General features: G+C 63.3%; 52 protein-coding genes, 1 tRNA gene and 1 pseudogene (1 of these 54 running past the window's edge). 26 read left to right on the top strand and 28 right to left on the bottom strand.

Annotation, left to right across the window (positions count from 1 at the left end; translation table 11 throughout):
* The 5 genes and pseudogenes from P0D87_RS15765 to P0D87_RS15745 form a co-directional block, all read left to right on the top strand.
* Positions 1 to 88 (top strand): annotated as a pseudogene (locus tag P0D87_RS15765) (SOS response-associated peptidase family protein); its annotated part reaches 194 nt to the left of the window's first position; the annotation flags it as partial.
* Positions 89 to 187: 99 nt separating this feature from the next.
* A complete protein-coding gene (locus tag P0D87_RS15760; RefSeq protein WP_408636877.1) occupies positions 188 to 631 on the top strand; it encodes a hypothetical protein in 444 nt (147 codons plus the stop codon).
* 187 nt (positions 632 to 818) lie between these two features.
* Complete coding sequence (locus P0D87_RS15755; protein WP_408636876.1) at positions 819 to 1,016, top strand: hypothetical protein; 198 nt, start codon at positions 819 to 821, stop codon at positions 1,014 to 1,016.
* Between the two features lie 302 nt (positions 1,017 to 1,318).
* A complete protein-coding gene (locus P0D87_RS15750; RefSeq protein WP_408636875.1) occupies positions 1,319 to 1,627 on the top strand; it encodes a type II toxin-antitoxin system RelE/ParE family toxin in 309 nt (102 codons plus the stop codon).
* A complete protein-coding gene (locus P0D87_RS15745) occupies positions 1,624 to 1,932 on the top strand; it encodes an addiction module antidote protein (RefSeq protein ID WP_408636874.1) in 309 nt (102 codons plus the stop codon). Before P0D87_RS15750 ends, P0D87_RS15745 begins: the two co-directional genes overlap by 4 nt.
* A 162-nt stretch (positions 1,933 to 2,094) precedes the next feature.
* On the opposite strand, the gene P0D87_RS15740 is transcribed toward P0D87_RS15745, so the two are convergent.
* From P0D87_RS15740 to P0D87_RS15715, 6 genes are all read right to left on the bottom strand, one after another.
* Complete coding sequence (locus P0D87_RS15740) at positions 2,095 to 2,643, bottom strand: hypothetical protein (RefSeq protein WP_408636873.1); 549 nt, start codon at positions 2,641 to 2,643, stop codon at positions 2,095 to 2,097.
* Between the two features lie 7 nt (positions 2,644 to 2,650).
* On the bottom strand, positions 2,651 to 2,929 hold the full coding sequence (locus P0D87_RS15735; RefSeq protein WP_408636872.1) for a hypothetical protein: 279 nt from the start codon (positions 2,927 to 2,929) through the stop codon (positions 2,651 to 2,653).
* 93 nt (positions 2,930 to 3,022) lie between these two features.
* Complete coding sequence (locus P0D87_RS15730; RefSeq protein ID WP_408636871.1) at positions 3,023 to 3,415, bottom strand: hypothetical protein; 393 nt, start codon at positions 3,413 to 3,415, stop codon at positions 3,023 to 3,025.
* A gap of 930 nt (positions 3,416 to 4,345) precedes the next feature.
* Positions 4,346 to 5,074 carry a hypothetical protein gene (locus tag P0D87_RS15725; protein ID WP_408636870.1) on the bottom strand — a complete coding sequence of 243 codons (729 nt, stop codon included), beginning with the start codon at positions 5,072 to 5,074 and terminating at the stop codon, positions 4,346 to 4,348.
* A gap of 121 nt (positions 5,075 to 5,195) precedes the next feature.
* Positions 5,196 to 5,270, bottom strand: a tRNA-Arg gene (locus tag P0D87_RS15720).
* 140 nt (positions 5,271 to 5,410) lie between these two features.
* Positions 5,411 to 5,602 (bottom strand): rubredoxin, encoded by a 192-nt coding sequence (locus P0D87_RS15715; RefSeq protein ID WP_029970007.1) that lies wholly within the window; start codon positions 5,600 to 5,602, stop codon positions 5,411 to 5,413.
* Between the two features lie 217 nt (positions 5,603 to 5,819).
* Here P0D87_RS15715 and P0D87_RS15710 point away from each other — a divergent pair, with 217 nt between their 5' ends.
* The 5 genes from P0D87_RS15710 to P0D87_RS15690 all read left to right on the top strand — a co-directional run bounded on the left by P0D87_RS15710 (position 5,820) and on the right by P0D87_RS15690 (position 13,997).
* Entirely contained in the window at positions 5,820 to 6,221 is a 402-nt protein-coding gene (locus P0D87_RS15710) for a DUF4399 domain-containing protein (RefSeq protein WP_053857727.1), read from the top strand.
* Between the two features lie 238 nt (positions 6,222 to 6,459).
* Positions 6,460 to 8,454 carry an ATP-binding cassette domain-containing protein gene (locus P0D87_RS15705; protein ID WP_053857728.1) on the top strand — a complete coding sequence of 665 codons (1,995 nt, stop codon included), beginning with the start codon at positions 6,460 to 6,462 and terminating at the stop codon, positions 8,452 to 8,454.
* A 396-nt stretch (positions 8,455 to 8,850) separates the two neighbouring features.
* Complete coding sequence (locus tag P0D87_RS15700) at positions 8,851 to 10,836, top strand: DNA topoisomerase IV subunit B (protein WP_053857729.1); 1,986 nt, start codon at positions 8,851 to 8,853, stop codon at positions 10,834 to 10,836.
* A gap of 58 nt (positions 10,837 to 10,894) precedes the next feature.
* Positions 10,895 to 13,219 (top strand): DNA topoisomerase IV subunit A, encoded by a 2,325-nt coding sequence (parC, locus tag P0D87_RS15695; protein ID WP_053857730.1) that lies wholly within the window; start codon positions 10,895 to 10,897, stop codon positions 13,217 to 13,219.
* Positions 13,220 to 13,538: 319 nt separating this feature from the next.
* Positions 13,539 to 13,997, top strand: coding sequence for a CopD family protein (locus tag P0D87_RS15690; RefSeq protein WP_029969999.1), 459 nt, complete (start codon positions 13,539 to 13,541; stop codon positions 13,995 to 13,997).
* A gap of 5 nt (positions 13,998 to 14,002) precedes the next feature.
* Here P0D87_RS15690 and P0D87_RS15685 read toward each other — a convergent pair whose 3' ends face one another.
* From P0D87_RS15685 to P0D87_RS15660, 6 genes are all read right to left on the bottom strand, one after another.
* A complete protein-coding gene (locus P0D87_RS15685) occupies positions 14,003 to 15,211 on the bottom strand; it encodes a chromate transporter (RefSeq protein WP_053857731.1) in 1,209 nt (402 codons plus the stop codon).
* Between the two features lie 195 nt (positions 15,212 to 15,406).
* Entirely contained in the window at positions 15,407 to 17,755 is a 2,349-nt protein-coding gene (locus P0D87_RS15680; RefSeq protein WP_006048392.1) for a bifunctional diguanylate cyclase/phosphodiesterase, read from the bottom strand.
* Between the two features lie 609 nt (positions 17,756 to 18,364).
* Positions 18,365 to 19,267 carry a PhzF family phenazine biosynthesis protein gene (locus tag P0D87_RS15675; protein WP_053857732.1) on the bottom strand — a complete coding sequence of 301 codons (903 nt, stop codon included), beginning with the start codon at positions 19,265 to 19,267 and terminating at the stop codon, positions 18,365 to 18,367.
* A 189-nt stretch (positions 19,268 to 19,456) separates the two neighbouring features.
* Positions 19,457 to 19,921, bottom strand: a complete 465-nt coding sequence (locus P0D87_RS15670) for a RidA family protein (protein WP_006048390.1) — start codon at positions 19,919 to 19,921, stop codon at positions 19,457 to 19,459.
* A 79-nt stretch (positions 19,922 to 20,000) separates the two neighbouring features.
* Positions 20,001 to 21,197, bottom strand: coding sequence for an aminotransferase-like domain-containing protein (locus tag P0D87_RS15665; protein ID WP_053857733.1), 1,197 nt, complete (start codon positions 21,195 to 21,197; stop codon positions 20,001 to 20,003).
* A gap of 75 nt (positions 21,198 to 21,272) precedes the next feature.
* Positions 21,273 to 21,971 (bottom strand): VOC family protein, encoded by a 699-nt coding sequence (locus P0D87_RS15660; protein WP_053857734.1) that lies wholly within the window; start codon positions 21,969 to 21,971, stop codon positions 21,273 to 21,275.
* Between the two features lie 458 nt (positions 21,972 to 22,429).
* On the opposite strand from P0D87_RS15660, the gene P0D87_RS15655 reads away from it, so the two are divergent.
* Together P0D87_RS15655 and htpG are read left to right on the top strand one after the other, a co-directional pair.
* A complete protein-coding gene (locus P0D87_RS15655) occupies positions 22,430 to 23,881 on the top strand; it encodes an aminotransferase-like domain-containing protein (protein WP_053857735.1) in 1,452 nt (483 codons plus the stop codon).
* A gap of 97 nt (positions 23,882 to 23,978) precedes the next feature.
* Positions 23,979 to 25,883, top strand: coding sequence for a molecular chaperone HtpG (gene htpG / locus P0D87_RS15650; RefSeq protein WP_053857736.1), 1,905 nt, complete (start codon positions 23,979 to 23,981; stop codon positions 25,881 to 25,883).
* A gap of 105 nt (positions 25,884 to 25,988) precedes the next feature.
* On the opposite strand, the gene P0D87_RS15645 is transcribed toward htpG, so the two are convergent.
* Positions 25,989 to 26,258 carry a hypothetical protein gene (locus P0D87_RS15645; RefSeq protein ID WP_006048385.1) on the bottom strand — a complete coding sequence of 90 codons (270 nt, stop codon included), beginning with the start codon at positions 26,256 to 26,258 and terminating at the stop codon, positions 25,989 to 25,991.
* 294 nt (positions 26,259 to 26,552) lie between these two features.
* On the opposite strand from P0D87_RS15645, the gene P0D87_RS15640 reads away from it, so the two are divergent.
* Both P0D87_RS15640 and P0D87_RS15635 read left to right on the top strand, forming a co-directional pair.
* Positions 26,553 to 28,427, top strand: coding sequence for a glycosyltransferase family 9 protein (locus tag P0D87_RS15640; RefSeq protein ID WP_053857737.1), 1,875 nt, complete (start codon positions 26,553 to 26,555; stop codon positions 28,425 to 28,427).
* 13 nt (positions 28,428 to 28,440) lie between these two features.
* A complete protein-coding gene (locus P0D87_RS15635; RefSeq protein ID WP_053857738.1) occupies positions 28,441 to 30,165 on the top strand; it encodes a hypothetical protein in 1,725 nt (574 codons plus the stop codon).
* 86 nt (positions 30,166 to 30,251) lie between these two features.
* Here P0D87_RS15635 and P0D87_RS15630 read toward each other — a convergent pair whose 3' ends face one another.
* Positions 30,252 to 30,758: an OmpA family protein gene (locus P0D87_RS15630; RefSeq protein WP_053857739.1), complete on the bottom strand. Its 507-nt coding sequence runs from the start codon at positions 30,756 to 30,758 to the stop codon at positions 30,252 to 30,254.
* Between the two features lie 238 nt (positions 30,759 to 30,996).
* Here P0D87_RS15630 and P0D87_RS15625 point away from each other — a divergent pair, with 238 nt between their 5' ends.
* From P0D87_RS15625 to P0D87_RS15600, 6 genes are all read left to right on the top strand, one after another.
* Positions 30,997 to 31,716: a chorismate--pyruvate lyase family protein gene (locus tag P0D87_RS15625; protein ID WP_053857740.1), complete on the top strand. Its 720-nt coding sequence runs from the start codon at positions 30,997 to 30,999 to the stop codon at positions 31,714 to 31,716.
* Positions 31,717 to 32,190 carry a DNA-deoxyinosine glycosylase gene (locus P0D87_RS15620; RefSeq protein ID WP_053857741.1) on the top strand — a complete coding sequence of 158 codons (474 nt, stop codon included), beginning with the start codon at positions 31,717 to 31,719 and terminating at the stop codon, positions 32,188 to 32,190. It abuts the gene before it with no gap.
* Positions 32,187 to 33,122, top strand: a complete 936-nt coding sequence (locus P0D87_RS15615) for a class I SAM-dependent methyltransferase (protein WP_053857742.1) — start codon at positions 32,187 to 32,189, stop codon at positions 33,120 to 33,122. Before P0D87_RS15620 ends, P0D87_RS15615 begins: the two co-directional genes overlap by 4 nt.
* A 493-nt stretch (positions 33,123 to 33,615) precedes the next feature.
* Positions 33,616 to 33,855, top strand: a complete 240-nt coding sequence (locus P0D87_RS15610; RefSeq protein ID WP_006048378.1) for a DUF3311 domain-containing protein — start codon at positions 33,616 to 33,618, stop codon at positions 33,853 to 33,855.
* A complete protein-coding gene (gene mctP, locus P0D87_RS15605; RefSeq protein ID WP_006048377.1) occupies positions 33,855 to 35,405 on the top strand; it encodes a monocarboxylate uptake permease MctP in 1,551 nt (516 codons plus the stop codon). The genes P0D87_RS15610 and mctP overlap by 1 nt, the downstream gene beginning before the upstream one ends.
* Positions 35,406 to 35,521: 116 nt before the next feature.
* Positions 35,522 to 36,703: an FUSC family protein gene (locus P0D87_RS15600; protein ID WP_171800286.1), complete on the top strand. Its 1,182-nt coding sequence runs from the start codon at positions 35,522 to 35,524 to the stop codon at positions 36,701 to 36,703.
* Positions 36,704 to 36,756: 53 nt separating this feature from the next.
* Here the strand turns inward: P0D87_RS15600 and P0D87_RS15595 are convergent, their stop codons facing one another.
* From P0D87_RS15595 to P0D87_RS15575, 5 genes are all read right to left on the bottom strand, one after another.
* Entirely contained in the window at positions 36,757 to 37,176 is a 420-nt protein-coding gene (locus tag P0D87_RS15595; protein WP_006048375.1) for a VOC family protein, read from the bottom strand.
* Positions 37,177 to 37,460: 284 nt separating this feature from the next.
* On the bottom strand, positions 37,461 to 38,414 hold the full coding sequence (gene tal / locus P0D87_RS15590) for a transaldolase (RefSeq protein WP_006048374.1): 954 nt from the start codon (positions 38,412 to 38,414) through the stop codon (positions 37,461 to 37,463).
* Between the two features lie 263 nt (positions 38,415 to 38,677).
* Positions 38,678 to 39,898 (bottom strand): benzoate/H(+) symporter BenE family transporter, encoded by a 1,221-nt coding sequence (locus P0D87_RS15585; protein WP_006048373.1) that lies wholly within the window; start codon positions 39,896 to 39,898, stop codon positions 38,678 to 38,680.
* A 58-nt stretch (positions 39,899 to 39,956) separates the two neighbouring features.
* The gene (locus tag P0D87_RS15580) at positions 39,957 to 41,132 is read right to left on the bottom strand and encodes a vWA domain-containing protein (protein WP_006048372.1); all 1,176 of its coding nucleotides are present in this window, start codon (positions 41,130 to 41,132) and stop codon (positions 39,957 to 39,959) included.
* Between the two features lie 56 nt (positions 41,133 to 41,188).
* The gene (locus P0D87_RS15575; RefSeq protein ID WP_006048371.1) at positions 41,189 to 42,031 is read right to left on the bottom strand and encodes an AAA family ATPase; all 843 of its coding nucleotides are present in this window, start codon (positions 42,029 to 42,031) and stop codon (positions 41,189 to 41,191) included.
* Between the two features lie 312 nt (positions 42,032 to 42,343).
* Between P0D87_RS15575 and P0D87_RS15570 the strand changes: the two genes are divergently transcribed.
* Both P0D87_RS15570 and P0D87_RS15565 read left to right on the top strand, forming a co-directional pair.
* Complete coding sequence (locus P0D87_RS15570; protein ID WP_006048370.1) at positions 42,344 to 42,712, top strand: c-type cytochrome; 369 nt, start codon at positions 42,344 to 42,346, stop codon at positions 42,710 to 42,712.
* A gap of 58 nt (positions 42,713 to 42,770) precedes the next feature.
* A complete protein-coding gene (locus P0D87_RS15565; protein ID WP_006048369.1) occupies positions 42,771 to 43,154 on the top strand; it encodes a c-type cytochrome in 384 nt (127 codons plus the stop codon).
* A gap of 95 nt (positions 43,155 to 43,249) precedes the next feature.
* Here the strand turns inward: P0D87_RS15565 and P0D87_RS15560 are convergent, their stop codons facing one another.
* The 3 genes from P0D87_RS15560 to rsxB all read right to left on the bottom strand — a co-directional run bounded on the left by P0D87_RS15560 (position 43,250) and on the right by rsxB (position 45,416).
* Positions 43,250 to 43,684, bottom strand: a complete 435-nt coding sequence (locus P0D87_RS15560; RefSeq protein WP_053857743.1) for a DUF1841 family protein — start codon at positions 43,682 to 43,684, stop codon at positions 43,250 to 43,252.
* A gap of 135 nt (positions 43,685 to 43,819) precedes the next feature.
* Positions 43,820 to 44,464 (bottom strand): endonuclease III, encoded by a 645-nt coding sequence (nth, locus tag P0D87_RS15555; protein ID WP_006048367.1) that lies wholly within the window; start codon positions 44,462 to 44,464, stop codon positions 43,820 to 43,822.
* A 40-nt stretch (positions 44,465 to 44,504) separates the two neighbouring features.
* Complete coding sequence (gene rsxB, locus P0D87_RS15550; RefSeq protein WP_171800285.1) at positions 44,505 to 45,416, bottom strand: electron transport complex subunit RsxB; 912 nt, start codon at positions 45,414 to 45,416, stop codon at positions 44,505 to 44,507.
* 301 nt (positions 45,417 to 45,717) lie between these two features.
* Here rsxB and P0D87_RS15545 point away from each other — a divergent pair, with 301 nt between their 5' ends.
* Positions 45,718 to 46,350 (top strand): TetR/AcrR family transcriptional regulator, encoded by a 633-nt coding sequence (locus P0D87_RS15545; protein ID WP_006048365.1) that lies wholly within the window; start codon positions 45,718 to 45,720, stop codon positions 46,348 to 46,350.
* 110 nt (positions 46,351 to 46,460) lie between these two features.
* Here P0D87_RS15545 and P0D87_RS15540 read toward each other — a convergent pair whose 3' ends face one another.
* A complete protein-coding gene (locus tag P0D87_RS15540; RefSeq protein ID WP_006048364.1) occupies positions 46,461 to 47,738 on the bottom strand; it encodes a polyhydroxyalkanoate depolymerase in 1,278 nt (425 codons plus the stop codon).
* A gap of 181 nt (positions 47,739 to 47,919) precedes the next feature.
* Entirely contained in the window at positions 47,920 to 49,824 is a 1,905-nt protein-coding gene (locus P0D87_RS15535; RefSeq protein WP_053857744.1) for a glycoside hydrolase family 15 protein, read from the bottom strand.
* Positions 49,825 to 50,077: 253 nt separating this feature from the next.
* On the opposite strand from P0D87_RS15535, the gene P0D87_RS15530 reads away from it, so the two are divergent.
* The gene (locus P0D87_RS15530) at positions 50,078 to 50,323 is read left to right on the top strand and encodes a hypothetical protein (RefSeq protein ID WP_006048362.1); all 246 of its coding nucleotides are present in this window, start codon (positions 50,078 to 50,080) and stop codon (positions 50,321 to 50,323) included.
* A 223-nt stretch (positions 50,324 to 50,546) separates the two neighbouring features.
* Here the strand turns inward: P0D87_RS15530 and P0D87_RS15525 are convergent, their stop codons facing one another.
* Complete coding sequence (locus tag P0D87_RS15525; RefSeq protein ID WP_006048361.1) at positions 50,547 to 50,699, bottom strand: DUF3096 domain-containing protein; 153 nt, start codon at positions 50,697 to 50,699, stop codon at positions 50,547 to 50,549.
* Between the two features lie 116 nt (positions 50,700 to 50,815).
* Complete coding sequence (locus P0D87_RS15520; RefSeq protein ID WP_171800279.1) at positions 50,816 to 51,001, bottom strand: hypothetical protein; 186 nt, start codon at positions 50,999 to 51,001, stop codon at positions 50,816 to 50,818.
* Here P0D87_RS15520 and P0D87_RS15515 point away from each other — a divergent pair.
* Entirely contained in the window at positions 50,941 to 52,233 is a 1,293-nt protein-coding gene (locus P0D87_RS15515; protein ID WP_053857745.1) for a lactonase family protein, read from the top strand. The two genes, P0D87_RS15520 and P0D87_RS15515, sit on opposite strands and share 61 nt — an antisense overlap.
* 138 nt (positions 52,234 to 52,371) lie before the next feature.
* Here P0D87_RS15515 and P0D87_RS15510 read toward each other — a convergent pair whose 3' ends face one another.
* Positions 52,372 to 55,575, bottom strand: coding sequence for a DNA translocase FtsK (locus tag P0D87_RS15510; protein WP_494478596.1), 3,204 nt, complete (start codon positions 55,573 to 55,575; stop codon positions 52,372 to 52,374).
* 28 nt (positions 55,576 to 55,603) lie between these two features.
* On the opposite strand from P0D87_RS15510, the gene P0D87_RS31545 reads away from it, so the two are divergent.
* On the top strand, positions 55,604 to 55,885 hold the full coding sequence (locus P0D87_RS31545; protein WP_494478597.1) for a hypothetical protein: 282 nt from the start codon (positions 55,604 to 55,606) through the stop codon (positions 55,883 to 55,885).
* Here P0D87_RS31545 and P0D87_RS31540 read toward each other — a convergent pair.
* The coding region (locus P0D87_RS31540) for a hypothetical protein (protein WP_494478595.1) at positions 55,800 to 56,042 on the bottom strand (243 nt) is incomplete at its 5' end. The two genes, P0D87_RS31545 and P0D87_RS31540, sit on opposite strands and share 86 nt — an antisense overlap.

The following is a 56,042-nucleotide window of genomic DNA, read 5'->3' as shown; positions in this document are numbered from 1 at the left end:
TATCGACGCTTGGCCAAATCCCAAACCGGAAAGCCTCTCGACGGCGCTCGCGATCCTAGAGGACTACGAGCACAGAATGGCAGCTTAATGCGTTGCACCTCGTGACGTTACACGGTAGATACGTGGCTCGACGTTGGTTAATCTTCAACGGTCAATTGCAATGCTGGCCGCAGTAGCGGAGGTCGATATGGCACCTGAACCTCTTGAGAACAGATCGCCTTTGGAATGGGAGCAGTTCAAGGAATTGATTGAGCTCCATAAATTCTATTTTGAAAACATCAGCAAGTCGGCCGCTTTCGTCTTCGGACTAGTGGGCGCAATCGTCTCTTACGTCATCGCGACGGATATTCGTGATCGTTATCGACTTGCTGCGGCAATGACGGTTCCTATCCTCCTGAGTGTTGGGGCGAGCGCAATCGGCTTGTTAGGCGCTGTCAAGCTGAGGGATCTGTCAGAGAAGGTGACGAACTTGCAGAGCGAACTGGGCTTGTCATGGCGGCCCCATTCTGAAGTCCTGCCGCTTCTATCTGCGATTTTTGCAGTCCTGTTTTTCTTGGTAGCCTGTGGACTAACCGTTATCGTGCTGCACGCCAACCTGCTGCCGCATAGCCCAGCGGCACGCGGCGGCTGAAGTTGGCGTAGTGCCGAGCCGCCGCCGGAGATCGCCGCCGCGCACCCGATCGCTGCATTGTTCGGCCATCCGCAGGATGGAGATAGGGAAACCATTCATCGATTTCTCGGACAGAGCGCTGTTATCGACTAGAAGCTCCGTTGCCAAAACAGCGTGTGGGTTTTTTTGCCTTAGAACGGCGCACATCGTGCCACTGCCGAACTGGGCGCACGCGGTACTCCGGGAACTGGTCGAACTGAAGCGCAACTCTCGTTACCTGTTCTCCAGCTCGACGAATCTGAACAAGACGATGAGCGAGAACACGGTCATCTTCGCGCTCTACCGTATGGGTTACCACTCGCGCATGACGGGTACGGTTTCCGCGGACTCGCGTCGACCATCCTGAACGAGCACGGTTTCAACCGGGACTGGATCGAGCGCCAACTGGCGCACACGGAGCGCAATAGCGTGCGGGCGGCCTACAACCACGCCGAATATCTGAAGGACAGGCACAAGATGATGCAGTGGTGGGGGACTACCTCGCCAAGGCGGTTGCCGTCCGCGCTTGAGCGGCGTCTTGGCTTTGGTCTGGACAAAATGACGCGAGGTTGTGACACTTAATAGGTACTTTCGCTATATGTTCGATAAGTAACGATCATTAATTTTTTCTATTTGTCAAGGGTGTATCCGACCGGATACAGTGTGACCATGAATACGATCAATCAGACCGACGAGTTCTCAGAATGGCTTCGCGATTTGAAGGACGGGACAGGTAAGGGTGCGATCGTTTCAAGGATCCAGCGCGCGCGATTAGGGAATTTCGGCACGTACAGAGACTTAGGCGACGGGGTTTCCGAGATGAAAATCGACGTCGGCCCAGGCTACCGCGTGTATTACGGTCGGGAAGGCGGGACTGTGTACCTGCTAATCTGCGGCGGCGACAAGTCGGGCCAGGACGCAGACATCAAGCGAGCGAAGGCAATTTGGGAACAGTTCAAGAAGGAGAGGCAACCATGAGTACGGCAGAGAAGGTCAAGATTTCGCCCTTCGATGCGTCAGATTATCTCGATAGCGAAGAAGCAATTGCGTCCTATATTAACGCGGCAATGGAGGCCGACGACCAGGATGTGTTACTTCTTGCCATTGCTGACGTGGCAAAGTCGCGGGGCATGGCCCAAGTGGCGAAAGATGCTGGTCTCGGAAGAGAAAGCCTGTATAAGGCGCTGAAGCCGGGTGCCAAGCCACAGTTCGAGACGGTCAGCAAGCTCATGCATGCATTAGGGATAAAATTCTCGGCGGTTCCCGATCGCAAGACCCGTTAGACCAGCCGTTGATCAAACAACAAGCCCGCTTCGAGCGGGCTTTCGCACATTCAGCTATCGAAACTGAGGCGTGAAAATGGCAGGTGCAGCGCCCACGGTCGCACGATGGCAGCGCAGTTCGGCGCGGGCTTCGTCTTTGTCAGGACGTCGGTTAATTTTCCCCTACGTTCTTAACCGCCTCTTTGCCTGATCGATGAATTTGCGCGAACGGGATCCCAACTGTCTCGCTGCCTGATCGAGGACGTTTGCTTCTTCGGCGTTTTGCCTCCGGCTTTCGTCGGTCGGATAGACGCGATTCGCACGAGGTCGGGTTGTGAACTGCGGAGGATTTCCCTCAGTGACTGTGAGCCGCGACACCTCAGTGACGAATTCAGTGGTGATCTTACGAAGAGCGTGGAAGTCCGCGTTTAGCTGCTGGTCGTGGAAAATCAGCTCGCGGTTACCTTCGTAGGCGACTATCAGGTCGTTGAGTTGCTGCCAAAACTCAGCTCTCGGTGTTCCTGCCAGGAAGTCGGAGCTATCTAAGGCCGCGATCACCCTATCCGTGAGCAAGCTACTGACTTTCTTGTATTCGTCGAGATCGGCTGTTCGCGATTGCCCGCGCCTATCGAACAGGTCTTTTAGGTGAAGGGCTAGATAAGCACCTACTCCCGAGGTCAACACGCTGCCCAGGCCTTTGAGCAATTCCGGAATTGTTCGTTCTAGTGACATCGTGTCCTCATAAACTAACGCATGAAAAGAGCAATTCCGCCTCTTGTGGCGTCCACCCCCGTACGCCATGCGTCTGCATATCGACCTGATGCATCTGCTTGCCGTGCTGCCGGCAATATTCGTCCGCGCGCTTCAGCGTCGATGCTTTGACTTCGCCCCATGGCGTCATCCCGCCGCGGACTTGCGTCGTGACGATGTAGAGGCCGTCGCCGGCCGGCGTAACGTCGGATATGGTGGTGCACGCGGCAAGCATGGTCAACGCTGCCAAGGCTGTCTTCGTTTTCATTGTCGTCATCCCCGTGGGCTGCAATTGTGCAACCAACAGCGCGCCTGAGCAACATCCCCGGATCGTGCCGGCGAACCTCCGGCACGATCCGATTTAGGCCATACTGGCGAAAAGATTGGCGGCGACGCGCTTCAGTAGATACCTTTGCAACGTCGCTGCCTCGACGTCAGACAGCGAAAACTGAATCTCGCCCGCCCGCATCAGCACGAGGGTCCCGTCGTTCGTGACGGCACACGCGAATCCGTTTTCCGCGCGCTGCGCGGTTATCGTCGGACGCGGGACCGTGGGCACTGCGGTCGAGCCAGATGAACTGTTCCTTCCCGCCGGTCGCCGGCCGCGGCGCGGCTGTCCCGGTACGTCGAACACGCTGCTCCGCACCCCCGCGTCCTTTGACATTGGGATGACCTCGCGGGCATCGACCAGGTTTTGCTGGATTCTCTCGACTGCATCCGGCGGCACCTGATCAGCGTGATAGTGGGCGTTCATAGTCTTCCCGTTGTGCACTATTCGCTCGGCGACTATGCGCCCGCTTTTGATCGCTGGCCATAGTGCGGACGATGCACGAGTCGAGTTCGACAGTCCAAGTTTTGTCGCAACCTCGATCGATGTGATGCCTGGATGCGCTTTGACTAGATCCATGACCTCCTGACGTGTGGTCCGAAGTTGCTTCTTCGCCGATACCATTTGATCCTCCGCTGAGAGCGCCTCGACCATTCGAGGCCGCACTAGGATATTTTTTGGTTGGCACAGCGTGATGAAATCGAATGTCGATAGACGCGCATGTCATCGAGAGAATCAATTTGCGGCGGCTGCAATGAGGTGGCGGGTGCCCTTGGCGAGGCGAAGTTTAGTGAACTAAACCAAAAAGGTTTAGTGAATTCGACGCCGCTCGATTGGCCTGAGGGCTTATATCGCTATGCGATTCGCCACTTGTTTAGGTCGACCTAATATTTTTGTAGATCGGAAAAACTCGGTTGACGTTTCAATGGACGTTGACCATCCTTTAGTCGCCGCCGTATGCATCCAGTCGCAGGTGTCGCCTCTGGGACGGTCTTGAATTTCGATGCTGGCAACGGCGCCGAGACACCGGAGGAGAAACTCGCCAGAATCGACGAGGCCGTGTACAGGATGGCTCACGCTCTGCTGACTGCTATCAGGGTGACGCGGGAGGTGGCCAAGATTGTCGATCCGAACTCTGCGTTGGCAGAGTAAACTTTGGCAACCGCGCCTACCCCGACGGGGCGAAAGCACGCTCAAGACGGAAGTCGAGTTTGCGCGTGAATTGATCAATGCGCTGAGTGCGCATCGCCAATGCCTAGCCCTAGCCCGAGCAGAAATCCCGAGGCGTTGCTGTGAGGTAACCCGTTAGCCAGCGCTTTGATAGACAGAAGCAGCCGCCGCCCTGTCATTACACGGTTACCACAATCCCGGGGCGTATGCTGAACGCATCACGGTGAACGACGTCGGATCCATCATGTAAACGCTGACGCTTCCGGCTCTCCAAGCAAGATGTCCCTTTTTCGGACTCGACGATGGCTGCCCGAACATCTCGGTGAAGCGGTCACGCAGAAGCGAGTCGGAGATTTTTACAGGGTACGAAGTGTCAAACAAGATGTGCGTTATCCGCCGCTTTTTGTCGTTGCCGTCAAAGTAGTAGACGATGTGGCTAAAAATCGCATCTTGGTTCGCCAGGACGACGTAATCGTTCCCCTCTTCAATGGGGGTTTTGTCGAGCGCGCCTGCTGGGTACGCCTCGCCTAGTGAGTCGATCGGATCGCCTACCTTAACTTTTCCGAGTCCGAGCGGATATGGTGAATGATCTGTTAGGAGGTGCGCTTGCTCGTAATCCCGCAGCTTCGCCTTCGCATCGTCAGTCGCCTTTTGGGCGGCGCGTACCTCGTTTGCAGATTTTTCCGTAGTCGCTCGAATCGCGCTGGCCGCCGTATCTGATGCCGCTTGGACTTCAGATGCCGCTTGGTCTGCCATGACCTGCAATTGCTTCGCTACGCCGGCCTTCGCCTCTTGAGCCACCCGTTCGGGTAACACCAATTTTTCATAGACTCCGCCGGTGATGACAACCGTTGCCACGATCACGCTCGACAAAATCCAAAGTGGGCTATCTTTTAATTCTTTCCACGAATTCATTACGATTCCCCGGCGACATCGGAGCGTTAGTATCTTTTCAATTTTGCGTTTGTGCGGCTACGCCAAAGCTACGCCAAATTAACCCAATTTCCTTGCTGAATAAGGCTTTCGGGCCGCCAAATGGTCCCCCTGGCAGGAATCGAACCTGCATCTAGCGCTTAGGAGGCACTTGTTCTATCCATTGAACTACAGGGAGCGGATAGCTACAACGGGGCGGACCGGACCCCTGATCTGTGATTGCCGCGCCGAAATGACGCCGCAAGCGCTTGCGTTTTCAGCCATGCAAGCGAGGGCAAGAGTATAGCAAAACCGTCGGAAACGACGTCACGCCCAACCTCAAAACTCCACCACCGCGAACTCCGCCTTGCCGACGTCGCACAGCGGGCAGCGCCAGTCCTCGGGAATCGCGGCAAAGCGGGTGCCGGGCGCGATGCCTTCTTCGGGCAAACCTTCTTCTTCGTTATAGATCCAGCCGCAAATCAGGCAAACCCAGCTCTTGTACTCAGTCACTTCCGTTACTTCGCTCACGACGTACTCTTCTCTCTTCAATGCAATGATCCCGCGCAGTCTGCCCCTTTTTCGGGCATCCGCGGAGAGCCGCAATATTACCGGAATTCGTCAACGGCATCGGCAATCGGACTTGACGCAGGCACGCACAAGCTCCGTCACGCACCGCGTGTATGCTGCTGACTCGCAGCGGCGCTGCGCATCGTGCGTGGCTCACGTTTCTAACAAGGAGAAAACGATGTTCAAAACCAGATGGTTGACCGGCGCGGCACTGGCTGGATTGCTGGCGGCGTCCGGCGCGGCGCAGGCGGCAAGCGTGTCCTTCGTGCAGCCGACGGACGGCGCGACCGTCAGCAATCCCGTCCACGTGGTATTCGCCGTCGACGGCATGAAGATCGCCCCGGCCGGCACGATGACGGACGGCACGGGCCATCATCATCTGCTCGTGGACGGCAAGCCGCTGCCGAAAGGCGAGGTGATTCCCGCCAACGACAAATCGCTGCACTTCGGCAAGGGTCAGACGGAAACGGACCTGACGCTGACGCCGGGCGACCATACGCTGACGCTGCAATTCGGCGACGGCGCACATCGCTCTTATGGTCCCGGACTCAGCAAGACCATCACCGTGCATGTGAAGTAGCGCGCGCCGCCGGATCGCAAATGGCCGGGCGCGCATCGGCATCGCCCGGCAGCCGCTTCATGCTCGCGTTCGCACGCTCGCAAGGGGATAAGAGCCGACGCAAGCCACCCGAGCCGACCGTCGACGCCAGGCATCGCGACGCGGCGCGTTCGTCCTATATCTTCCTGCATACAGGCACCCGCTCGCGCGCCCGGTACAATGAGCAGTTCCGAATCCTCGCTGTCTTCTCCAATTTCCCATGTCGCTTTACACCATTACCGGAGCGCAACTGGCGTTCGGTCACGTCGCGTTGCTCGATCACGCGGACTTCTCTCTCGAACCGGGCGAGCGGGTCGGTCTGATCGGCCGCAACGGCGCGGGCAAGTCGTCGCTGCTGAAGATCGTCGCCGATCTGGCGAAGCCCGACGACGGCCTCGTCGCGCGCCAGCAGAGTCTGACCACGGTGTACGTGCCGCAGGAGCCGGAGTTCGATACCGACGACACCGTCTTCGAAGCCGTCGCGGCCGGCCTCACGCACGCCCGCGCGCTGCTCGACGAATACGACGCGGTCGCCAACCAGCTCGCGGATGAACCGGAAGGCGCGCAGCACGACGCGCTGATGGCGCGCATGAACACGCTGCAATCGTCGCTGGACACCACGAACGCCTGGAACTGGAGCACGCGCGTCGCCACCACGCTGCAGCAGATCGGCCTGAACGGCGAGGCGCGCGTGGGTTCGCTCTCGGGCGGCATGCAAAAGCGCGTCGCGCTGGCTCGTGCGCTGGTCGTGCAGCCGGACGTTCTGCTGCTCGACGAGCCGACCAACCACCTGGATTTCGACGGCATCCGCTGGTTGGAAGATCTGCTGGTGTCGCAGCGCGCGGCGCTCCTCTTCATCACCCACGACCGCGCGTTTCTCGACCGCGTCGCCACGCGCATCGTCGAACTGGATCGCGGGCGTCTGCTGTCGTATCCGGGCAACTTTTCGGCTTATCAGACGCGCAAGGCGCAGCAACTGGAAATCGAGCGCGTCGAAAACGAAAAGGCCGACAAGCTACTCGCACAGGAAGAAGTCTGGATTCGCAAGGGCGTCGAGGCGCGGCGTACGCGCAGCGTCGGCCGCATCGCGCGGCTCGTCGAAATGCGCAACCAGCGCGCGGAACGCCGCAACGTGCAAGGCAACGTCAAGCTCGACGTCGGCCAGGGCGAGAAGTCGGGCAAGATCGTCGCGGAACTGACGGATGTCACGAAGCGCTACGGCTCGCGCACGGTGATCGACCGCTTCACCGGTACCGTCATGCGCGGCGACAAGATCGGCTTTGTCGGTCCGAACGGCGCGGGCAAGACCACGCTGCTGAAGATCATCCTCGGCGAATTGAAGCCGGACGAGGGCACGGTGCGCGTCGGCACCAATCTGCAGGTCGCGTATTTCGACCAGATGCGCGCGCAACTGGACCTGGACAAAAGTCTCGCCGACACCATCAGCCCAGGCAGCGAATGGGTCGAGGTCAACGGTCAGAAAAAGCACGTCATGAGCTATCTCGGCGACTTTCTGTTCGCGCCGGAGCGAGCGCGTTCGCCGGTCAAGTCGCTGTCGGGCGGCGAGCGCAACCGGCTGCTGCTCGCGCGTCTCTTCGCGCGGCCGGCCAACGTGCTGGTGCTCGACGAGCCGACCAACGACCTCGATATTCCCACGCTCGAACTGCTTGAAGAACTGCTCACGGACTATGACGGCACCGTGCTGCTCGTGAGCCACGACCGCGCGTTTCTGGATAACGTCGCGACGTCGGTGATCGCGTCGGAGGGCGGCGGCAAGTGGCGCGAGTATGTGGGCGGCTTCACCGACTGGCAGTTGCAAAGCGAGCGCTCGCAGCAGTTGGCGCAGGAAGCGCAGAAAGAGGCGAGCAGGGACGCGGCTAAGGACACAACTAAGGACACAACGAAAGACGCGGCGAAAGACGCCAATAAAGACACAGCCAAAGACGCCTCCGCCAACGACAACACAGCCGGCCGCAATCCGCAGCGCGCGGCCAAGCTGTCGTTCAAGGAGCAGCGCGAACTCGAGGCATTGCCGCAGAAAATCGCCGCGCTGGAGGCCGAGCAGAAAACCATCGGCGCCCAGCTTGAAGAAGGCTCGGTCTTCGCGAAGGACCCGCAGGAAGGCACGCGTCTTTCCGAACGCTATGCCGCTATCGACGAAGAACTGCTGGCCGCGCTCGAGCGCTGGGACGAACTCGAAAACCGTCGCAAATGAGGCGGCAAGCGCCGGCGTCTTTCGTCGTCGGCGCTTTCGCTTGCATGTGGACCGCGCCTTGTCCGAATGGCCAATCGTGTGCGCCGTGAATTGCCGCCAGGTTCGAAATCAGTAAAATACCCCGCGAACAAGGCATCCCCGGCGTTTTCAGCAGCGGTGGCGCTGGGCCGCGAGATGCAGCGCCCAATCAGGGGAATGCTGTAAATGCGCACGAACGCCGCGCGCTCATCACGCGGCGAACGAGCGCAACCCATGCGACAAACAGCTTGCCCGCATCGCGGGCATCCCACCTAACCACGTTGTTTCGTTTCGCTTTTTTTGAAAACTCAACGCATTGTCCACGGACTTATCAACCGGACCTGTGGACAACGATGAACCGACGCACCCGAGTCAACCATGTCCACGAAAAAGCCAAACGCCGCGTATAGCGAAGCGTCGATCAAGGTGTTGAAGGGTCTCGAGCCGGTCAAGCAACGGCCCGGCATGTATACCCGCACCGAGAATCCGCTGCACATCATTCAGGAAGTCATCGACAACGCGTCGGACGAAGCCCTCGGCGGCTACGGCCGGCAAATCACGGTCACGCTGCACGCGGATCATTCGGTGTCGGTCGAAGACGACGGCCGCGGCATCCCCTTCGGCCTGCATCCGGAAGAAGGCGTGCCGGTCGTCGAAATCGTGTTCACGCGCCTGCACGCGGGCGGCAAATTCGATAAAGCCGCTGGCGGCGCGTACACGTTTTCGGGCGGCCTGCACGGCGTCGGCGTGTCGGTCACCAACGCGCTGTCCACGCGCCTCGACGTCGCCGTATGGCGTGACGGTAAGGTCGCCGCGCTCAGCTTCGCCAACGGCGACGTCGCCAAGCCGCTCGAAGTGCGCGCCGCAGCCAGGGGCGAAAAGAAGTCGGGCACGCGCGTGACCGCATGGGCGAATCCGAAGTACTTCGATTCGCCGAATCTGCCGCTCGGCGAACTGCAGCGTCTGCTGCGCTCGAAAGCGGTCTTGTTGCCGGGCGTCGAAGTCACGCTCGTCAATGAGCGAACCGGCGAACAGCAAAGCTGGAAATACGAAGACGGCTTGCGCGGCTATCTGCTCGAAGGCATGAGCGGCAGCGACCTGCTGATTCCGCTTTTCGAAGGCGAGCGTTACGCCGAAAACTCGCGCGCGAACGAAGAGACGTTTGCCGAAGGCGAGGGCGCGGCGTGGGTCGTCGCGTGGAGCGAGGAAGGGCCGCTCACGCGTGAGTCGTACGTCAATCTGATTCCGACGCCCGCGGGCGGCACGCACGAATCCGGCTTGCGCGAAGGCTTGTTCCAGGCGGTCAAGAGTTTCGTCGAGTTGCACAACCTGCAGCCGAAGGGCGTGAAGCTGCTCGCCGAAGACGTGTTCGCGCGCGTGTCGTTCGTGCTGTCGGCGAAAGTGTTGGACCCGCAGTTCCAGGGGCAAATCAAGGAGCGTCTGAATAGCCGCGACGCGGTGAAGCTGGTGTCGTCGTTCGCGCGTCCGGCGCTCGAATTGTGGCTCAACCAGCACGTCGAGCACGGCAAGAAGCTCGCGGACCTCGTCATCAAGCAGGCGCAGGCGCGCACGCGTGCCGGGCAAAAGGTCGAGAAGCGCAAGAGTTCGGGCGTGGCCGTGCTGCCCGGCAAGCTGACCGATTGCGAATCGACGGAAATCGGCCGCAACGAGTTGTTCCTCGTCGAGGGCGATTCGGCGGGCGGCTCCGCGAAAATGGGCCGCGACAAGGAATTCCAGGCGATCCTGCCGCTGCGCGGCAAGGTGCTGAACACGTGGGAAACCGAGCGCGACCGTCTCTTTGCCAATAACGAGGTGCACGACATTTCGGTGGCGATCGGCGTCGATCCGCACAGCCCGGACGACAAGATCGATCTGTCGAATCTGCGCTACGGCAAGATCTGCATTCTGTCGGACGCGGACGTGGACGGCTCGCACATCCAGGTGTTGCTGCTCACGCTGTTCTTCAAGCACTTCCCGCAGTTGATCGAACGCGGTCATGTGTGCATCGCGCGTCCGCCGCTCTTTCGCGTCGACGCACCCGCGCGCGGCAAGAAGCCCGCGCAGAAGCTGTACGCACTCGACCAAGGCGAGCTCGAGGCGATTCTCGACAAGCTGCGCAAGGACGGCGTGCGCGACACGCAATGGTCGATCAGCCGCTTCAAGGGGCTGGGTGAAATGAGCGCCGAACAACTATGGGATACGACGATGAACCCGGACACGCGGCGTCTCACGCCGGTGGCGCTCGGCGAGCTCGACTACGACGCCACGGTCGCGCGCATGACCATGCTGATGGGCAAGGGCGAAGCGGCGTCGCGCCGCAACTGGCTCGAAGAAAAGGGCAATGAAGTCGAAGCGGATATCTGAGCGGTGCAAGCCAGCGCTCCCGCACGAAACCTCACGCCAAACACGATACGGATTCTAGATGGACGACGATAACACTCTCGACCTTTTCACCGAGCCGCCACCGCCCGAAGGCGACTTCCTGACGCTCGGCAACTACGCGGAGCGCGCGTATCTCGACTATGCGGTGAGCGTGGTCAAGGGCCGCGCGCTGCCGGATGTCTGCGACGGCCAGAAGCCGGTGCAACGCCGCATCCTGTTCGCGATGAACGACATGGGTCTGTCCGACAACGCCAAGCCGGTGAAGTCGGCGCGCGTGGTCGGCGACGTGCTCGGTAAGTATCACCCGCACGGCGACCAGTCGGCGTACGACGCGCTCGTGCGTCTCGCGCAGGATTTTTCGATGCGCTATCCGCTGATCGACGGCCAGGGCAACTTCGGCTCTCGCGACGGCGACGGCGCGGCGGCGATGCGGTACACCGAAGCGCGCCTGACGCCGATCGCGAAGCTGCTGCTCGCCGAAATCGACCAGGGCACCGTCGACTTCATGAAGAACTACGACGGCGAGTTCGACGAGCCGCGGCTCTTGCCCGCGCGTCTGCCGTTCGTTTTGCTGAACGGCGCGTCGGGCATCGCGGTCGGTCTCGCGACTGAAATTCCGTCGCACAATCTGCGCGAAGTCGCGGCTGCCACGGTCGCGATGATCCGCAATCCGAAGATCACGCACGCGGAGTTGATGGAGCATGTGCCGGGGCCGGACTTCCCAGGCGGCGGCCAGATCATTTCGAGCGAAGCGGAAATCTCGGCGGCCTATGAAACCGGCCGCGGCAGTCTGAAGGTGCGCGCCCGCTGGAAGATCGAGGACCTCGCGCGCGGCCAGTGGCAACTGGTCATCACCGAATTGCCGCCGAACACGGCCGCGCAGAAGGTGCTCGAGGAAATCGAGGAGCAGACCAATCCGAAGATCAAGCTCGGCAAGAAAGCGCTCACGCCCGAACAGTTGCAGGGCAAGCAGACCATGCTCGGCCTGCTCGACGCCGTGCGCGACGAGTCGGGCAAGGACGCGCCCGTGCGCCTCGTATTCGAGCCGAAGTCGAGCCGCATCGATCAGACGGAGTTCGTCAACACGCTGCTCGCGCATACGAGTCTCGAGTCGAACGCGTCGCTGAATATGGTGATGGTGGGCGGCGACGGCCGGCCGCGTCAGAAGGGCTTGAGCGAAATCCTGCACGAGTGGATCGCGTTCCGTTTCGCGACGGTCACGCGCCGCACGCGTCATCGTTTGACGAAGGTGGACGACCGGATTCACATCCTCGAAGGCCGGATGATCGTCTTCCTGAATATCGACGAAGTGATCCGCATCATTCGAGAGTCCGACGAACCGAAGGTCGCGTTGATGGCCGCCTTTGGCTTGTCCGACCGGCAGGCCGAAGACATCCTCGAAATCCGGCTGCGTCAGTTGGCGCGGCTCGAGAAGATCAAGATCGAGAAGGAACTCGCGGAACTGCGCGACGAGAAGGCGAAGCTCGAAGAACTGCTCGGCAGCGAATCGGCGATGAAGCGTCTGCTCATCAAGGAAATCGAAGCCGACGCGAAGCAATACGGCGACGAGCGCCGCACGCTGATCCAGCAGGAAAAGCGCGCGACGTACGAAGCCCGCGTGGTCGACGAACCGGTCACGGTCGTGGTCTCGCAAAAGGGCTGGGTGCGCGCGCTGAAGGGGCACGGGCTCGACACCGCGGGCTTCACGTTCAAGGCCGGCGACAGTCTCTACGCGGCGTTCCAGTGCCGCACGCCGGACACGCTCATCGCGTGGGGCAGCAACGGGCGCGTCTATTCGGTCGCGGTGGCGTCGTTGCCGGGCGGCCGCGGCGACGGCGTGCCGGTCACGTCGCTGATCGAAATGGAGTCGGGCAGCCATCTGATGCACTACTACGCGGCGTCGGCGGATCAGGCGTTGCTGCTCGCGTCGAGCAACGGCTTCGGCTTCATCGCGAAGGTCGGCGACATGGTGAGCCGCGTGAAGGCGGGCAAGTCGTTCATGACGATCGACGCAGGCGCCGCGCCGCTCGCGCCCATGCCGATGCTGCCGGACGCGACGCAGGTTGCATGTCTGTCATCGGCGGGTCGCCTGCTGGTGTTCGGCATCGACGAAATGAAGACGCTGTCGGGCGGCGGCCGCGGCGTCACGCTAATGGCGCTCGACGACAAGGAAACGCTGGTGCAGGCGCTCGCCATCAACGCGGCCGGCGTGATGCTGATCGGCGCGCGCCGCGGCGGTCGTCTGGACGAAGAAAAGCTGAGCGGCGCCGCGCTCGCCGCGCATGTCGGCAAGCGGGCACGCAAGGGCCGCGCGCCCGAGAGCAAGCTCAAGCTCGAAGGCATGCGTCCGGTGCCGGTTGCCTGACGAAGATTCATGTTGAAAGCGGCCGGCGTCTGCTAGCATGCGAGGCGCTGGCCGTGCAAGTCATTGCAGTACAGCGCATTGCAGTACAGCGCGCGGCAAATTCGGGGGCGGCGTCGCGGTATCGAGTCGAAGTACCAGCGAAGTAGCAGGTCGCGGTACTTCGTCGAGACATCAGCCGCGCTGCAATAACAACAAGAAAAACGACGCAAGCCACGGGCGTTTTGGAACTGCACGCAGGGCGTGCGGTCGAACGCGCTCAATAGCCGCTGCTCATATCATTCGGCATAAGCGGTGTGGCGTCGTCGGAGAGGAATACAACATGAACAAGGCTATCGAACTCGCGCTCTTTCTACATCTGCTCGCAGTCGCGGTGTGGGTGGGCGGGATGATCTTCGCGCACTTCTGCTTGCGCCCCGCCATAGCCGATCTCTCGCCGCAATTGCGCTTGCCGTTGTGGGAATCGGTGTTTGGCCGCTTCTTCAATTGGGTGGCGGCTTCGGTGCTCGTCATTCTGCTGACGGGCGGTTTCCTGCTGATGCAATTCGGCGGCGGTCACGCCACCTGGCCGTTGCATGCAATGGCCGGCCTCGGCATCGTCATGATGCTGATCTTCGGGCATATCCGGTTCGCCGTATTTCCGCGCATTCGCCGCGCAGTGCAGGCGCAGAAGTGGCCTGACGGCGCGCAGGCGGTCGGCACGATCCGGCGTCTCGTGCTGATCAACATCGTGCTCGGTGTCGTGACGGTCGGCTTCGCGGTGCTGTCACGCGGATTCTGATCGCGCTAAGCCCACGCGCCATACGCAAGCCACAGCCCGCACGCAATCGCCACGGTGCCGTACACCGCATACACGGGCAGCTTGAGCTTCGCGAAGCACATCGCCGAGAACACGGCGGTCAGCAGATAGACCGGTTGCAGCGGCACATGTCCGGCGATACGCAGCACGGCCACCGCGAGGAACGCCGTGGTGACGGCGCGCAGAATCCGCATGCCATGCTCGAATCGCGGATTCATTTTCAACTGATGCAGATGCCGCTGCGCCAGCACGACGAGGCATCCCGACGGCACGAACAGCGCGAGCGTGGCGAGCAGCGCGCCCGCCCAGCCGTCGACGAGATAGCCGAAGAACGGCACCACGTTCAGCAGCGGTCCGGGCGAGATCGGCGACAACGAAAAAGCCAGCGTGAAGTCGTTGTCGGAGACGCCGATGGTCGGCGTGACGAACAGCGTCTTGAGCACCGGCAAGGCGGAAAAGCCGCCGCCGAAGAGCGTCATGCCGGCGCCGGCGAGCCGCGGCCATAGCAGCGCGAGATCGTAGCGATGCGGCAGCGGCAGCGCGAAAAGCAGCACGAATACGCACAGCATGGCGAGTATCTGCCAGTCGCCTCGCGAGAACGACACGACAAAGCGCGTGCTGCGCACGGGGCTTACGACCCAGCCGGCGCCGAAGGCCGCGCTCAGCATCAGCACATAAGCCGCCGGGCTGTGTGCATAGAAAAGCGCGAAGCAGCCGACCACCGCCGCCGTCCATTCGAGTTTGCCGCGCACGAGCGCGCGCGTCTGCTTGTACCAGGTGATGCCGATCAGCGTGGCGAGCACCACGCTAAAGTGATTCAGCAAGGTCTGCGACGCGAAGGTGCGCACGAGCGGCGTGCGGTAAAAGATCGCGAACAGCGTCATCAGCATGAAGAAGGGCAGCACGCTCGCGATGCCCGCGACCCATGCGCCGGCGCGTCCGCGCAGCGCGTGTCCGAGCTGCACGGCGACGTTGCAGCCCACGGGCCCCGGCACCATCCACGCAAGCGCGATCAGATCGGAGAACGCGACGCGCGAGAGCCGGGCCTCGCGCTCGACGTAGTGATTCTCGAGCTGCGCCATTAGCGCGAGGCCGCCCCATGACAACGCCGACAGGCCGAGCACGACCTTGAACAGCGTCCATAGCGGTTCCCGCTCCCCTCGTCTTGCAGCTTCGTGGCTTGTTATCGTGTGCATGGCGCCACGGGCGTCCGCGAGGCGGGCGCCCGTCCTGTGATCCTTTGATGTTGCGCGCGGCCGGCCGGTCCGACGGCATCGCGCGAGAACGCAATACAGCGAGAATGTAGCCGGTTTTGCGCGGCCGCGGTATGGATGGGCTTGCAAAGCCGCAGCGTTAGATGAAGCCCTCGGCGCGCGCCTTCAGCACCCTGTCTAACCGTTCGTGCTGGTGCTCGTGCTGTTTGCTTCCTGAACCGGGCGCCGGCCGGCCATGCCGCACACGCCGAAACGTTCGAGCAGCGCGGGAATCGCGTCGACGGGAACGGGGCGCGAAAACAGAAAACCTTGTGCTTCGATATGGCCGAGCGCGGCGAGCCACGCAATCTGCTCTTCGGTTTCCGTTCCTTCGACCACCACCGTGAGCCCGAGCGAGCGCGCCAGATTGACGATTGCGGTGACCATCACGCAGACGCTGCGGTCGCCCGGAATAGCCTGGACGAACGAGCGGTCCACCTTCAGCGTGTCCACCGAAAAACGGTTCAGATACGAGAGCGACGAATAGCCGGTGCCGAAGTCATCGAGTGCAATGCGCACGCCGAGACGCTTGAGCGCAAAGATTTTTTCGGAGACCAGTTCGGGATACTCCATCATCGCCGTCTCGGTGATTTCGAGTTCCAGACGGCGCGCGGAAATGCCGCTTTCCTCGATGGCGTGCGAGATCGTCTCGTACAGATCGCCGCGCCAGAACTGCACCGCCGAAATGTTCACCGCGAGCGACAGCGTGTCGTAGCCTTGCTGCTGCCAGACCGCGAGTTGCCGGCACGCGGTCTCGATCACGAAGTCGCCGATCGGCACGATCAGTCCCGTGGACTCCGCGACGGGAATGAACTCGTTGGCCGGAATCAGACCGTGCTGCGGATGATTCCAGCGCACCAGCGCCTCGAAGCCGGTGATGCAGCGGCGCGTCAGATCGATCTTCGGCTGATAGGCGAGAAAGAGTTGCCCTTCGGCGAGCGCCACGCGCAACTGCTGCTCCCACTTCATCAGATGGTCCGCGCGATGCGACAGTTGCGGCGAATAGAACTGGTAGCAGTTCTTGCCCGCGTCTTTCGCGCTGTACATCGCGAGGTCGGCTTTTTTCAGCAGATCGATCTCGCTTTCGTTGGCCACCGAATAAAGCGCGATGCCGATGCTCGCATGCAGCACGAAGGAACTGCCGCGCACTTCGAACGGTTTGGCGAACGCCTCGGCGGCCGCTTCGGCAAGCGCCACCGCGCGCTTTTCCACGTCCTCGCCCTTGATCACGACCACGAACTCGTCGCCGCCGATGCGGCTCAACGTGCCGCCGTCCGCGACCGCCGTGGCGAGACGCGAGGCCGTCATTTGCAGCACGATGTCGCCGGCGTTGTGGCCGAGCGTGTCGTTGACCGTCTTGAAGTTATCGAGGTCGATAAAGAGAATCGCGAGGTGGCCGAGGTTGTGCGGCTGCGCCACTTCTTGCCGTAGCGTGCGCAAGGTCGAATAGCGATTGCGCAGGCCGGTCAGCAGGTCGTATTCGACCAGATGCGTCATCTCGCGCTCGCGGCCGAGCAGTTTGCCGATCAGACCGGTTGCGACCGCGAAGAAGCTCAGCATGGCGAGCGAGATGAAACCCGCCATCAGCAGATAGACGTTGCGCGTGTGGTTGTAATCGGCGAATTCCTCGGCTTGCGAGAGGCCCACGAGCACGCCGAGGGGATAGCCGTCGATATGCCGGTACGACACGATGCGCGTGACGTTGTCGAGCGAATCGACGTAGGTGCCCGACACGTGTTCCGAAGTCGGATACGAGCCGCTTGCCGAAAACGTGCCGCTCGCGTTCACGACGCTGCCGGTGCGCCGCGCGAGCACGGTGCCGTTGTCGGAGATCACCGCGATCACGCCTTCACGGCCGATTGCCGCGTTGTTGTAGAAGTCGCTCGTGAAATAGCTCGGGTCTTCCGACACGACCACGACGCCCGCGAACGAGCCGTCCGGATGATTCAGACGCCGCGTCATCTGCAAAGTCCAGTGGCCGGATACGCGGCCGAGCACGGGCTTGCTGATATACAACTGGTCGTCGTTTTCGTGCTCGTGAACCTTGAAGTGCTCGCGATCCGACAGATCGATACGCTTGGGATTGAGTTCGGCGGTGTTGGCGATGAGTTGGCCGTGCTCGTCGATCAACGACACCTGCACGAGCGTCTCGCTTTGCACGACGCCTTTTTCCACCGTGCTGGCAAGGTCGAAACGCCCCGGCGTTTTCTCGAACTCGTATTTGACGAAGCGCGTGATCTGATCGACCTGGTGAATCGCCTTGATCGTATGCTGTTCGAGCGCCGCTGAGAGAATTGCGGCAGACGCCATCGCTTCGCGATTGGTGGCTTCTTTTTCGACCGAAAGACGCGCGAAGATCACAGTCCACAGCAGGATCAAGACGAGCACGCCGAGCGCGGGAATGGCGAGCAGCGCGCGACGGCGCGATACAGCGGGATCGCGGCGGCTTCGGGCTTCGCGCTGATCGGAGAAGCGGGGTTTGCTCATCAGGCGGCCCGTGCCCAGCTGCCGGCCGGTTGCGAACGCGCGAGCGTGGACTGCGCTGTTTTCATGGGTGGCTGCATGGAGTTGCCGGAACTGCTGCGCAAGAAGAAACGGCGTGGTTTCGCGCCTGATCGTCTGCACCGGGCCGGGTACGTTTCGATATTACTTAATGCCACTGGATTAAGGAAGGGTCCCGGCATCGGGTATACGCGGGCGCGGTCCGCGGCCGTATAAGGGCTATTTTGCGGGCTGTTTTGCGCTTCGCTTATCGGTTTGCTTTTAGGTTCGCTTTCAGGTTCGCTTTCGAATCCGCTCCATGCCCGGGCGGCCCGCGAATCCGGGCACGGGCGGGATCGGATGCTGGCGGTCGTTGTATTCGGATGATCCATCGGGATTCGGCGCTCCGGCATGGCGGCTTGTACCTGCGTGATCTTTTGGGCGGTTTGGTTATCCGTGCCGCATCGCGCGAGCGCGGCAAACGGCTTTTTGTGGCTAAACGTGCTTAAGCGTGGCTAAAAGAGGTGAGTCGCGTACGGCTTATCGTCATCGACTTGCAGCGGCATCGCCGTTGCTTTAGCAGGGCTCGCGGGAAGCCAGCAAACGACGGGCCGCTCACGGCATACGGAACGTGCCGTCGACGACCGTCACCGACGATCCGCCGATCCACGTCTTGCCGTTTGCGTCGTCGTAGCGCACGAACACCTGGCCGGCGCGTGCGAGCGCGGTGCCCTGGCGCGCGGTATAACTCGCGCCCGGCCGCAAATTCTGCGCGCTCAACAGACCCGCGAGCGCCGCATTGGCACTGCCGGTAACAGGGTCTTCGCCGACGCCGAATGCGCCGCCCACCATCAGGCAACGCACTTCGAAGGTGGCGGGGCCACCGGCATCGTGCGGACCGTACGCAGCGACGCCGTGTGCGCCGACCGCGCGGACGGTGTGCGCGAGCGCGGCCGCGTCGGGCTCGAGCGCCAGACAATCGCGCGCCGAATTCATTCGCACGATGAGCCACGGCGCGCCGTTATCGACGGCAGACGGCGCGGCGCTGAAATCAATCGCGTTGCTGCGCATCGCCGCGGAAAGCGCGGCGTACTGCTGTTCGGGCAACGGCACGACGCGCGCGGGCGGCGCGGCGAACGCCCACGCGCCGTGCGCCTCGCCCGGACCTTCGCTGTCGGATTGCAACTCGACGAGCCCAACGCCGCATTGCTGGATGAGCTTGCCTGGCTGCTTCGGCTGATAGCCGCTTTCGAGCAGCGCGTGCGCGGTGCCGAGCGTCGGATGACCGGCAAAGGGCAATTCGCCGTGCGTCGTGAAGATGCGCACGCGATAGTCGGCGGCCGGGTCAGTCGGCGTCGACAGGAAAGTTGTTTCGGACAGATTGGTCCAGTGCGCGATCGCCTGCATCTGAGCGGCGCTGAGCGCGTCGGCGTCGAATACGACGGCGAGCGGATTGCCTTTGAACGGCACTGACGTGAATACGTCGACCTGCTTGAAACGAACTGTGTTGGCGGGCATCGGGCGTGGTCCGTCGATCCTGCGGTTGGTATGGTTCGCGGATTCTATCTGCTGCCGCCGGAACGATCCACCTCGCCACAAATGCAAAACGCGCCGCGGGTGCCTGGCACCTCGCGACGCGTTCCGTGGAGCGCCCGGCCGAACCGCGCCTCGCGCTCGTAACGCTGCGTGAACTTATGCGACGCCGCGTTACTCGACTTCCGCGATCATCTCGATCTCGACGCATGCGCCGAGCGGAATCTGCGCGACGCCGAACGCCGAGCGCGCATGCTTGCCGCGCTCGCCGAACACGTCGGCGATCAGTTCGGATGCGCCGTTCGTGACCAGATGCTGCTCGGTGAAGTCGAGCGTGGAGTTGACGAGACTCATCAGCTTGACGATGCGCTTGACGCGGTTCAGGTCGCCCACGTGCGCGTGCAGGGTCGCAAGCAGGTCGATGGCGATCGAGCGCGCGGCCACTTTGCCTTCTTCAGTGCCGATGTCGGCGCCGAGCTTGCCCGCCCACACCTTGCCGTCTTTCTTCGCGATGTGGCCGGACAGGTACACCGTATTGCCGCTTTGCGCGCTCATCACATAAGCGGCGGCCGGCGCGCCGGCGTTGGGCAGTTCGATGCCCAGTTCCTTGAGCTTGTCGTACACATTCGTTTGAGCCATGTTGTCCTCGGTCGGTAGTGAAAAACGGAAGAAGCGGAAGCGGGCGAAAACGCAAAAGCGGGCGATGGCCCGCTTGCCTTTACAGCTTCGCGCGGATCAGCGCCGCGAGACGCGCCACGCCTTCGTCGATCTTTGCCGGCGGCACCGTGACGAACGACAGACGCAGCGTGTTGTGCTGCGCCTCGTTCGCGAAGAACGGACCGCCCGGCACGAACGCGACATTCTGCGCGACGGCTTCCGCGAGCAGCTTCATGCTGTCGATCTGCGCGGGCAGATTCACCCACACGAACATGCCGCCTTCCGGCCGATTCCACGTCACGCCTTCGGGCATATAGCGTTCGAGCGAGTTCAGCATGGCCGCACACTGGTCGCGATACAGCTCGCGAATGGTCGGCACGTGCGTGTCCAGAAAGCCGTCCTTGATCACTTCATGGACGATGCGCTGCGTGAAGCTCGGCGTATGCAGATCGGTGGCCTGTTTCGCCTGCACGAGTTTGAAGATCAGCTCTTCGGGCGCGATGATGTAGCCGACCCGCAGACCCGGCGCCAGCACCTTCGAGAACGAACCGAGGTGGACGATGTGATCGGGCGCCATCGACAGCATGGTCGGCAGCGGTTCGCCCGCGTAATCGAGCGCGCCGTAGGGGTCGTCTTCGATCACCGGGAACGGCGCGGTTTTCGCGAACGCGGCGAGCGCGCGGCGGCGCTCGACCGGCAGGCGGCGGCCCGTCGGATTCTGAAAATTCGGTTGTGCGTACAACAAGCGCGCGCCGGCGGTGAGCTTCGGCGTAAGTGCTTCGGGGATCAGCCCGTGTTCGTCGGTCGGCACCTGGACGTAGCGCGGCTCGTACATCGAGAACGATTGCAGCGCGCCGAGATACGTAGGCGTTTCGACCAGCACGGGGCTTTCCGGACACACGAGCACCTTGCCGAGCAGATCGAGCGCCTGTTGCGAGCCGGTCGTGATCAGCACCTGACTGGCGCGGATCTGTGCGCCGTTCACCGAATAGCGCGCCGCGACCCATTCGCGCAGCGGCGCGTACCCTTCGGTCGCGCTGTACTGGAGCGCCGCGGCGGGCGCGTCGCGCAGAATGCGGTCGGACGCTTCGCGCATGCGTTCAGCCGGGAACGTGGCCGGCGAGGGCAGGCCGCCCGCGAACGAAATGACTTCAGGCCGTTCCGTGACCTTCAGAATCTCGCGGATCGCCGAGCTCGTGAGCTTGCGTGCGCGTTCGGACAATTGCCACGTGGGGGCTTTCAGGTCGCTTTGGTCCATGGTCTCCTCTGCTGGTGTCTCTGGAACCGGTCAAAACTTCGATTATCGCGCGAGTCGGCGACCCGCGCGCGCTGCTTATTTAAGGGTCCGTAGACCGCTCGGTGTTTCGAATTCGGCGACGAGCGCGGCGGGGCCGTCGGTGGCCTGCACGTCGATCAGATGCGCGGCGCCCAGCCACTGCAATTGCGCCGCCACCGTATCGGCTTGCGGATGCACGCCTTTGAGCGCTTTGAGCGCGATGCCGGTCTCGGGCAATACCGTCGACGGATGCTGCGCCGTGTCCCACTGGATCAGCGACGGCAGCACGCCGTCGCCGGCGCCTTGCCAGGCGGGGAAAGCGCCGTCTTCCGGCACCGACAGGCCCCACGCGAAGTCGCCGCGCGTGAGCGGCACGATCGGCGGAATGCGCTGCGGATATTGCGCCTGCCACGTCGGCAGATGCTTCGGCCGGTCGACGCGGGCCACCCAATGCGACAGATACGGGCCGTTTTCCAGGCGAGCGTGGGTCGCGGGGTCGTCGAGCGCGAAGAGGCGCGGGCGGGGCGCGGCGGTTTCCGTGGCTTCGCGGGCGACGTCGGCATGCGGGTCGGCGGCGATCACTTCCAGGTACGCGCCGCCCCACAGGTTCAGCAGCCGGTTGTGCGTGCGCATTAACGGATGCGCGCCGCCGCCGGCCGGTTCGACCCCGAGGATGTCGGCGACGTACTGCACGCCTTCGTCGAGCGTGCGGGCGGAAACGACGAGATGATCGAGACGTAGCGGATGTGCGGTCATTGCGGATCGGGAAACGGGTTTCTACGGTAGGTCTGGCCTGCGCCGCGTGCCGGTTGCGGCGTGCCGGTTGCGCGGGCGCCGGGGTCGTAAGCATAACCGTTCGCGGGCGCGGCGCATCGGCGGATTGGGCGATGGGCGGGCTGCGTGGGTTGCGCGGGTGAATTTCGCGCTGGCTTTGGTGGTTTGAGGTGCGTGCAGGCTCGGTTGTTTGCTTGCGCGCTCGTCGGCACTGTCTGCTGGTTGCTGACTCGCGCCCATGACGTTCCGGTGAGCGGATCGCCGACCTGATGCACGGTCCGCCAGGCGCTTTCGGTATGCTGATCGCCACCCAGCCTCACGCACCGCCCGCCAGCCGCTTACCGCCAGCCCGACCGCCTTCTGTCTCAAATGTACCGGCGACGACCTGCACAGTAACGGTACAATCGATTCGATACCGTTCGGTACAGTTGGAGCCCGTCATGTCCGTCCCGCTTACGCAGATTCCCGCCCCGCACGACACGGCGTCGCTGACGCTTGTCGAGCAGCTCGTGCAGTGGGCGCGCCGCCGCATCGAGGAGCGCGTGTTCCGTCCCGGCATGCGCATGCCGTCGATCCGCAAGCTGGCGCTCGACAAAGGCGTGTCGCGCTTCACCGTGGTCGAGGCGTATGAGCGGCTCGTCGCGCAGGGTTACCTGGAGTCGCGGCGCGGCTCGGGTTTCTTCGTGCGCGAGCGATTGGCGGGCACGGCGGTCGCGGACATTCGCCCGGCCGCGCACGCGAGCGCGCCGGCCACCATCGACGTCGTCTGGCTGCTGCGCAACATGCTGCACACCGGCGCGCGCCCGGAGCGCAGTCCGGGGCTCGGCTATCTGCCGGCGCGCTGGCTCGACGGCGAGCTGATCACCAACGCGCTGCGCACGCTCGGCCGGCAAAGCGGCGCGCAGATGCTCGGCATCGGCACGCCGCTCGGTTTTCTGCCGCTGCGTCAGCAATTGCAGACGCGTCTCGAGGAACTGGAGATCGGCGCGTCGCCCGATCAGATCGTGATGGTGTCCGGCGTCACGCAGGCAATCGACCTCATTTCGCGCATTTATGTGAAGGCGGGCGACGCGGTGATCGTCGGCGATCCGGCGTGGTTCCAGATGTTCGGGCGCTTTGCGTCGCAGGGCGCGCGGCTCGTCGGCATGCCGTACACGCCGGACGGCCCCGATCTCGACGCGCTCGAATCGCTCGTGCAAACGTGGCGGCCCAAGATGCTGGTGATCAACTCCGTGCTGCAGAATCCGACTGGCACGTCGCTGACGGCCGCGCAGGCGTTTCGCATTTTGCGACTGGCGGAGGCTTACGATTTCATCGTCGTCGAAGACGATATTTACGGCGATCTATGCCCGCCGGGCTATGCGGGCACGCGGCTCGCGAGCCTCGATCAGCTAAAGCGCGTGATCTACCTGGGCAGTTTTTCGAAGACGCTCGCGCCGAATTTGCGCGTCGGCTTTATCGCGTGCGCGCCCGAGGTGGCCAAGGCCGTCAGCGACCAGAAGATGCTGGTCGGCATGACGAGTCCCGAGTTGAACGAGCGCGTGCTGTACAAGATTCTGACCGAAGGACACTACCGGCGCCATGTCGAGCGGCTGCGGGCGCGGCTTGACGGCGTGCGCGAAAAATCCGCGCGGATGCTGGAAAAGACGGGCCTCAAGCTCTTTTTGACGCCGACGGCGGGCATGTTCGTGTGGGCCGACACCGGAGTCGACGCCGACGGACTCGCCGCGGCCGGCCACGAAGCCGGCTTTCTGCTCACGCCCGGCAGCCTTTTTTCGCCGCAACAATCGCCAACGACGTGGATGCGCTTCAACATTGCCAATTGCGGCGATCCCGAACTGGCGACATTTTTGTGCCGCTATCTCGACGGCGTTGCGCGCCGCGCCTCTTGAAACCGCGCGGATTGTCCTTATTTAGGCGGACAATCCGGCGGCATTCGCAAGAACCGATTGGCAAAAACCCGATTCGCAACAGAGAGGAAGTCCGACCATGGCACAAGAAACCATGAGCTTTCAGGCGGAAGTGAAACAGCTTCTGCACCTGATGATCCATTCGCTGTACAGCAACAAGGAAATCTTTTTGCGCGAGCTGATTTCCAATGCGTCCGACGCGGCCGACAAGCTGCGCTTCGAAGCCATTGAAAACAGCGGGTTGTACGAGAGCGATCCGAATCTGCGCATTCGCGTGTCGTACGACAAAGAGGCGCGCACCATCACGATCGACGACAACGGCATCGGCATGAGCCGCGACGAGGCGATCGCGAATCTCGGCACGATCGCGCGCTCGGGCACCAAGGAATTCTTCGGCAAGCTGTCGGGCGACCAGCAGAAAGACGCGGCGCTGATCGGCCAGTTCGGCGTGGGCTTTTATTCGGGCTTTATCGTTGCCGACAAGATCACCGTCGAGACGCGCCGCGCCGGCTTGCCGGCGTCGGAAGGCGTGCGCTGGGAAAGCGCGGGCGAGGGCGACTTCGCCGTCGAGCAGATCGAGCGCGCCGCGCGCGGCACGACCATCACGCTGCATCTGCGTGCGGAAGAGGATGAGCTGCTGTCGTCGCATCGGCTGAAGTCGATCATTCAGCGCTATTCGGATCACGTCGCGCTGCCCATTCTGATGAAGAAGGAAGAGTGGGACGCCGAAAAGAGCGCGATGGTCACGAAGGACGAAGACGAGACCGTCAATCAGGCAAGCGCGCTGTGGACTCGCGCGAAGAACGACATCACGGACGAGCAGTACAAGCAGTTCTATCAGCATCTGTCGCACGATCATCAGGACCCGCTGACGTGGACGCACAACCGCGTCGAAGGCCGCAGCGAGTACACGCAATTGCTGTACGTGCCGACGCACGCGCCGTTCGACCTGTGGAACCGCGATCATCGCGGCGGCCTCAAGCTGTATGTGAAGCGCGTGTTTATCATGGACGACGCCGAGCAACTGCTGCCGTCGTATCTGCGCTTCGTGAAGGGCGTGGTCGATTCGAGCGATCTGCCGCTGAACGTATCGCGCGAAATTCTGCAGGAAAGCCGTGACGTCAAGGCGATCCGCGAGGGCGTGACCAAGCGCGCGCTGTCGATGCTCGAAGAGTTGGCCAACTCGGAGAACGAAGCCGATCGCGAGAAGTACGGCGGTTTCTGGAAGGAATTCGGCCAGGTGCTGAAGGAAGGCATCGGCGAAGACTTCGCGAATCGCGAGCGCATTGCCAAGCTCGTGCGCTTTGCCTCCACGCATACGGAGACGCCCGAGCAGACCGTGTCGCTCGCCGACTACGTGGCGCGCATGAAGCCCGAGCAGTCGAAGATCTACTACGTGACTGCGGACACCTGGCAGGCCGCGACGCACAGCCCGCACCTCGAAGTGTTCCGCAAGAAGGGCGTGGAAGTGCTGCTGCTGACCGACCGCGTGGACGAGTGGATGCTGTCGTTCCTGAACGAATTCGACGGCAAGCCGTTGCAAAGCGTGGCGCGCGGCGACCTCGATCTCGGCGCGCTGAACGACGAGGAAAAACAGGCGCAGGAAAAGGTCAGCGAAGAACTCAAGCCGCTCGTCGAGAAGATGAAGGACGCGTTGAAGGACAAGGCCAAGGACGTGCGCCTCACGTTCCGCCTGACCGATTCACCGTCGTGCCTCGTTGCCGACGACGGCGAAATGAGCGGCTACCTGCAGCGCATGCTCAAGGCTGCGGGTCAGCAGGCGCCGTCGTTCCACCCGATTCTCGAAGTGAATCCGGAACACGCGCTCGTGAAGGGCTTGCACGCGGACAGCGCTAACTTCGACGACTGGTGTCACCTGCTGTTCGACCAGGCGTTGCTCGCCGAAGGCGGCGCGCTCGAAGATCCGGCCAGCTTTGTGAAGCGCACCAACACGTTGTTGCTCGCGCGCGCGAATGCCGCCTGATTGCGCGATGATTGCATAGCGTCGCGCAGACGCTTTATGTCCTCGCGACTCGAATGCGCTGCTTCGGCAGCGCATTTTTTTCGCCTTCTCATTCGTGCGCGTGTTTTAACGCTCCAGTGTCAGCGCGTGTAAATGCCGCACTTGTGCAAGCACACTGCCGGCCAATTCCTTAGCCTCGAAACTCGAGTGGTGATCGGCGAGCACTTTTGCCGCGAGGCTGCCAATGGCTGCGCTGCTTTGCTTCGACGTGTGGTGCTGCGCGAGCGCCGAGCCGGCTAGCTCTTTCTCGATATGCGTGGCGCCCGGACGATGCAATACGACCGACGCAAGATGCGCGATCCGGTCAGATGTTTCCTTCGCGTTTGTAGTATTCAATCTGCCTCCCTGCTGCTAGTTGTTGATTTGCTGGACGCCCCTCGGCCGTCTTCGACCAGGGCGGAATTCATTATGGTTAACTAACTAAAATTTATCAACGACCATAAATTGAGATTGGTTTATGAGATGCCGCGCGCGGCATTATCTTGGGAATCGCGCTTCGAACCGGAGGCTCGAAGAACCACCTTGGTTTCTTCGGGCCGCTTTGTGTACCTGGCCGCGCGCGTCGAATGTGGAATGTGTTTTGTGACTCAAGCGCATACACCTGCGCAGCGCGGCATCTTGTAAATTTTTATGTCCGATTCCGCTGTGGCCGCCCCGGCCGTTATGGTCAATGTGACAACGCGTCTGGAGACCGTGCATCTTCTGTGGTCGATACTGCGCGAAGAGGGTTTCGAGCCCGCCATATCGCGTGCCGCCGAGCTGGCCGCCGCGGGCGTGACACCTCAATTGCACGCCGACCTGCACGCGAGCGCGGGGAATTTCGAGCTGGCGTATCACAGCGCATCGCAAGCACAAGCGAGCGAGAACGGCGCGCGCCATGCCCGCGTTGCGTTGTTCGCCGACGCACTCGGGCGCGGCGAAGTCGCGCGGCATCACAGTGAGCTGGCAGTCGCCGCGCAGCCGCCCACCGCGACGCTTGAATGGGCCGCCTGGCTCATCAACGATTGCGGCGCGCATTCCGCGGCGGCGCACATGTTGCGCGCGTATCGGCAGCGCGAACCGGAGGATGCGCACGGGCCGTGGTGGCTTGCTATTTCGCTTGGCGCGCTAAGCGGCCCTGGTGTGCGCGACGAGCGGCGCGTGGCGCTCGCGCGAGCTTATACGCTCGACCCCGCTGTCGACCCCGCGTTGCCCTTGCAACTTGCATTGGCGTTGCGCGAGGCGCGCGACTGGGCCGCGCTCGAACATCTTTCCCGCGACATGCTGACGCGCAATCCCGCTGATGCGGAAATGGCCTGGCAGCTCAGTCACGCGCAATGGCAATGCAACGACGCGGCGGCCGCCGAGGCGACCATGCGCGCCGCTAATGCCGCTTCGCCCGGTAACGCAGACGTACTCGCCGCGATCGGCTTCTATCTGTGCGAGCAGGCGCGCTACGAGGAAAGCGAGGCCATGCTGCATCAAGCCCTCGCGGCGAACCCCCACGCGGTGACGCCCGCAGTCGATCTCGCCGATCTCGAACTGCGGCGCGGCTTCTGGACAAGCGGCTGGAAGCGTTTCGAGGCACGCCTCTCGCGCGACGACCGCGAGCCGAACAACATCGTTTCGGTCATGGCGCGCCTCTGTCCGCGTCGGCGCGGCGAGACGCTCGCGGGCAAGACGCTCGTGGTGCACAGCGAACTGGGCAATGGCGATGACATCCACATGGTCCGCTATGTGCCGCAACTCGCTGCACGCGTGCGCGCGGAGGGCGGGCGGCTCGTGCTGTGCGTGCGCAAATCGTTGCAACCGCTGCTTGGTCGTTTCTACGAGGACTGCGTATCGATCGATGACGGCCCGCTCGGCGCGCCCGATTACAGCCTGCCGATGATGAGCTTGCCGCTCGTTTTGAATTTGCAGCCAGAGCAGGTGCGCGGCGATGCCTATCTTCGCGCGGATCCGGGCAAGGCGGCGCTCTGGCGCGAGCGGCTTCGCGCGCACGCGCCGCACGCGCGGCTGCATGTGGGCCTCGTGTGGGCGGGCAGCCCGACGCATCGCCGCGATGACAAGCGCTCGATTGCGCGCGCTGCGCTCGAGCCGCTGCTGTCGCTCGCCGATGTCGCGTTCTATTCGCTTACGCCAGGACGCGCAGCCGACGTCGCTGTGATGACCGCGCAGGGGCATCGCGTATTCGATATGACGGCGGATTATCAGACGGGTTTCGACGATGTCGCAGCTCACCTTATGGCGCTCGATGCGCTCGTCACAGTCGACAGCGCGCCGCTGCATCTCGGCGGCGCGCTCGGGCGGCCGGTGTTGGGGATGCTCGATCACGTGTCGCATTGGGCGTGGGGCAACGCGGAGACGCAAGCCTGGTACGACTCGCTGGAACTTTTCAGGCAGCCGCAGCCTGGGCAATGGGCGCCGGTGGTCGAACGCGTGACGGCGCGTCTGCAAGCGCTGATGGCTGACGACGCAAGCAACGTCGTTCCGGGCACTGCCGCGCATCCCGTTGCGAACGGTTGACGGCGGGCCAGCCATGAGCAGTTCAGCATCAGCGGGTTCGTCCCCGAGCCAGAAGCTGTCAGACGATGCCGACGCATTGCATCAACTCGGTCTTGCGTCTTTCCGCGACGGCGCGCTCGAGCTAGCCTGCGAGCAACTCGATCGCGCATTGAATGCCGCACCGGAGCGAGCCGACATCTGGGAGCACCGCGGGCTGCTTGCGGCGCTGCGTGGCGACCGGATTGCGGCCGAGGCGTTCTATTATCGGGCGCTCGGCATGAGCGGCGGTAGTGCCAGTCTGCATCGGAATCTCGCGGATTGCCTGAAGGTTTCTGCACGCCTCGGCGAGGCGCGCCGGCACTATCTGAGCGCGCTCAGTTTCGAGCCGACGCTGCATCATGCGGTTCGCGCACTCGCGGAAATCTGCACGCAGCGGGAGCAGCATGCCGAGGCAGCGGACTTTTGGCTGCGTGCATGGGCGTTGGACGCGTCGAACGTTGCAGACGCATCGGCGCTGATCGCGGCATTATCCAAAGCTCAGCGCGATCCGGAACTCCACGCGCTATTGCCCGCGCTGCGCGCACGTTGTTCTGCCGATTCCGCGGCGCTTCGTCAACTCGCGTTCGCTTTGAACAGCGCGCAGCGTTTTGCCGATGCGCTCAGCGTCGCGAGGCAGGGCATCGGCGTCGATCCGCACGACGGCTGGTTGCATCACAACGCATCGTTTGCACTCAACATGCTGGGCGAGTTCGAGCAGATGCACATGCATAGCGCGGAGGCCGCGCGCCTGATGCCCGGCAACGCGCTGATGCAGTTCAACCTCGCCGCGGCACAGCTTCGCGCGGGCGATTTCGAGCAAGGTTGGAAGCAGTATCGTTGGCATGACGAACTGCCCGAAAACCACAGCCTGGTTCGGCCGGCTTATCCGCAGTGGCAAGGCGAGCGATTGCTCGGCTGCCGGTTTCTGCTGGTCGGCGAACAGGGACTGGGCGATCAGATCCAGTTTCTGCGCATGGCCGCCTGGCTGCATCGGCGGGGCGCGCAAGTGGACGTCTGGGTCGACGAGCCGCTCGGCGAAGTAGCGCGCCACGCGGCCGGCGTGCATGCCGCGTGGACCACTGCGCCGCCTGGCCCATACGATTACTGGTGCCGCATGCTGCAGATGCCCGCGCGTATGGACCTGGAGCTGTGCATGTTGCCGCTCGCCACGGCGTATCTGCAAGCGGAGCCCGCGAAGCTGCAGTTCTGGCATAACCGAGTGCAGGCGCTAAGTACCGGGCAGGCGCATCGGCCATTGAGAAAGCGCGTCGGCATCGTGTGGGCAGGCAATCCTGGATACGAGCTCGATCGCTATCGGTCGATTCCGCTTCGACAATGGCGGGCGCTTCTCGAGCAGCCTGGCGTGCGTTGGTTTTCGTTACAGAAGGGCGACGTGCAACACGACCCGGCGGCTGGGCCAGAGGGTATAGAGATACATATGTTCGGCCCTGAGATTCAAAGCTTCACGGACACGCTCGCGATCGTCCAATCGCTGGATCTTGTAATCACGGTGGACACGGCGGTTGCGCATCTGGCGGGCGCGTGCGGCACGCCGGTCTGGGTGCTGGTGCCCACATTCACGGATTGGCGCTGGATGGTCGCGCGCGACGATAGTCCGTGGTATCCGTCAATGCGCCTTTTCCGACAGCGCGAGTTGAACCGGTGGGACGCAGTGCTGGCCGATGTCGCGCAAGCGCTGCGGGAGTATGTCGGGGAATGAGCCGGATGCGTGGGGCGCATCCGGCTTCAGATTTTCGACCCGGCGCGATGCCCCGGTTTCGGGCGGCCAGGCCGAAAACGAGGCCGTTACTTCTTGCCCATCAACGTTTCCATCGTCTCGCCGCGCACGACAATTTCCGTGCGACGGTTGAGCGCGCGTCCTTCCGGCGTGTCGTTGCTCGCGATCGGATTGTTGTACGCATTGCCCTTCGTGCGGACACGCTCCATCGGCACACCGCGTCCGACAAGCGCGTAACCCACGGCGACCGCTCGCGCTTCCGAGAGTTGCTGGTTGTATTCGAGCGTGCCGACATTGTCCGTATAACCTTCGACGATGATCGGCTTCTTGCTGCGCTTGAGCAGCACGGCGGAACGGTCGACCACCGCGCTCGCATCGGCGCGCACTGCCGACTTGTCGAAGTCGAACAGCGCTTTCTCGGGCAGCTTGACGGCGACGCCGTCCGCGACGGGCGCGACCTCGATGCCCGCGGCCCGGTTCAACGACGTCTCGGTGTCGCGGTTCAGCGGCGCGCTGCAACCTGCCATCATCAGTACCGACATTGCGCAGGCGCTGGCAGCCAGAAGTTTTTTCATGTTTGTCCTCTCGTTCGTTTGCGGATCAGGGGCGAGCCCGTCGACAGTGGGCGAATCGCCGGTTCGTAAAGCACGGAGGTTGTATCGTGCGTCGCGGTCGGCAGAGAATCGGACCTTTCCGAAATCGAGGACATGATTCAGCGGTTTGATGCTTATGCGGCCGTTATCGCTGATTGGCGGAAAATGCGCGTGCGCGCTAGGGAATGGTCCGACAGGCGCGCCGTTATAATCCGAACCCATGTCTATCCGTTTCGATGCCGCCGACGCGCACTGGCGCGTTGCTCCCTTGCCTGGCTTTAGCGCTGCGCAGAAAGACTGGTTGACCCGCGGCGGTTCGTTGACCGCGCATCTGCGTGCGCTCGGCGCGGTCGCCGTGCGCGTCACGCGTGAAGGCGTGGCCTTGCCGTGGGCCGACGAGCACGCCGCACTGGGTCTTCGCATGCGCTCGCCGGTGTGGTTGCGCGAGGTCGTGTTGTCGGTCGATGCCGTGCCGTTCGTCGCCGCGCACAGCGTCGCGCCTCTCGCCGCGAGCGTCGGCGTGTGGCAGGCCACGCGGCGCTTGCGCACGCGGCCGCTCGCCGAACTGTTGTATAGCGATAGCGGCGTCGCGCGTTCGGCGCTGGTCAGCCGGCGCGTGACCGCGCGGCATCCGCTGTACCGGCTCGCCGCGCGTGAAGTCGACGGGATGCCGCCGCATGCGTTGGTCGCGCGCCGCTCCGTGTTCGAGCGGCATGGCGCGCCGCTGATGGTCACCGAATGTTTTTTGCCGGCGCTGTGGGCGCATGTCGCCGCGCTGTCGAAGCGCGAGCGCGAGGTCCGTCTAAGTTCGAACTCCGCCGATGCGGCCGACGTGGTTAACGCAGGCCATCCGCGCTGGCGCGAACACGGCCGCCCGCTCGAGCACACGGCTTCGCGCGCGCATCCCGCGACGCGTGCGGCCGGCGAACGGAGCCGCTGAATGTTGCGCGGCTTTCCTCCCGTCGTCGCGGCCGACACACACACGCTGATTCTCGGCAGCTTTCCCGGCGAGGCGTCGCTTGCGGCGACGCAGTACTACGCGCATCCGCGCAACCAGTTCTGGCGCCTGCTTGGCGCGATACTCGACGAGCCGCTCGCCGAACTCGCCTACGAAGAGCGGCTGCGGCGGCTCCTGTCGCAGGGCATCGGCGTGTGGGACGTGCTCGCCGCATGTCATCGCGAGGGCAGTCTCGATGCGGCGATCCGCAACGCGCAGCCGAACGACTTTGCTTCGCTGCGCGAGCACTCGCCGACGCTGCGCAAAGTCTGCTTCAACGGCAAGACCGCGGGCCGCTTCGCGCCCGTGATCGGCGCGGCGGGTTACACGACGCTCGTGCTGCCTTCGTCGAGTCCCGCGAATGCTATGCTCTCGTTCGATCAAAAATTGCGCCTGTGGCGCGACATCCTTACATGACGAAACTCATCAAGCGCGCGTCGGCTGAAGCGCGTGCATTCCGCAATCGCAACGCCGATGGCGCGGGCAAACACGCAACGGCGCGCAACAAGAAACGCGCGTCGCATAACAACGATCTGCGCAACGACCTCCACGACGACCTCCACGACGCGCCGCAAATCGAAGCGCCGCGCAAGCCGCGCTTTGCGCCGGTCACGTTCTCGGAAGAGGGCGGCGTGCGCTATCTGCACTTCGGCACGGAATGGGTGCAAGGCGCGATGCGTCTGCGCAAGCCCGACCACATCGAGCTCGAATACGCGCAGCAAATGATGGCGTGGCTGCTCTTCATCCAAACGCCGAAGCGCATCGTGCAACTCGGGCTCGGCGCCGCTGCGCTGACCAAGTTCGCGCACCGCTTCCTGAAGCGCGCGAAGGTCGAGGCGGTCGAAGTGAACCCGGCCGTCGTAATCGCCGCGCGCACGATGTTCGAGCTGCCGCAAGACGACGCGCGCCTCACCGTGCATGAGACGGACGCGTGGGACTTCGTCAACGACCGCGCGAACCACGGCACGATCGGCGCGTTGCAGATCGACATTTACGATGCGACGGCGCGCGGTCCCGTGCTCGACAGCGTCGGCTTTTACCGTGCGGCGCGCGCGTGTCTGACGGATGCGGGCGTGGTCACGGTCAATCTGTTCGGCGATCACCCGAGCTTCGTGCGCAATATGAAGCGCCTGAACGAAGCGTTCGACGGCCGCGTGGTCGCGCTGCCCGAAGTGCACGACGGCAACCGCATCGCGATCGCGTTCTCCGGTCCCGCGCTCGACGTGCCGTTCACGGCACTGCAAGCGCGCGCGAAGCTGATCGAAGCCGAGCTCGGCTTGCCGGCGCGCAAGTGGATCAAGGGGCTGCAGGAGTCGACGGGACAGACGGGCGCGTCGTTCGCCATCTGATCCCGGCCAGTCGCAGGGAAGTGCCGGACCGCGAAGGTCCGGCATCGTAACCAGCCAACCGTCGCATTCCAGCGACACTTTGCGGGCCCGCCATCCGTCGCGCATCGAAGCGGCGCGGGACTCGCTCGACGATTCGGGGAAGGTCGCCAGGACCACCGGCGCAACCGCGCAAACCACGAGCGTTCGACCACGGCGCCGTGCATCGGCGTCGGCTGCTTCAGTTGTTTCCCCCTCCGCACCCGAATCCGCAGCGCCATCCGCCTCCGCTAAAACACCGCCCCACGCACTCCAGCACCCGCGCCTTCGCCTCGGGGTCGTCCCTGCTTGACCGCACGTTCGCGGCTCCTATACTCTTTCGAAGCTTTCGGGGCACTCGTGTCCCATGCGGGGCGATCCTCCGCGGGCGTGCTACCGCGAGGCGGCTCTCCGCTTTGGGGGTTCACCACCCGTCGAACACGGGCCAACATTTCAATAATAGGGAAGAGGAGACGTCATGGCTCACGACGCCGACGCGAACAAGGCCAGCAAGCACTGGCTCTGGTTGTTGCTGTTGCCCTGGATCGCCATGGTCTGGGTGCCGTCGTATAACAAGGTCGAACCGGTGCTGTTCGATTTTCCGTTCTTCTACTGGTATCAGCTCCTCTGGGTGCTGATCAGCGCGGTCATCACGGCGATCGTGTACTTCAAGACCAAGACGCGCTCGGCGGGCCGTCCGCAAGGGGACGCACGATAATGAACGCCATCGCAACTTTCGTCTTCGTTCTGTTTTTCATCGGGGTCACGATTCTCGGCTTCGTCGCGGCGCACTGGCGGCGTGGCGATCTCGCTCATCTCGAAGAGTGGGGCCTGGGCGGCCGGCGCTTCGGCACCATCGTCACCTGGTTCCTGCTGGGCGGCGACCTGTACACCGCGTACACGTTTATCGCCGTGCCGGCGCTGGTATTCGGTGCGGGCGCAACGGGTTTTTTCGCGCTGCCGTACACGATCCTGATCTATCCGTTCGCGTTCGTCGTGTTTCCGAAGTTGTGGAGCATCGCGAAACGCCAGGGCTACGTGACGTCGGCGGACTTCGTGTCGGCTCGCTACGGCAGCCGCATGCTCGCGCTCGCAATCGCCGTCACCGGCATCGTCGCGACGATGCCTTATATCGCGCTGCAACTGGTCGGCATCGAAGTGGTGATCGGCGCGCTCGGCTTCGATACCAAGGGCTTTGTCGGCGATCTGCCGCTGATCATCGCCTTCGCGATTCTTGCCGCCTACACGTACACGTCGGGCCTGCGTGCGCCGGCAATGATCGCGGTCGTCAAGGACGTCCTGATCTACATCACGATCTTCGCCGCGATCATCGTGATTCCGCCGCAACTGGGCGGCTTCAGCCACATCTTCGGCTCGGTGCCGCCGGCCAAGCTGCTGCTGAAAGCGCCGGACGTGTCGAGTCTGAACGGCTATAGCGCGTACGCGACGCTCGCGGTCGGTTCGGCGCTCGCGCTGTTCCTGTATCCGCACTCGATCACGGCGGTGCTGTCGTCGAAATCAGGCAACACGATCCGCCGCAACATGGCGATGCTGCCGGCTTACTCGCTGGTGCTCGGCCTGCTCGCGCTGCTCGGCTTCATGGCGCTCGCTTCGGGCGTGAAGGACATGCCGGAATTCGCGCCGTACTTCAAGGCGTTCGGCCCGAACTTCGCGGTGCCGGCGCTGTTCCTGCACTTCTTCCCGTCGTGGTTCGTCGGCGTGGCGTTCGCGGCGATCGGCATCGGCGCGCTGGTGCCGGCGGCGATCATGTCGATTGCGGCAGCGAACCTGTACACGCGCAACATCCACAAGGAGTTCGTGAACCGCAACATGACGCACGAGCAGGAGACCAACGTCGCGAAGCTGGTCTCGCTGATCGTCAAGGTCGGCGCGGTCGCGTTCATTCTGGCGTTGCCGCTCACGTATGCGATCCAGTTGCAGCTGCTCGGCGGTATCTGGATCATCCAGACGCTGCCGGCCATCGTTCTCGGACTGTACACGCGCGTGCTCGACTATCGCGGCTTGCTGATCGGCTGGGCAGTCGGCATCGCAACGGGTACGTGGATGGCGATTTCGCTGAAGCTCGCCGGCTCGATCTTCACGATTCACCTCTTCGGCATGGCGATTCCGGGCTATGCGGCGGTGTGGTCGCTGATCGTGAATCTGGTCGTGGCCGTGGTGGTGAGCCTGCTGGTGCGCGCGTTCGGCATGCAGCGCGCCGAAGACCGCACGCGTCCGGAAGACTATCTGGACGTCGTGGAAAGCTAAGACCCGACGCAACCTAACCCAGGCGCCCGCGGACGAAACTCCGCGGGCGTTTGTATTTGCGGCGCAGTCCAGGGCAGGATAGCGGAACTACCTCCAAAAGCGCTGCCGCTCCCGCCATGGCTTCTGCCGATTCCCGCACCGTCGTTCCGCGCCGCTCGGCGGTGAGCCGCATGGTTCGCGCGGTCACGTCGCCGTATTACCGCTACCGGCACGCAAAAGTGCTGCACAGTCTGCGCGTGGGACTGGCGATGCTGTTCTCGATTCTCGCGACCACGGGTATCGACATTCCGCACGGCATCTGGTCGTCGGTGACGTTGCTGGTGGTGATCGGCGGATTGCAGCATCACGGCAATATCCGCAAGAAGGCCGCGGAGCGCGCGGCGGGTACGCTGCTGGGCGCGTCGATCGGCTTGCTGCTGATCGTGCAGCAGAATCTCATCGGCTCGTTGCCGCTGACGTACGTGCTGATGTCGATCGTCGCCGCGATCTGCGCGTGGTTCGCTATCGGCGCGTCGGGATATATCGGTCTGTTGACGGCCATCACGATGTGCATCGTCGCGGGTCATGGCGACAATGTGATCGACGTCGGCCTGTGGCGCACGCTGAACGTGTTGATCGGCATCGTGATCGCGCTCGCCTTTTCGTTCGCGTTGCCGCTGCACGCCACGTATTCCTGGCGCTACGGGATCGCGGCCAATCTGCGCGAATGCGCGCGCATCTATACGCGTTTGCTGGAAGGCGAAACGATCGGCGACGAAGAGCAGGTCAAGCGCTTTCTCGAGATCAACCGGCGTCTGGTGCAACTGCGCTCGCTGATGCCTTCGGTGGCGAAGGAAATCGATGTGCCGCAGGCGAAGCTCGAGGAGATTCAGCGCTTGCATCGCTCGGTGCTCAGTTCGCTGGAGCTGCTCGCGACCGGTCCGCTGATGCAGGCCGACGCCGCCGCGCGCGCCGCGTATGCGCAGCGATGCGGCGCGGAAGTGCGGGCCGTGCGTACGATTTTGCTGGCGATTGCGCGCGGCCTGCGCTTTGGCCGCGCGACGCATTTCGGGATTCCGGTGAGTGGTGCGTCGGCAAGCGGCGCTGCGTTGACCGATAGTGCGCACGCGTCGCCGCCCGGCTCACCGCCCGCGCCGACGACGGGCAACGCGGCGCTCGCCTTGCCGCCCGATCTCCAAGGACCGTATTGGCTCGGGCAGCGGCTCGCGGAACAGATCGAGCGCTTACGCGCGGCGCTCCTCGAGACCGAGCCGAACTGGAACATCGAGCGGCACTCGCGGATTCTGCAGAAGACCTAGGCGATGGCGGCCGACGCTAGCGCACACCGCCGCTCACCGCGGTCTACCACCGCTCACTCATGCGGCGGCAGCGTCACCATCCACATCAGACCGAAGCGGTCCACCGCCATGCCGAAGCCCTTGCTCCAGAACGTTTCGCCCCAAGGCATGACGATCTGGCCGCCGTCGGCGAGCGCGTTGAAGTACTTTTGCGCCGACGCCGTATCGTCCGCGGTCAGCGACAGACTGAAGCCGCTCATCGGCTTCGCGTCCTGATCGCAGTTGCCGTCGGACGCCATCCATTGAGTCGAGCCCATCTGCACGTTCGCATGCATGATCTTTTCTTCGACGCCGGGGCGCGGCGTGTTTTGCGGATCGGGCGGCGCGTCCTTGAAACGCATCATGAACGTGACTTCGGCGCCCAGATGCTGGCGGTAATAATCGAGCGCTTCTTCGCAACGCCCGTTGAAGAATACGTACGGTTGGACTTCCATCGTCGCCTCCAGAAATAAGGATGTGAATGCCCGCGCTGCCAGACGGCAAAGGAAACTGCGGAAACCGCGGGCGTGCAGACCATTTTAGGCAACGGCGTTCGGGCGTTTGTGACTTTGTGTCGTGCGGAAAAGACGACTCGCGCGATCACCGCGCTGCACAAAAAAACGAGTGAATCAGCCGATAAAACGACCGGCCGTAAACAGCAAACGGCCCCGAACCGCAAGGTTCGGGGCCGCATGATTGAATCGCACGATGGATGGCGGCGAGTCTGCCGCCCAGCGCCTTAACGCAGCGCTTCGATCAGCTTTTCCAGCTTGACTGCGTCCGCCGCAAACGCGCGGATGCCTTCGGCCAGCTTTTCGGTTGCCATCGCCTCGTCGTTGACGAGGAAGCGGAACGACGATTCGTCGACCGGCACGCGCTCGATATTGGCGTCCTGCGAGCTTTCCGGCGAGAGCTTGCGCTCCACCTTGTCCGTGCTTTCATGCAGCTTTTGCAGCAGATCCGGACTGATGGTCAGCAGATCGCAGCCGGCCAGTTCGAGAATCTGCCCCGTGGTGCGGAAGCTCGCGCCCATCACCTCGGTCTTGTAGCCGAACTTCTTGTAGTAGCCGTAAATGCGGCGCACCGACTGAACGCCCGGGTCGTTCGCACCGCCGTCTTTCGCTTCGTCCCACGCGCTGCCGGCATTTTTCTTATACCAGTCGTAAATGCGTCCGACGAACGGCGAGATCAGCTTCGCGCCCGCTTCGGCACAGGCCGCGGCCTGGGCGAGCGAGAACAGCAGCGTCATGTTGCAGTTGATGCCTTCCTTTTGCAGCACTTCGGCGGCGCGCACGCCTTCCCACGTGGAAGCCAGCTTGATCAGCACGCGCTCGCGATCGATACCGTGCTCCTTGTACAGCGCGATCAGTTCGCGGCCCTTGGCGATCGAGGCCTGTACGTCGAACGAAAGACGCGCATCCACTTCGGTCGACACGCGGCCCGGGATGATCTTCAGGATCTCGGTGCCGAAGGCGATCAGCAACTGGTCGATGATCGCGCCCATCGGCTTCGACGCGTGATCTTTCACCGTCTTTTCGAGCAGCGGACGATAGTCGTCTTTCTGCACGGCTTTCAGAATCAGCGACGGATTGGTGGTCGCGTCCTGCGGCTTGTATTGCGCGAGCTGCTGGAAGTCGCCGGTATCGGCCACGACGGTCGTGTACTGCTTGAGTTGATCGAGTGCGGTTGTCATATTCGTGCCTTCAGGGCGCATGCGCCGTGGTTCAGGGGGAATGAGTCGCCGCCGGATTGAAAGACCGCTTCAGGCCGGCGGCCGCGAGTCACGCTGCAACGCTCACCCGATGTTGCCGGGAAACGCTGCCGGATGCTTCTATTTTATGGCGGATCGCCTGATGCAGTATTGACAGTGTGCGCCGCCGATCCGTTCACGGCTATTTCAGCGACCGTGCGCCGCGGCGCCGCACGGCTTGCGCCGCCGCGTGCTGCCGCCTGGCGTCAGGCACGCCGCGCATTCAACACGACCTGCGTCACCACGCCCGCGACCAGGCCCCAGAACGCGGAGCCGATGGACAGCAGCGTCAGTCCCGACGCCGTCACCATGAAGGTCACGAGCGCCGCTTCGCGCTGCCTCGCGTCCTGCATCGCGTTGGTCAGGCCGCTCATGATCGAGCCGAAGAGTGCCAGCGCCGCCACGGAAACGACCAGCTCGCGCGGGAACGCCGCGAACAGCGCCGCGATCGTCGCCCCGAAAATGCCGGCGATCAGATAGAAAATGCCGCACCAGACCGCGGCCGTGTAGCGTTTGTCGCGGTTCTCGTGCGCTTCGCGGCCGGTGCAGATGGCCGCCGTGATCGCGGCAAGATTGATGCCGTGCGAGCCGAACGGCGCGAGCAGCAGCGACGCGATGCCGGTCGTCGAAATCAGCGGCGCCGAGGGCGTCGTGTAGCCGTCCGCGCGCAGCACGGCGATGCCGGGCACGTTCTGCGAAGCCATCGCGACCACGAAAAGCGGAATGCCGATGCTGATGCTCGCCGCCACCGAAAACGCCGGCATTGTAAACACGGGATGCGCGAGCGCGATCTGAAAGTGGCTGAAATCGAGCAGGCCGAACGCGCCCGCGGCAACGGTGCCGGCGATCAGCGTCGCCGGAATCGCATAGCGCGGCGTGACGCGTTTGACGATCAGGTAGGTCAGAAACATCGTCAGCACGAGCGCGGTCTGGAACTGCGCGGCGCGAAATATCTCAATGCCGATCTCGAACAGGATGCCCGCCAGCAAGGCCGACGCGATGCCCGCCGGAATTTTCTTCATCAGCGTATCGAACCATCCTGTCAGACCGACCACGGTCAGCAGCAACGCGCAGACGATAAACGCGCCGATCGCCTCCGCGTAAGGCACATGCGGCAGCGACGAGACGAGCAGCGCCGCGCCGGGCGTCGACCACGCAATGACGATCGGCGCGCGAAAGCGCAGCGACAGCCCGATGGTGCAAACCGCCATGCCGATCGACAACGCCCAGATCCACGAGGAAATCTGCGCGTTGCTCAGGTGCGCGGCCTGGCCGGCCTGAAACATCAGCACGAGCGAACTTGTGTAGCCCGTCATCATCGCGACGAAGCCGGCGACGATGGCCGATAGGGAGGTGTCGGCGAACGGATTGAAGCGGCGCGGCGCGATGCCGGAGTTGGCCAGTTCAGGCGAAGACGAGCGGTTCATGCCAATGCTTTCTTGTCGTTGAGAGTGGGGCGGGTGGGGCGGGTGCGTCTCGGTGGGTCTATTTGCTCAGCATGCGCATCGCGGACTCGAGGCCCGCGAGCGTGAGCGGATACATGCGGTGGCCGAGCACGTCGCGAATCGCGCTGACCGACTGGCGATACGCCCACAAGCCTTCCGGCTCGGGATTGAGCCACGCGTGATGCGGGAAATGATCGGCGAGACGGCGCAGCCACACGGCGCCCGCCTCGGTGTTGTTGTATTCGACGGAGCCGCCCGGTTGCAGTACTTCGTAAGGGCTCATGGTCGCGTCGCCGACGAAGATCAGCTTGTAGTCGGACGTGAACTTGTGCAGCACGTCCCACGTCGGCGTGCGCTCGGCGTGACGGCGGCGGTTGTTCTTCCACAGAAAGTCGTACACGCAGTTGTGGAAGTAATAAAACTCGAGGTGCTTGAACTCGGCCTTCGCGGCGGAAAAGAGCTCCTCGGTGCGCTTGATGTGATCGTCCATCGAGCCGCCGACGTCGAGCAGCATCAGCACCTTCACCTTGTTGTGCCGCTCGGGCACCATCTTCAGGTCGAGCCAGCCGGCGTTCGCGGCGGTGCTGCGGATCGTGTCGGGCAGGTCGAGCTCTTCGGCCGCGCCTTCGCGCGCGAAGCGGCGCAAGCGGCGCAGCGCCACCTTGATGTTGCGCGTGCCGATTTCGACCTGATCGTCGTAATCGCGATACGCGCGCGCTTCCCAGACCTTGACCGCCGTGCGATTGCCCGCCGAGTCGCCGCCGATGCGCACGCCTTCCGGGTTATAGCCGCCATTACCGAACGGCGACGTGCCGCCGGTGCCGATCCACTTATTGCCGCCCTCGTGCCGTTCTTTCTGTTCGTCGAAGAGTTGCTTCAGGCGTTCCATCAGCTTGTCGATGCCGCCCATCGCTTCGATCTGCGCTTTTTCTTCCGGCGACAGATCGCGTTGCAGCTTCTTTTTCAACCAGTCGAGCGGGACGTCGAAGGCAAGCTCGGAAGCCTTGGCGACGCCGTTGAAATACGCGCCGAACGCCTGGTCGAACTTGTCGAAATACTGCTCGTCCTTCACGAGCGTCATGCGCGCGAGGTAGTAGAAATCGTCGAGCGACGGCGCGATCACGTTGGCTTTGAGCGCCTCGAGCAGCGTCAGGTATTCCTTCACCGACACGGGCAGCTTCGCGGCGCGCAGCGAGTAGAAGAAGTCGATCAGCATGCTGGGTCCTCTGCGGCGCGAGCACTCAAGAGCGCCCGATATCGCTCAATAGGGATTCAACGGTTATTGCGATTCATGAAAATGAGCCGCTCGAAGAGGCTCACGTCCTGCTCGTTCTTCAGCAGCGCGCCGGCGAGCGGCGGGATGATCTGCTTCTGATCCGACGAGCGCAGCGCTTCGGGCGGAATGTCTTCGGCGAGCAGCAGCTTGAGCCAGTCGAGCAATTCCGACGTGGACGGCTTCTTTTTCAGCCCCGCCACGTTGCGCAGTTCGAAGAAGCTCTGCATGGCCGCGGCCAGCAGATCCTTCTTGATGCCGGGGTAATGCACCTCGACGATCTGCTGCATCGTGGCCGGATCGGGAAACTTGATGTAGTGGAAAAAGCAGCGGCGCAAAAACGCGTCGGGCAACTCTTTTTCGTTGTTCGACGTGATGATGACGAGCGGACGCTGCTTTGCGCGGATCAGCTCGTGCGTCTCGTACACGTAGAACTCCATGCGGTCGAGCTCGCGCAGCAGGTCGTTCGGAAATTCGATGTCGGCCTTGTCGATCTCGTCGATCAGCAGCACGGTTTGCTCGTCCGACTCGAACGCCTGCCAGAGCACGCCCTTGACGATGTAGTTGCGGATGTCCTTGACGCGCTCGTCGCCGAGTTGCGAATCGCGCAGGCGCGAGACCGCGTCGTATTCGTACAGGCCTTGCTGCGCCTTGGTGGTCGACTTGATGTGCCACTGGAGCAGCGGCATGCCGAGCGCGGCGGCGACTTCTTCGGCCAGCATGGTTTTCCCGGTGCCCGGCTCGCCTTTGATCAGCAACGGGCGCTTGAGCGTCATCGCGGCGTTGACCGCGAGCTTGAGGTCGTCGGTGGCGACGTACTGCGATGAGCCTTCGAAACGCATGGCGAGGTGCTCTCTGGCGTGGGAAAAAACCCAGTATAAGTCAGAAGCCCTGTTGCCCTGAAACCGCCTCGCGTAAGGTTGCAGCCGCGCTGTGGGCGGTGCTTCGCGTGGCCGCGCAAACGTGACGCAGCCCGGCTCGGCGCCGTGCGCAGGCAGCCGCGCCGGGCCGTGCGCCCCGCGCGGTGGACGTTCGGCGCGGCGTCGCGGTACAATTAGCCCGATTTTTTTGGCCTGCGTGGCTCCCTATAAGAAAAACGGCGCGGGCCGTTGCCTTTTTGGGCGCCCGTTTCCCCTCAAGCCAGGTTACATGCTATGAACAAATTCGTCGGCAAACACGTCGTGATCGCAGCGCTGTCGGTGCTCGCGGGCTATGCGGCCAGTGCGCAGGCAGCGGATGTCGTCGGCAACGCGAAAGCGGGCCAGGGCAAGGTCGCGATGTGTATTGGCTGCCACGGTATCCCTGAATATCGCACGGCTTATCCTGAGGTGTATCGCGTGCCCATGCTAGGCGGCCAGAACCAGGCGTACCTCGAAAACGCGCTGCGCGGCTACAAGAAGGGCGACCGCCACTTCGAAACGATGCACGCGATCACCGCGTCGCTATCGGATCAGGACATCGCCGACATCGCTGCTTACTACGCGGCGCAAAATTCCTCATCGAAAAACAATCCCGACAAGTGACCGGCTGCGGTTATCCAACCAGTCACACGGCTATTAAATTCGCGGGATAGGAGAATTCATGAATAAGCCCCAACAGGCACTCCACACGGTGTTCAAGGCTGCATGCGCGTCGGCGGCAGTATTCGGTCTGGTTGCAGCGAGCGTCGCCCACGCGGCCGACGCCGGCAACGGCAAGGTGCTGTCCGAGAGCCACAACTGCGCGGCATGCCACGGTCCGAACCTGAACAAGCCGGTGAGTCCGGAGTATCCGAAGCTCGCCGGTCAGCACGCCGATTACGTTTACTGGGCGCTGCGTCAGTATCAGATGGGCAACGGCAACCCGCACATGGGCCGCAACAACGCGATCATGCAGGCTCAGGTGCAAAGCCTGTCGCAATCGGACATGAAAGACATCGCCGCTTATGTCGAATCGCTGAAGGGCGATCTGGTGCAGAAGAAGTAAGCGCGCCGCCGTTTGAGCGATCGATTGCAAAACACCCCGCTTTTCGCGGGGTGTTTTGCTTTGGCGCGCGGGTTTCAGGTTCGCGCTATGCGGCGTTAATCGCGTGTCGCGCGCCGTTCGATCCGTTGCAGATACGCGTCGGTGTCCGGCGGCAGGCCGGTGCGCTGCGCTTCCCAGATGGTTTCGCCGAGGCACTCCATGATCGCGTGCTGCGCGTCGTGTGCGGAGCCGAGGCGCGCGGCAAGGCGCTCATGCGCCGCGCGGATGCCAGGCGGCTGATCGATCGACAACTGCTCGCTGATGGCCAGATGCATCGACAGATGCAGGAACGGATTGGTCTGTCCGCGCTCGGGCGAGTAGTCCTGCGCCTGGGCGGCCTCGGCATCGGTCAGCTCCGCGTGATACTCGGGATGCTCGGCGATCCAGTCGGCGGCGATCGCTTCGAGCGGCGTCAGGATCGCGCCTTCGCGCTGCTTGCGCCAGGTCTCGGTGAAGAATTGACGGACTTCGTCGCGGCTCGGATTGAACATCGTGGGACGGGTGTCTTGAATGGGGAGTGGGAGTGGGAGAAGCATGCGGCGCACAGCATGCAGCGCACACGAGCGATCATTTTACGCGCCGCTGCCGTGGTCCGCTGAGCGTGCGCCCGCTGAGCGTGCGCCGGCTCAAAGATCGGGCGGTGGCGTCTTCGGCCGGAACTCGCACAGCGGTTCGATCGCGCAATGCCAGCACTCGGGCCGGCGCGCTTTGCAAACATAGCGGCCGTGCAAAATCAGCCAGTGATGCGCGTCCTTCTTGAACTCGTCGGGCGTGAATTTTTCGAGCGCCGCTTCGACCGCGCGGACGTCCTTGCCGGGAGCAAGCCCGGTTCGATTCGCAACCCGAAAGATGTGCGTGTCGACGGCAATGGTCGGATGACCGAACGCCGTATTCAGAATCACATTCGCCGTCTTGCGTCCGACGCCCGGCAGGCTTTCCAGCGCCTCGCGGTCCTCGGGCACCTCGCCGCCGTACTGCTCGATGAGGATGCGGCAAGTCGCGATCACGTTCTTCGCCTTGTTGCGGTACAGGCCGATCGTCTTGATGTAGTTCGCGACGCCTTCCTCGCCGAGTTCGAGCACCTTCTGCGGCGTATTCGCGACCGGAAACATCTTGCGCATCGCCTTGTTCACCGAGACGTCCGTGGCCTGCGCCGACAGCAGCACGGCAATCAGCAGTTCGAACGGTGTCGTGTACTCCAGTTCGGTGGTGGGATGCGGATTGAGGCTCTGAAGCGTTTCGTAGATGGCGCGGCGTTTGTTCGCGTTCATGCTGGGCGGGCTGAGTGGGCAGAGGCGGTTGCAGTTGGCGTTAGCGTGGATTGCGCGTGCCGGCCGGGTTTGGCGGCGTGTCCGCGGCGGCGGTGTCGGCGTTGTTGGCGGTGTCGTTGTCGGCGAGTCCAAGGCGGCGTCGGCGCGCTTCCGCTGCGTCGATTTGCGCCTGCACGTCCGCGCTGACGTGCTCGGTGTTCAACGGCGCCTGGCCTTTGGCCGCCAGTTCTTCCTTCTTCTTGCGCGCGCGTTCGAGCGCGGCCTGGATGATCGCGCGCTTCTTCGCTTCGGCGTCGTCAGTTGCAGGTGCGGACGATGCCGCCGCCGCTGACGCAGACGCACCAGCCGGCGGCGCACTGGCCGGCGGTTCACCAACAGCCGTGCCAACAGCGCCCGCGCTGCTTCGCCGCGCCGCAACACGCGCTTCCGCGGCTTCGCGTTCCTGCGCGAGACGGGCGTCGCGTCGCTCGTGACGTTCGCGCGCCGCGTCGGCCTGCGGCTGGCTCCATGCGTCCCACCCGGTCGCCTCGCCGGTGACGGGCTGCATCGAAATGCAATCGACGGGACACGGCGGCACGCACAGGTCGCAACCCGTGCACAGCTCGGCGACGACCGTATGCATGTGTTTCGGTGCCCCAACTATTGCGTCGACGGGACACGCCTGCATGCACAACGTGCAGCCAATGCAGATCTGTTCGTCGATGAGCGCGAGCGGCCGCGGCCGTTCGACGCCATTGGCAGGATTAAGCGGAATCACCGGCTTGCCGAGCAGGGCGGCCAGCCGCGCGACGCCTTCGGCACCGCCCGGCGGGCACTGGTTGTAGCTCGCTTCGCCGCACGCGACGGCCTCGGCATACGGACGGCACGCCGGATAACCGCACTTGGTGCATTGCGTCTGGGGAAGCAGATCTTCGATGCGATCTGCGAGTGTTTTAATCAGTGTCACGGTCACAAGGTGGGGCGAAGCAAGGCCGGGCAGGGGACTCGCGGGGGAGTAGCAAAGGACTAGCAGGCGACTAGCAGGCGACTCAAGCGCGTCTCGGCGGGCGGCCGCACAGCTTGAACTAAGCACCACATTATCGCCGATTTCCCCAATTGCCATCCGCAATCCATGTGCCATAATCGAAGCGCCTTTTTCGAAAGACCGCAGAAGGGTTTTCCCTCCAACCAGCCGTCCAGTGCTGTCGGTGCAAGGCCCGAGGAGAGGCCGGCGGTGCGATCCGGATAACGCGGCTCACGAAGACCATGCCACCATGAATCAGCCGAAAATCAAAAGAGATCCTGAAGGCACCCGGCGCCGCATTCTGCTTGCGGCAGCCGAAGAGTTCGCAAATGGTGGGCTATTCGGCGCGCGCGTCGATCAGATCGCCCGCCGCGCGGAGACGAATGAGCGCATGCTCTATTACTACTTCGGTAGCAAGGAGCAGCTTTTCACGGCGGTACTCGAGCACGCGTTCAGCGCGCTCAACGAAGCCGAGCGCACGCTCGAGCTGAACGGCATTGCGCCGGTGGAGGCCGTTACGCGCCTCGCGCATTTTGTCTGGGATTACTACCGCGATCATCCCGAACTGCTGCGCCTCGTCAACAACGAAAATCTGCACGAGGCGCGTTATATGCAGAAGTCCACGCGCATCCGCGAAATGATTTCGCCGATCGTCGCCACGCTCGGCAGCATTCTCGAGCGAGGCCAGCGCGCGGGTCTGTTTCGCACGAACGTCGATCCGCTGCGCTTCTACGTGACGCTCTCGGGCATGGGTTACTACATCGTGTCGAACCGCTTCACGCTCGAAGCCACGCTTGGCCGCGATTTCAGCAGTCCGGGCGAACGCAGCGAAGTGATTCAGATGAACACCGAACTGCTGCTTGCGTATCTGTTGCGGAAGTAGGGCGGCGTCTTGCTTTGGACTTGATAGACCCGCATTGCCTCGAGATGCACGCATAAGCAAACGGCCTCCGTCAGGAGGCCGTTTCATATGCTGCATAGCGTGAGCCGCGTTCAGACTTCGGCTTTTTCCTTCACGACCTTCGGCGCCTTGTTGTGCTCGAGGATGAAGTCGCGCAACTGCGGATAGATGATCGTGCGCCAGCGGCGGCCCGAAAAAATACCGTAGTGGCCGCACTTCTCAGCCGTGAAGTGACGCCTGTGCTTCTCCGGAATGCCGGTGCACAGCTCGTGTGCGGCATAGGTCTGGCCGTCGCCGGAAATATCGTCCAGCTCGCCCTCGATCGTGAAGAGCGCCGTCTTCGTGATGTCCTGCGGCCGCACGCGTTCGCCGGCCACGTCCCACGTGCCCTCGGCGAGACTGAATTCCTGGAACACGACGCGGATCGTGTCGAGGTAATAGTCGGCGTCCATGTCGAGCACCGCGTTGTACTCGTCGTAGAAGCGGCGATGCGCTTCGGCGTCGTCTTCGTCGCCGCGCAACAGGCTCTGATAGAAGTCCCAATGCGAAGCCGCGTGACGTTCCGGGTTCATCGCGACGAAGCCGGTGTGCTGCAGGAAGCCCGGGTAGACCTTGCGGCCCACGCCCGGATAGTTCGGCGGCACCGTGAAGATCACGTTGTTTTCGAACCACTCGTACGAATGCTGCGTGGCGAGCGAGTTCACCGAAGTCGGGCTCTTGCGCGCGTCGATGGGGCCGCCCATCATCGTCATGGTGCGCGGCGTCTCTTCGCCGCGGCTCGCCATCAGCGAAATGGCGGCAAGCACCGGCACAGTCGGCTGGCACACCGAGATCACATGCAGATTCTTCGCGCCGATGTGGCGGATGAAATCCTGAATGTAGGCGACGTAATCGTCCAGATGAAACTCGCCGTCTTCCAGCGGGACCATGCGCGCGTCGATCCAGTCTGTCAGGTAAACCTTATGGTCCTGGAGCAGCGTGCGCACTGTGTCACGCAGCAGCGTGGCATGGTGGCCCGACAACGGCGCGCATACCAGCACGACCGGCTCGTCTTTCAGTTGCGTGACGGCGTCGCTGTCGTCGGCGAAACGCTTGAAGCGCAGCAGGCGGCAGAACGGCTTCTCGACGATCGTCTGTTCGATGATCGGGATGTTGTGGCCGTCCTTGACGATCTGATGGAGGTTGAACTCCGGCTTCTCATAGTCTTTGCCGAGCCGGTAGAGCAGTTCGTAACCGGCCGAGAGGCGGGTAGCGCCGGGCACGTAAGCCAGCGGGCTAGCAGGGTTCGCGAACGATTTCGACGCGGCCTGGGCCCAGGCGGTGAGCGGGCTCAGCATAGCCCGCTGGAATTCGTGCAGTTGATAGAGCATGGGTGCTCCGTTTTAAGCGGTTCGCATGGGGCTTCGCAAACACGCATGTGGCGTTGCGGCTGGCCATTCTTGGTTGTTGGTAGATCGGTTATAGGCCGACAGACAGTTCGATCATATAGAAAGCAGGGTACTTGTGCAATGCAGCATTCCGGCGGCGCCGATCCGTAAAAATGTCATCGAATCATGCTACTGGCGATGCTGCTGCGCCGCCATCAGGGCTTGCAGCAGCCTTAAGTTCAGCATCTTCCGTGCCGTTATGCGACGGCTGCCCGGTTGCGCGCGCCATCGCCTGTTCGTGCTTCATCAGGTTCAGGCCCGTGTTGACGAGCGCCACATGCGAGAACGCCTGCGGGAAGTTGCCGACGAGCCGCTTTGCCGCCGGATCGTATTCCTCGGCGAGGAGCCCGACGTCGTTACAGAGGCCGAGCAGCCGTTCGTACATGGCAATGGCTTCGTCGAGGCGGCCTTGCAGCGCCAGGTTGTCCACCATCCAGAACGAACAAGCCAGAAACGTGCCTTCCCCCGGCGGCAGGCCGTCGTCGAATTCGGTAGTGCGGTAGCGCATTACGAAGCCGTCGTGCATCAGGTCGCGCTCGATCGCCTCCACCGTGCCTTTCACGCGCGGATCGTGCGGCGGCAAGAAGCCGACGAGCGGCAGCAGCAGCAGGCTCGCGTCGAGCTGATCGCTGCCGTAGGTCTGCGAAAACGCATTGCGCGAAGCATTCCATGCCTTCTCGCAGACTTCCGCGTGAATCTGCGCGCGGGTGGCGCGCCATTCGTCGAGCGGCCCCTCGAGATTGAACATTTCCGCCGATGCCAGCGCGCGGTCGAACGCGACCCATGCCATCACCTTCGAGAAGGTGAAATGCTGGCGGCCGCCGCGCGTTTCCCAGATGCCTTCGTCGGGTTGCTGCCAGATCGTGCCGAGGTGACGCAGCAGCGCGCACTGCACGTTCCACGCGGTGTCGTCTGCCTGCAGGCCGCCGACCCGCGCGAGATGCAGCGCGTTCATGACTTCGCCATACACGTCGAGCTGGAGCTGTCCGACCGCGTTGTTGCCGATCCGCACCGGCTTCGCGCCGCAATAGCCGGGCAGCCAGTCGACCTCGTATTCGGTCAGGCGCCGCTCGCCGGCCAGGCCGTACATGATCTGCAACTGGTCGGGCGCGCCGGCCATCACGCGGCCGAGCCAGGTACGCCAGGCGCGCGCCTCGTCGTAGTAGCCGCCGCGCATCAGCGCGAGCAGCGTGATCGTCGCGTCGCGCAGCCAGCAGTAGCGGTAGTCCCAGTTGCGCGTGCCGCCGAGCTGTTCCGGCAGCGACGTCGTGGGCGCGGCGACGATTCCGCCGGTCGGTTCATACGCGAGCGCCCGCAGCGTGATCAGCGAGCGGCGAATCGGCTCGGCCCATTTGCCTTCGATGGTGCCGCGCGCCGACCATTCGAGCCAGTGATTCTCGGTGCGCGCCAGCGCCGTATGCGGATCGCGCGCGGGCGGCAGCCGCAGATGCGAGGCCGAGTACGCGAGCGAGAACGGCACGCGCTCGCCTTCGCTGACGGTGAACTCGGCAACCGTCTTCATGTTCTCGCCGCGCAGATCGACGGGCGTGCGCAGCACCGCGTTGTCCGGACCGACGATCGCGCGAATGCCGCTCTCGTGCTTCAGGCGGTCGACCCACGGAATCGAAAAGCCGTAGTCGAAGCGCAGCACCAGTTCCATCTTCATGCGCACGGTGCCGCGCTTGCCGACGACGATGCGCACCATCTCCGACCAGCCGTTGCCCGGCGGCATGAAGTCGACGAGCGTGACCGCGCCTTCGGGCGTTTCGAAGTCGGTCTCGAGGATCAGCGTTTCGCCGCGATAACGGCGGGTGATTTTCGGCGGCGTGTCGGTGTCGGTGCCGCTGCCGCTGCCGCTATCGGGGCAGATCAGCCAGCGGCCGTGGTCCGGCGTGCCGAGCAGCGCGGCGAAGCAGGCGCCGGAGTCGAAGCGCGGCCAGCAGAGCCAGTCGACGGAACCTTCGCGTGAGACGAGCGCGGCCGTGTGGCCGTCGCCGATGAGCGCATAGTCTTCGATGAGTGCGGGCATGGCCGTGCGTTTCGATACCTAATGTACGTTGATCGTTTTGAGTAGCGGGCGCGGCAAGTTCGGCTGCGCCCCACTGGTTTCTTCCGGACTTGCGGGTTGCAGTTTGGTTCACCGCACACAATGCGGCAAAACGCGGGTTGTAATTGTCAAATGGCTGCCTACAATCAGTAATCCAGCCGATGCCTAAAACTTTCGGGTTTGCGAAGCCGGCTTGCCCATCGCGCATGCACACGCCGTTTGGAGGACGAAAGCCATGCTGAATCCGTCAAAATCCGACTGCATCACGATTCTCTCCGCCGCGAGCCAACTCGCGGACGATTCCATGCTGCCACTCGATCATAGCCGCCTCGGTCTGAGCCGCAATGGCATGCAGACCGCCGCGAGCTTTCTGATCGAGCGCGCCTGCTTCCGGCGCTATCAGGAAGGTGACGGCCATTATGCCGTCGGCGCGTTGTCGCTGCAGGGGCGCTGGCGCCTCGAACAGCTTTCGAACGGCTGAGTCGCGTCTGCGACGCAGGTGTCGGCGTCCGGCTGCGGCCGGATGCGCTGTGCCGTTTGAACGCATGATATCTATCGCTTAACCCGCGACGATGAACGGTGCGGTAGCGCCGGCGCGCGTGCGTCTTCGCGCGCCGTTGCTCCCCCTACGGCATCCTTTCCCGCTGCATCCACGTCTCTTGCCAACGAGAAAAGCCGGGCCGTCCTGCGCCCGGCTTCTCCGTTCAGAAGTGCGACGAGCCCACGCCAAAAATACCAATGATCCCGATGATGATCAGATACAACGCGACGATGTAGTTCAACAGCCGCGGCATCACGAGAATCAGAATGCCGGCGATCAGCGAAACCAGCGGGCCCAGGCTCAATGTGATGTTCATGAAAACTCCGTAGTGTGGTGACACGCGATTAAAAACGTCCCCGAGAGGCAGGGCAATTGCTACCGATGCAGTCGTCATGCCGCCGACGATTCGCCGCGGCGACGCGGCGGGCCGCTTCACTGCATGATCCGTTGCAACGCTTTTATACTTGCCCGACAAGAATAACGCTCGACTTCGGCGCGGCAGACCAGAGGCACGATGACAACCGCTTTGCTTTCATAACCCACGTAGAGGAGGTCGTATGCTTCTTCGTCACCGGGACGCTGTGCCTGCCGCGCCAGCTCCTGACCGGTCTTCTTCACGACGCGTGCGCGCGTGGTCTCCCATGCACTCCGCCCGCTCGATCATAAAAGGTTTCGCGCTCATGGTCTCGATTGCCGCTTCGCCCGCGTTCGCGCAAGACGCCGGTTCGGGTGCCGGTTCGGCTCCCGCCGACGGCGTCTATAACCTGCTGGTCGGCACCTACACCGGCGGCAAGAGCGAAGGCTTGTACGTCTATCGCTTCGACACGAAGACGGGCGACGCCACACGCGTGTCCGTCGCGCAGACGGTGAACCCGTCGTACCTGGTGGTGAGCCGCGACCGCCGCTTCGTCTACGCCGTCAACGAGCTGCCGGGCGACAACGGACCGGCGAGCCAGCGCGGCGGCGTCAGCGCGTTTCGCTTCGACGCCGCGAGCGGCCAGTTGACCTTTCTCAACAAGGTTTCCGCCGATGGCAACGACCCGTGCTACCTGAGTCTCTCGCCGGACGGCAAATATCTGCTCGCCGCGAACTATTCGGTCGCGGCCGATCCGGGCGGCAGCTTCTCCGTTTTGCCGGTGCAGGCTGACGGGCAACTCGGCGCGTCGGTGCTGACCGTGCATCATGAAGGCAGCGGTCCGGTCAAGGGGCGCCAGGACAACGCGCACGTGCACTCGACGGTGTTTTCTCCGGACGGGCACTATCTTTTCGCGCAGGATCTGGGCGCCGACAAGCTGTACTCGTACCGCTACACGGCCGACGGCAGCCGCGGTCTGTTCAGTCCGACCGACTGGCGCTACACGCAGGAGAAGCCGGGCACCGGCCCGCGGCACCTGGTTTTCGGCGCCGGCGGCAAGCACGCGTACCTGACGAGCGAACTCGCCGCGACCGTCAGCACGTTCAATTACGCCGACGGCAAGCTCACGCAGGTCCAGACCATCTCGCTGACCGAGCCGGGCTTCAAGGGCGCGGTAGGCGCGGCCGCGATTCATCTGTCGCCGGACGGGCGCTTTCTCTACGCGACCAATCGCGGCGATGCGAACGAGATCGTGATCTTCTCCGTCGATCCGACGAATGGACATCTGAAGAAGATCGGGCGTCAATCGAGTCTCGGCAAGTCGCCGCGCGAGTTTGCGATCGATCCGACCGGCAAATGGCTGATCGTCGGCAATCAGAACAGCGATACCGTCTATGTGTTCCGGCGCGATCAGCAGAGCGGTTTGCTGGAAGCGAATCCGAAGCGGATCGAGATCGGCTCGCCGGTGGACTTCAAGCTGGTGCCGCCGTCGTGAGGGAGGCGAGGCGGCAGGTTGAACGAACAGGGGCCGCTTCGAGCGGCCCCTGTTCGTGGCTGGTGGTTCATGCGGCGCCGCTAACCGGCGTCATGTGCGCGCATGGCTGCTGCCGGCAATTTGCCGGCGGTCTGCGCGTTATTCCGCCGGCCCGGGCGCGAGCACTTCGCGGCTGCCGTTGATGCCCATCGCCGACACGAGCCCGGCCGTCTCCATCTGCTCGACGAGACGCGCCGCACGGTTATAGCCGATGCGCAACTGCCGCTGTACCGACGAAATCGACGCGCGCCGCGTGCGCACCACGAACGCCACGGCTTCGTCGTAAAGCGGATCGGCTTCCGCATCCGGCGAGTCGCCGAACAGGTCCTGCGCCGCGCCGCCGTCGGTCGCGGGGCCGTCGAGAATGCCTTCCTCGTATTGCGGCTCGCCGAACTGCTTCAGATACTCGACGATCGCATGCACTTCCTCGTCGGCGACGAACGCGCCGTGCACGCGCTGCGGATAGCCCGTGCCCGGCGGCAGGAACAGCATGTCGCCCTGGCCGAGCAGCGACTCCGCGCCCATCTGGTCGAGAATCGTGCGCGAGTCGATCTTCGACGACACCTGGAACGCGACGCGCGTCGGAATATTCGCCTTGATGAGTCCGGTGATGACGTCGACGGACGGCCGCTGCGTCGCCAGAATCAGATGGATGCCGGCGGCGCGCGCCTTCTGCGCGAGCCGCGCGATCAGTTCCTCGATCTTCTTGCCCGCCACCATCATGAGGTCCGCGAGCTCGTCAATGACGACGACGATCAGCGGCAGCGGCGCGAGCGGCTCGGGCGCCTCGGGCGTCAGAGAAAACGGATTGCCGAGCTTCTTGCCTTTCGCTTCGGTATCGCGAATTTTCTGATTGAAGCCAGGGAGATTTCTCACGCCGACTGCGGACATCAGCCGATAACGCTTCTCCATTTCGCCGACGCACCAGTTCAGCGCATTGGCGGCGAGCTTCATGTCGGTGACGACGGGCGCGAGCAGATGCGGAATGCCTTCGTAGACCGACAGCTCGAGCATCTTCGGGTCGATCATGATGAGGCGCACTTCCTCGGGCGTCGCCTTGAAGAGCAGCGAGCAGATCATCGCGTTGATCGCGACCGACTTTCCCGAACCCGTCGTGCCCGCGACCAGCATGTGCGGCGCCTTCGCGAGATCGGCGACGACCGGATGGCCGGTGATGTCCTTGCCCATCGCGAGCGTCAGTTGCGAGTGCGAATTCTGATAGACGCTCGCTTCGAGAATCTCGGACAGGCGGATCGTCTGGCGCTTCGCGTTCGGCAACTCGAGTCCCATGCAGGTCTTGCCGGGGATCGTTTCGACGACGCGGATCGACGTGAGTCCGAGACCGCGCGACAGGTCCTTCATCAGGCCGACGATCTGGCTGCCGCGCACGCCGAGCGCCGGTTCCACTTCGAAGCGCGTAATCACGGGACCGGCCGATGCGCCGACCACCGTGACCGGCACTTTGAATTCCTGCAGTCGTTGCTCGATCAGGAGGCCCGTCTCGATGAGTTTTTCCTCGGAGACGGGTTCGATGTGGGTGTCCGCGGGCGCGAGCAGGTCGAGCGTGGGCAGTTCGACCATCGACGCAGCCGGCGCGTGGAATTCGAAGCCGTTGGTTGGACCGTGGCCGCGCAGGGGCGTGCGTTGGGGTTCGGTGGTTGGCTGGGCCGGCGCCTCAGCGGGTGGTGCGGAGAGGCTTGGGTTTTGGGGCGGCGTCGGCTGGAATTCGGTGTTCGCTTGAGCCTGAGCGTGAGCCTGAGCGGACGATGCCAAGAGGCCCGGATTTTGGGCGGGCGTCGGCTCGCGCTCAGCGTTCGCTTGAGCGAGCGGTGCCAAGAGGCCATGACTTTGGCCAGGCGTCGGCTGAATGAGTGCAGCGGGCGGCGGCGCAGTGAAGCTATTGTGCTGGACCGGCGCGGCGTGCGTCGGTGCATGTGCCTCCGTCTGCGCTTGCAGCGGCGTCGCGAGACCCGGGAAGCGCACGACGTTCGATGATGCCGGCGGTGTGATGGTTTGCTCGGGTGCGGCGGCGAGCTCGGCTACTTGCGGGCTGTCGACATCAGCGAGCCTCGGTTCGAGGTGCGAGAGAGCAGGGGACGCAAGCGCGTCGCTATCGGCCGACGACGGCGACGTGGCTGCGCCTGCCGCTGCGTCTTTGCTTGTACTTGCACTTGCACTTGCACTTGCGGCATGCGGCAGCGACGAACCGTTGTCAGATGCGATGAACCGCGCGTCGTCCGCGGGCGGCGCAGCGGGTAGTTCGCGTTGCGGATCGCGGTTCGGGTTCGTGTCGGGGTTGGTATCCGTGCTCGCGTTTGCGCTTGCTACACCGCGCGTGTCTTCTTGCGCGTCCTCTTCCCGTTCTTCCGTCGATGAACGTGCTTCATGTTCCCACGGCGGCGTCTGCGACGGCGCATCCGTTTGCTGCAACCGGCTCGCGAAGATTCCGAACGGCGTGCGAGCAAGCGGCGGGGCGACGTGCGTCGTTGGCGCAACCGGCGGGGCGACCGTCGATGCAAAAGCAGATGACGGTTCAGCCACTGCTGTCCGCGCGGGCGCTTCTGCTGCGGGCTGTGTCGCTGGCGTGATAGACGCTGCCTGCTGGAACGCGGGCGCGGAAGGTACAGCTTGGTCGGTCAGTGCGCCAGCCGGTGTTTGAATGACAGGCGGTTCGATCGGCCATTGCACGACTGGCGGGGGACTGGCCGCAGCAGAGGGCTGCGTTTCAGTCCACGGCGCGCGAGTCGGCGTTTCGACAGCCGTTTCCGGCGACGTTTCCGCGGGCGTAGGCGATGCCGATTGAACGGTCGGCGCGATAGAAGCGTCTTCGACACTGCGATCGGACTGCTGATGCGACGCATCGCTCGTTGAGGATGCGGATTCCACAGCGTCGCGCGAAAGGGCGTGCGCGTCAGAGGACGGCGCGTCGCTTGCGGCGCGTCCCGAAGCGGCGTCGACTTCGACGCATGGTGAACCAGCGTCGACTCCGGTGCGTGCCAAAGTGGCATCGACTCCGTTGCTTTGTGAATCGGCCGCGGCTCCGCCACCTACCAAACCGGCATCGACGCTGGTGCATCGTGAAGCAGCCTCGACTCCGGCGCGTGCCAAAGTGGCTTCGACTCCGCTGCCCTGTGAATCTGCAGCAGCTCCGCTACCTCCCAAAGCGACTCCGGGGCCTCCCGAAGCCGCCTCGCTCGCCCCGCCCACCAAACCAGCGCCCGCCAGACCCTTCGACGCTACATTCATACCCGCGATTTTCGCGCCTTCCGCGCCGCTACTGCGCGCGAGGCTGACGCCGGCCATATCCGTCCAACGTGCGGCGTTTTCCGCGATGCTGCGCAGCGTCTCCTGGACGCTGGCGGGCGGCGTGACTTTTTCGGCGGCGGCCATCGGCCTCGTAAAGGCCGGCGCCGTCGATGACGGACGGCGCACGCCCGAGGCCGCCGCGGCATCCTCCACGCGCGCAGCCGACGACAACCCGTGCGCTGGCGATACCGCGCGATTGAGCGGCGCGGCGGTTCTGTTCGCTATAGGACGTCCACTGACGTCCACGCTAGTCGGCGTCGCGTCGGCTGCTGTTCCCGCGCGGGCGGCAAGACTCGACGCACCGTAGGCGGCAGTCGCGCCCGCACCTGAAACACCAGCGGCGGCTCCGCTAAGCAACGATCCACCGCTTGCAGGCTCGCGAGCCGCGCGGCCGACGGCCACCGACGCAGCCCCACCGACGCCACCAACACCACCAACACCACCAACACCACCAACACCACCAA

The sequence above is a fragment of the Paraburkholderia sp. RL17-368-BIF-A genome, from assembly GCF_046054045.1.
Classification (GTDB): domain Bacteria; phylum Pseudomonadota; class Gammaproteobacteria; order Burkholderiales; family Burkholderiaceae; genus Paraburkholderia; species Paraburkholderia graminis.
Note: the sequence above shows the minus strand (reverse complement) of the source record. Positions and strands in the feature narration are given on the sequence as shown.

What these genes read in the sequence shown, in the direction of transcription:
- P0D87_RS15760 (WP_408636877.1), top strand. Translation starts at nt 188, where the DNA reads ATGGCACCTGAACCTCTTGAGAACAGATCGCCTTTGGAATGGGAGCAG.
- P0D87_RS15750 (WP_408636875.1), top strand. Translation starts at nt 1,319, where the DNA reads ATGAATACGATCAATCAGACCGACGAGTTCTCAGAATGGCTTCGCGAT.
- P0D87_RS15745 (WP_408636874.1), top strand. Translation starts at nt 1,624, where the DNA reads ATGAGTACGGCAGAGAAGGTCAAGATTTCGCCCTTCGATGCGTCAGAT.
- P0D87_RS15740 (WP_408636873.1), bottom strand. Translation starts at nt 2,643, where the DNA reads ATGTCACTAGAACGAACAATTCCGGAATTGCTCAAAGGCCTGGGCAGC.
- P0D87_RS15735 (WP_408636872.1), bottom strand. Translation starts at nt 2,929, where the DNA reads ATGAAAACGAAGACAGCCTTGGCAGCGTTGACCATGCTTGCCGCGTGC.
- P0D87_RS15730 (WP_408636871.1), bottom strand. Translation starts at nt 3,415, where the DNA reads ATGAACGCCCACTATCACGCTGATCAGGTGCCGCCGGATGCAGTCGAG.
- P0D87_RS15725 (WP_408636870.1), bottom strand. Translation starts at nt 5,074, where the DNA reads ATGAATTCGTGGAAAGAATTAAAAGATAGCCCACTTTGGATTTTGTCG.
- P0D87_RS15710 (WP_053857727.1), top strand. Translation starts at nt 5,820, where the DNA reads ATGTTCAAAACCAGATGGTTGACCGGCGCGGCACTGGCTGGATTGCTG.
- P0D87_RS15705 (WP_053857728.1), top strand. Translation starts at nt 6,460, where the DNA reads ATGTCGCTTTACACCATTACCGGAGCGCAACTGGCGTTCGGTCACGTC.
- P0D87_RS15700 (WP_053857729.1), top strand. Translation starts at nt 8,851, where the DNA reads ATGTCCACGAAAAAGCCAAACGCCGCGTATAGCGAAGCGTCGATCAAG.
- parC (WP_053857730.1), top strand. Translation starts at nt 10,895, where the DNA reads ATGGACGACGATAACACTCTCGACCTTTTCACCGAGCCGCCACCGCCC.
- P0D87_RS15690 (WP_029969999.1), top strand. Translation starts at nt 13,539, where the DNA reads ATGAACAAGGCTATCGAACTCGCGCTCTTTCTACATCTGCTCGCAGTC.
- P0D87_RS15685 (WP_053857731.1), bottom strand. Translation starts at nt 15,211, where the DNA reads ATGCACACGATAACAAGCCACGAAGCTGCAAGACGAGGGGAGCGGGAA.
- P0D87_RS15680 (WP_006048392.1), bottom strand. Translation starts at nt 17,755, where the DNA reads ATGAGCAAACCCCGCTTCTCCGATCAGCGCGAAGCCCGAAGCCGCCGC.
- P0D87_RS15675 (WP_053857732.1), bottom strand. Translation starts at nt 19,267, where the DNA reads ATGCCCGCCAACACAGTTCGTTTCAAGCAGGTCGACGTATTCACGTCA.
- P0D87_RS15670 (WP_006048390.1), bottom strand. Translation starts at nt 19,921, where the DNA reads ATGGCTCAAACGAATGTGTACGACAAGCTCAAGGAACTGGGCATCGAA.
- P0D87_RS15665 (WP_053857733.1), bottom strand. Translation starts at nt 21,197, where the DNA reads ATGGACCAAAGCGACCTGAAAGCCCCCACGTGGCAATTGTCCGAACGC.
- P0D87_RS15660 (WP_053857734.1), bottom strand. Translation starts at nt 21,971, where the DNA reads ATGACCGCACATCCGCTACGTCTCGATCATCTCGTCGTTTCCGCCCGC.
- P0D87_RS15655 (WP_053857735.1), top strand. Translation starts at nt 22,430, where the DNA reads ATGTCCGTCCCGCTTACGCAGATTCCCGCCCCGCACGACACGGCGTCG.
- htpG (WP_053857736.1), top strand. Translation starts at nt 23,979, where the DNA reads ATGGCACAAGAAACCATGAGCTTTCAGGCGGAAGTGAAACAGCTTCTG.
- P0D87_RS15640 (WP_053857737.1), top strand. Translation starts at nt 26,553, where the DNA reads ATGTCCGATTCCGCTGTGGCCGCCCCGGCCGTTATGGTCAATGTGACA.
- P0D87_RS15635 (WP_053857738.1), top strand. Translation starts at nt 28,441, where the DNA reads ATGAGCAGTTCAGCATCAGCGGGTTCGTCCCCGAGCCAGAAGCTGTCA.
- P0D87_RS15630 (WP_053857739.1), bottom strand. Translation starts at nt 30,758, where the DNA reads ATGAAAAAACTTCTGGCTGCCAGCGCCTGCGCAATGTCGGTACTGATG.
- P0D87_RS15625 (WP_053857740.1), top strand. Translation starts at nt 30,997, where the DNA reads ATGTCTATCCGTTTCGATGCCGCCGACGCGCACTGGCGCGTTGCTCCC.
- P0D87_RS15620 (WP_053857741.1), top strand. Translation starts at nt 31,717, where the DNA reads ATGTTGCGCGGCTTTCCTCCCGTCGTCGCGGCCGACACACACACGCTG.
- P0D87_RS15615 (WP_053857742.1), top strand. Translation starts at nt 32,187, where the DNA reads ATGACGAAACTCATCAAGCGCGCGTCGGCTGAAGCGCGTGCATTCCGC.
- P0D87_RS15610 (WP_006048378.1), top strand. Translation starts at nt 33,616, where the DNA reads ATGGCTCACGACGCCGACGCGAACAAGGCCAGCAAGCACTGGCTCTGG.
- mctP (WP_006048377.1), top strand. Translation starts at nt 33,855, where the DNA reads ATGAACGCCATCGCAACTTTCGTCTTCGTTCTGTTTTTCATCGGGGTC.
- P0D87_RS15600 (WP_171800286.1), top strand. Translation starts at nt 35,522, where the DNA reads ATGGCTTCTGCCGATTCCCGCACCGTCGTTCCGCGCCGCTCGGCGGTG.
- P0D87_RS15595 (WP_006048375.1), bottom strand. Translation starts at nt 37,176, where the DNA reads ATGGAAGTCCAACCGTACGTATTCTTCAACGGGCGTTGCGAAGAAGCG.
- tal (WP_006048374.1), bottom strand. Translation starts at nt 38,414, where the DNA reads ATGACAACCGCACTCGATCAACTCAAGCAGTACACGACCGTCGTGGCC.
- P0D87_RS15585 (WP_006048373.1), bottom strand. Translation starts at nt 39,898, where the DNA reads ATGAACCGCTCGTCTTCGCCTGAACTGGCCAACTCCGGCATCGCGCCG.
- P0D87_RS15580 (WP_006048372.1), bottom strand. Translation starts at nt 41,132, where the DNA reads ATGCTGATCGACTTCTTCTACTCGCTGCGCGCCGCGAAGCTGCCCGTG.
- P0D87_RS15575 (WP_006048371.1), bottom strand. Translation starts at nt 42,031, where the DNA reads ATGCGTTTCGAAGGCTCATCGCAGTACGTCGCCACCGACGACCTCAAG.
- P0D87_RS15570 (WP_006048370.1), top strand. Translation starts at nt 42,344, where the DNA reads ATGAACAAATTCGTCGGCAAACACGTCGTGATCGCAGCGCTGTCGGTG.
- P0D87_RS15565 (WP_006048369.1), top strand. Translation starts at nt 42,771, where the DNA reads ATGAATAAGCCCCAACAGGCACTCCACACGGTGTTCAAGGCTGCATGC.
- P0D87_RS15560 (WP_053857743.1), bottom strand. Translation starts at nt 43,684, where the DNA reads ATGTTCAATCCGAGCCGCGACGAAGTCCGTCAATTCTTCACCGAGACC.
- nth (WP_006048367.1), bottom strand. Translation starts at nt 44,464, where the DNA reads ATGAACGCGAACAAACGCCGCGCCATCTACGAAACGCTTCAGAGCCTC.
- P0D87_RS15545 (WP_006048365.1), top strand. Translation starts at nt 45,718, where the DNA reads ATGAATCAGCCGAAAATCAAAAGAGATCCTGAAGGCACCCGGCGCCGC.
- P0D87_RS15540 (WP_006048364.1), bottom strand. Translation starts at nt 47,738, where the DNA reads ATGCTCTATCAACTGCACGAATTCCAGCGGGCTATGCTGAGCCCGCTC.
- P0D87_RS15535 (WP_053857744.1), bottom strand. Translation starts at nt 49,824, where the DNA reads ATGCCCGCACTCATCGAAGACTATGCGCTCATCGGCGACGGCCACACG.
- P0D87_RS15530 (WP_006048362.1), top strand. Translation starts at nt 50,078, where the DNA reads ATGCTGAATCCGTCAAAATCCGACTGCATCACGATTCTCTCCGCCGCG.
- P0D87_RS15525 (WP_006048361.1), bottom strand. Translation starts at nt 50,699, where the DNA reads ATGAACATCACATTGAGCCTGGGCCCGCTGGTTTCGCTGATCGCCGGC.
- P0D87_RS15515 (WP_053857745.1), top strand. Translation starts at nt 50,941, where the DNA reads ATGCTTCTTCGTCACCGGGACGCTGTGCCTGCCGCGCCAGCTCCTGAC.
- P0D87_RS15510 (WP_494478596.1), bottom strand. Translation starts at nt 55,575, where the DNA reads ATGGCCGGCGTCAGCCTCGCGCGCAGTAGCGGCGCGGAAGGCGCGAAA.
- P0D87_RS31545 (WP_494478597.1), top strand. Translation starts at nt 55,604, where the DNA reads ATGCTGCGCAGCGTCTCCTGGACGCTGGCGGGCGGCGTGACTTTTTCG.